Origin of the sequence: Streptomyces sp. NPDC100445 (genome assembly GCF_044759735.1) — a bacterium.
Taxonomy (GTDB): domain Bacteria; phylum Actinomycetota; class Actinomycetes; order Streptomycetales; family Streptomycetaceae; genus Streptomyces.
In genome coordinates this window covers 170,139-213,433 of the sequence record NZ_JBIVZV010000016.1, presented here as the reverse complement: position 1 = coordinate 213,433, position 43,295 = coordinate 170,139, and the positions used below count along the sequence as shown (strand labels likewise).

Genomic DNA, 43,295 nt, shown 5'->3' with positions numbered 1-43,295 from the left:
TTGGGGTGCGGGTGCGTCGTGGCCGGGCGCGCAGGTCCCCGCGCCCCTAGGGGGAGTTCCGTGGGCGGCCGTTCCAGCAGCACCGTCGGGCGGATCGCCCGGCGGTGCTGAGTCGTGTCAGGAGCGCGTGCGGGTGACCGGCTCCGGCAGGGAGCCAGGTTTGGGGTGCGGGTGCGTCGTGGCCGGGCGCGCAGTTCCCCGCGCCCCTAGGGGGAGTTCCGTGGGCGGCCGTTCCAGCAGCACCGTCGGGCGGATTGCCCGGCGGTGCTGAGTCGTGTCAGGAGCGCGTGCGGGTGACCGGCTCCGGCAGAGAGCCCGCCCATCGGTTTGGGGTGCGGGTGCGTCGTGGCCGGGCGCGCAGTTCCCCGCGCCCCTGAGGGGGTTCAGCACCGTCGGGAGATTTGGCCGGCGGTGCTGAGTCGTGTCAGGAGGAGGCTCGGGTGACCAGTTCCGTGGGCAGGACCGCGCGGCGGCGGTCCAGGCCGCGGGACGCGGCCGGGCGGCGGTCGGCGATGTCGGTGAGGAGCAGGTCGATCATGGCGCGGCCCATCTCCTCGATGGGCTGGCGGACGCTGGTCAGGGGCGGATCCATGTGCCGGGCGATGGCCGAGTCGTCGTAGCCGACCAGCGCGATGTCGTCCGGGACGCGGCGGCCCGACTCCCGCAGCACCTGGCGCGCGCCCGCCGCCATCACGTCCGAACCGGCGAAGACCGCGTCCAGGTCGGGGTGGCGTTCCAGCAGGACCGTCATCGCGCGGCGGCCGCCCTCCTCCGTGAAGTCACCGGTCTCGATGAGCCGTTCGTCCGCCGCGTGGCCCGCGTCGCGCAGGGCCGCGCGGTAGCCGTCGACGCGCCGCTGGGCGCCGTAGACGTCCAGCCGTCCGGTGATGTGGGCGATCCGGCGGCGGCCCCGGCTCACCAGGTGCGCCACCGCCGAGCGGGCCCCGCCGAAGTTGTCCGAGTCCACCGAGGTGAGCGTCTCGGCCGCCGAGCGCGGGCCGCTGATGACGGCCGGGATCTCCAGCTGGGTCAGCAGGTCCGGCAGCGGGTCGTCGGCGTGGACGGAGACCAGCAGCACGCCGTCGACGCGGTGGGCCGCCAGGTACTGGGCGAGGCGCCGGCGCTCCCGGTCGCTGCCGGCGAATATCAGCACCAGCTGCATCTCCGTGTCGGAGAGCTCGGCACCGACCCCGCGCAGCATGTCCGAGAAGTACGGCTCGGCGAAGAACCGAGTCTCCGGCTCGGGGACGACGAGCGCGATGGCGTCGGTGCGGTTGGCCGCCAGGGCACGGGCGGCGGTGTTGGGCACGTAGCCCAGCTCGGCGACGGCCGCCTGGACCGCGGCGCGGGTGGCGTCGCTGACCCGGGGCGAGCCGTTGATCACCCGGGAGACCGTGCCGCGCCCGACCCCGGCCCGGGCGGCGACCTCTTCGAGCGTGGGCCGTCCTCCGCCCCGGCCCCGCCCTCCGTGGCTTGCCATGGGCTCCGCCTCTCTCGACAGCAATTACGGCTGGCTGGAATCTAACAGTCCTGGCCAGAGTGGCGAGTGGTGGCGGGCGCCCGGTGCGGCCCAGTTAACACTCCGATAACTGAACGCATCCCTCCGCGTCCGGTCCCTTGACACCCCGCTCGGAAGCGACGACTCTTCAACTCATCACTGGTGGGAGCGCTCCCACAGTACCTGACACCTACATATCCCGCACGTTCCCCGCCCGAGCCGCAGCGAGTACGAACGGGCCCGATTCCATGCAGTTGGCCGGGGGGTCGGCACGTCAGGCAACAGGAGGACGCAATGCGCACGAGCATCCGCCGGTCACATCGGCTGATGGCCCTCGCGGCCGTGGCCGCACTGACCACGGGGCTGCTGGCCGGCTGCGCCAACGACTCGGACGACGGCTCGTCGGACAACTCGGGTGGCGACGGCAGTGGCAAGGGCAAGATCGAGCTGACCATCGGGACCTTCGGCGTCTTCGGCTACAAGCAGGCCGGCCTCTACGACGAGTACACGAAGCTGCATCCGGACATCAGCATCAAGGAAAACGTCACCACCCGTACCGACGTGTACTGGCCGAAGGTGCTCACCCGTCTCCAGGCGGGCTCCGGCACCGACGACATCCAGGCCATCGAGGTCGGCAACATCACGGAGGCCGTGCAGACGCAGGCCGACAAGTTCGTCGACCTGGGCAAGGAGGTCGACAAGTCCCAGTGGCTGGACTGGAAGCTCGCGCAGGCCACCACCAAGGACGGCAGGACCATCGGACTCGGCACCGACATCGGGCCGATGGCGATCTGCTACCGCAAGGACCTGTTCAAGAAGGCCGGGCTGGAGACGGACCGGGACAAGCTGGCCGCCCAGTGGAAGGGCGACTGGGCCAAGTACGTCGACGTGGGCAAGAAGTTCATGAAGAAGGCGCCCGGCGGCGCCAAGTTCGTCGACTCCGCCTCCTCCGTCTACAACGCGGCCCTCGGCGGCGGCACCACCCGGTACTACGACAAGGACGGCAACGTCGTCTGGGACAGGTCCGAGGGCGTGAAGAAGGCCTGGGACGCCGCGATGACGGTCGCCACCAGCGACATGTCGGCGAAGCTCAAGCAGTTCGACAAGCCGTGGGACCAGGGCTTCGCCAACGGCTCCTTCGCCAGCGTGGCCTGCCCGGCCTGGATGATCGGCTACATCGAGCAGAAGTCCGGTGACGCCGGCAAGGGCAACTGGGACGTGGCGGCGGCACCCACCGCGGCCAACTGGGGCGGCTCCTTCATCGGCGTGCCCAAGGCGGGCAAGCACCAGAAGGAGGCCATCGCCCTGGCGAAGTGGCTGACCGCGCCGGAGCAGCAGGCGAAGGTCTTCGCCAAGCAGGCCAGCTTCCCGTCCACCCCGTCGGCCTACGCGGGCCTGAAGCCGGCCGCGGACACGACGACGTACTTCTCCGACGCGCCGATCACGCAGATCTTCTCCGACTCGGCGAAGACGATCCCGACGCAGTACTTCGGCATCAAGGACCAGCCGATCAACACCGCGCTGACCGACGTGGGCATCCTCCAGGTCGAGCAGAAGGGCAAGTCGCCCGAGCAGGGCTGGGACGCCGCCCGGAACGAGATCAAGGACGTGCTCGGCCAGTGAGCAGCTCCGAGCAGGCTCTCGCGCATCCCGCGTCGAGTGCCGAGGCCGCGCCCGGCATCCCGCCGGGCGCGGCCCGGGGCGCTCGCGGTCGCGGTGCGCCGGAGGGCGCCGACTCCTGGCGCCGCCGGCTCTACCGCTGGGACATGAAGGCGGCGCCGTACGCCTTCGTCGCCCCCTTCTTCGTGCTCTTCGGGGCGTTCTCCCTGATACCCCTGCTCTACACGGCCTGGTACTCGCTGCACGACGTGCAGCTGTCCTCGCTGGACCACCAGACCTGGGCGGGCCTGGACAACTACCGGAACCTGTTGTCCTCGGACTTCTTCTGGAACGCCCTGAAGAACACGTTCAGCATCGGCCTGATCTCGACCGTGCCGCAGCTGCTGGCCGCGCTCGGGCTGGCGCACCTGCTGAACTACAAGCTGCGCGGCTCCACGATGTGGCGCGTGGTGATGCTGACCCCGTACGCCACCTCCGTGGCCGCGGCGACCCTGGTCTTCACGCTGCTGTACTCGTGGGACGGCGGCATGGTCAACTGGGTCCTGCACTTCTTCGGGGTGGACCCGGTCAACTGGCGTGAGTCGGACTGGGGTTCGCAGTTCGCGGTGTCCTCGATCGTGATCTGGCGGTGGACCGGCTACAACGCGCTGATCTACCTGGCGGCGATGCAAGCCATCCCGGCCGACCTGTACGAGTCGGCGGCGATCGACGGCGCGAGCCGCTGGCAGCAGTTCCGGCACGTGACGGTGCCGCAGCTGCGGCCGACGATCCTGTTCACCGTGGTCGTCTCCACCATCGGCGCGACCCAGCTCTTCGGTGAGCCGCTGCTGTTCGGCGGGGTCAGCGGCTCCAAGGGCGGCTCCGAGCACCAGTACCAGACGCTCGGCCTGTACATGTACGACCAGGGCTGGATCATCGGCAACCTCGGGAAGGCGTCCGCGATCGCCTGGTCGATGTTCCTGCTCCTGCTGATCATCGCCGCGGTCAACCTGCTGCTCACCCGACGGCTGAGGAAGTCCCAATGAGCCAACTGACCATCTCCCGGGCCGGGCGCCGGGACGCGAAGGCGCCCCGGCAGCGCGGCCGCATGGGCGCCGGCAAGCAGCTGCACGCGGGTCCGGTGACCTACCTCGTGCTGGCCGTGTTCGCACTGGTCTCGCTGGCCCCGCTGGTGTGGACGGCGGTCGCGGCCTCCCGCACCGACCGGCGGCTGGCCCAGACCCCGCCGCCCCTGTGGTTCGGCGGCAACCTGGCCCGCAACCTGGAGGCCGCCTGGGACCAGGCCGGGCTCGGCACGGCCATGCTCAACTCGGTGATCGTGGCGGGGACGATCACGGTGAGCACGGTGCTGTTCTCCACCCTGGCCGGGTTCGCCTTCGCCAAGCTGCGGTTCCGGTTCTCCGGCGTGCTGCTGCTGCTGACCATCGGCACGATGATGATCCCGCCGCAGCTCGCCGTCGTACCGCTGTACCTGTGGATGTCGGACCTGGGCTGGTCCAACCAGCTCCAGACGGTGATCCTGCCGAGCCTGGTGACCGCGTTCGGCACGTTCTTCATGCGGCAGTACCTGGTGCAGGCGCTGCCCTCCGAGCTGATCGAGGCGGCCCGGGTGGACGGGGCGAGCAGCCTGCGGATCGTCTGGCACGTCGTCTTCCCGGCCGCGCGGCCGGCGATGGCGGTGCTCGGCCTGCTGACGTTCGTGTTCGCCTGGAACGACTTCCTGTGGCCGATCATCGCCCTGACCCAGCAGAACCCGACGGTGCAGGTCGCCCTGAACTCGCTCGGCACCGGTTACGTCCCCGACCAGGCGGTGATCATGGCCGGCGCGCTGCTGGGCACGCTGCCGCTGCTGATCGCCTTCCTGCTGTTCGGCAAGCAGATCGTGGGCGGCATCATGCAGGGCGCGATCAAGGGCTGACCGCTCGCCCGTGCGGTGCCCGCACGACTTCCCGGGGGCCGGGCCACCGCCGTCCCGGCCCCCCTCCTTCCCCTCGTCCGTCGGCCCCTTCCGACTTAAATGGGAGCGCTTCCATGCCTGACTCCGTTCCGTCGTCCGTGACCTTCCCGCCCGCCTTCCTCTGGGGCGCGGCGACCTCGGCGTACCAGATCGAGGGGGCGGTGCGGGAGGACGGCCGCACCCCCTCGATCTGGGACACGTTCAGCCATACGCCGGGCAAGACGGCCGGCGGCGAGACGGGGGACGTCGCGGTCGACCACTACCACCGCTACCGCGACGACGTGGCGCTCATGGCGGACCTGGGCCTGAACGCCTACCGGTTCTCCGTCTCGTGGTCCCGGGTGCAGCCGACGGGCCGCGGGCCGGCCGTCCAGCGGGGCCTGGACTTCTACCGCCGGCTGGTCGACGAGCTGCTGGCCGCCGGCATCAAGCCCGCGGTCACCCTCTACCACTGGGACCTGCCGCAGGAGCTGGAGGACGCGGGCGGCTGGCCGGAGCGGGACACCGCGTTCCGGTTCGCCGAGTACGCGCAGCTCGTCGGCGAGGCGCTCGGCGACCGGGTCGAGCAGTGGATCACCCTCAACGAGCCCTGGTGCAGCGCCTTCCTGGGGTACGCCTCCGGGGTGCACGCCCCCGGCCGCACCGACCCGGCGGCCTCCCTGCGCGCGGCCCACCACCTCAACCTGGGGCACGGGCTCGCGGTGTCGGCCCTGCGCTCGGCCATGCCGGCCCGCAACCAGATCGCGGTCAGCCTGAACTCCTCGGTGGTGCGGCCGCTCACCCAGGACCCGGCCGACCTCGCGGCGGCCCGCCGGATCGACGACCTCGCCAACGGTGTCTTCCACGGCCCGATGCTGCACGGGGCGTACCCGGAGACGCTGCTCGCCGCGACCGCCTCGGTCACCGACTGGTCGTACGTCCTCGACGGCGACGTCCGCACCATCAACGCGCCGCTGGACGCCCTGGGCCTGAACTACTACACCCCGGCGCTGGTCTCGGCCGTGTCCGGGGACACCAAGGGCCCCCGGGCGGACGGCCACGGGGCGAGCGACCACTCCCCCTGGCCCGCCGCCGACGACGTCCTCTTCCACCAGACCCCCGGCGAGCGCACGGAGATGGGCTGGACCATCGACCCGACGGGCCTGTACGACCTGCTGATGCGCTACTCGCGCGAGGCCCCCGGACTGGCGCTGTACGTCACCGAGAACGGTGCGGCCTACGACGACAAGCCCGATCCCGAGGGCCGGGTCCACGACCCCGAGCGCATCGCCTACCTGAGCGGTCACCTCGCGGAGGTGCGGCATGCCATCGCCGACGGTGCCGACGTGCGCGGCTACTTCCTGTGGTCCCTGATGGACAACTTCGAGTGGGCGTACGGCTACGGCAAGCGGTTCGGCGCGGTGTACGTGGACTACGCGACGCTGGAGCGCACCCCGAAGTCCAGCGCCCTGTGGTACGGCGAGGCGGCGCGGACCGGGACGCTGCCGGCGGTGGAGTCCCTGGCCTGAGCATCCCGGGCGCGGCCCGTCGTGGGGGTGGGCCGCGCCCGGGATCAGGGGGTGCCGGCCGGGGGTGCCGGGGGCCGGCCGGGTGTCACTTGTAGGCGGCGAACGCCTTGGCGAACGCGTTCGTGTCCTGGCTGATGGAGCTGCACGTGGCGTCGGCGGTGGGCTTGGGGCCGCCGGCGCACTGCTTGTCGCGGGCCGCGGACCACATGGAGAGCCAGCCGATCCCCTTGGACTTGGCGAAGTCCACCAGCTGGGTGGCGTCCTCGACCTTGAAGACCTCGGAGGAGACGTCGTTGACGCCGATCATCGGGGTGACGGCGACGGCCTTCCAGGCGGCGGTGTCGGAAAGCCCGAGCACGCTCTTGACCTGGGCCTGGGTGGCGGTGGCGGCCTGCACGGCATAACCGCCCATGTCACCGCTGTACGCGGGCCCGTAGTCCATCGCCATGATGTTGACGGTGCCGATGCGCACGCCGTTGGACTTGGCGTCGGCGAGCAGGTTCACGCCGTCCTGGGTGAGGCCCTCGGGCATCACCGGGAGGGTGAAGGAGACGTCCAGGCCGGGGTGCTGGGCCTGGAGCTTGGCGATGGCCTGGGCGCGGCGGGTGTTGGCCGCGGTGTTGGGCAGCGCGCCGCCCTCGACGTCGAAGTCGACCTTGGTCAGTTTGAAGGCGTCGATCACCTTGCCGTAGGCCGTCGCCAGCGCGTCCGCCGAGGAGCAGGTGGTGGCCAGCTCGGAGCCGGAGGCGCCGCCGAAGGAGACGCGGACGTCACCGCCCTTGGCGCGCAGCGAGCCGATCTGCGCGGCCACGGCGTCGCCGGCCGGATCGGTGACGCCGCCCCACTTGGGGGTGCAGCCGCCGCCGTCGGTGACGAAGGCGAGGTTGTAGTTCTTCACGCCGGTCGCGTCGGCGGTGCCGAGGAGGTCGAAGGCCGGGTAGAGGGAGGTGTCGACGTAGGGGGCGAAGCCGGCGGCGGAGGTGGTGCCGGTCCCGGTGCCGCCGGTGGGGGTGGGCGTGGGCGCGGGGGTCGACCTGGTGGGGGTCGGGGTGGGGGCCGGGGTGGTCTGGGTGGGCCGGCCGCTCGGCTCGGGGGTGGCGCCGCCGTCGGCGGAACACTGGGCGCCGTCGATGCGGCAGCCGTTCGGGTCGCCGGCGCCGTCGACCACGAAGCCGACGGTGACCGACTTGCCGGGGGCCAGGCCGTCGGTGTCCCAGGCGGCCGGCTCCACGGTGACGTGCTGTCCGGTGACGCTGGACCGGCCGTTCCACAGGGAGCCGAGTTTCGCGCCCGCCGGGAGGTCGAACTCCAGCTTCCAGGTCTTCTCGGCCTGGCCGGAGTTGTTGGTGACGACGTACTGGGCGGAGTACCCGGTGGACCAGCCGCTGGTGCGGGTGTAGGCGGCGTTCACCCCGGCCGCGTTGGCGGTGCCGGTGAGCAGGAGCGCGCCGCCACCGATCACCGCGGCGGCCACCAGACCACCTATCGCCTTGTTCCTGCCGCTGATCCTGCGCCGGTGCGTGCTCATGGCGTGCCTGCCTCTACTGCTCACGGGGGGTGCACAGGGCGTTCCCGACCTGTGTGGTGCGGCAGCACGCTAGCCGCCCCGATTCGGACAATTGGCCTGTTCGGGACGGTGGTTGCCGGTCTTATGGCGCGCTTAAGGAAGTGATCGGGATCGGTTAATGGTGGGGCCCGGCCGGCCCGGCCGGCGCCGGCGCACCGCTCCCCGGTGGCCCCGGCCCACCGGTCCCCGCCCGTCGAGCTGGAACCAGATCCGCACCTCGGTGCCGCCCAGCACCGAACGGCCGATGCGGACGTCACCGCCGGTGGACTCGGCGAGCCGGCGCACGATGTCCAGGCCGAGGCCGGTCGATCCGGCGCTGCCGGAACCCCGGCCGCGGGCCATCGCCGCCTCCGGGTCGGATATGCCGGGGCCCGCGTCGGAGACCAGCACGATCACCGAGTCGTCCCCGTTGTGCACGTCCACCGCGAAGGCGGTGCCCTCGGGGGTGTGGCGGAAGACGTTGCCGAGCAGGGCGTCGAGGGCGGCGGCCAGGTCGGCGCGGGCCACGGGCACCCGGACCGGCCGGTCGGCGCCGGCCACCCGCCAGCCGCGGTCCTCGTCCTCGGCCAGCGCGGACCAGAACTCCATGCGCTCGCGCACCACCGCCGCCGCGTCGCACCCGGCGCCGGGTCCGGCGGCGGCCGTCCGCGGCTTGGCCTCCCGGGCCGTGCGGATGACGGTGTCGACCTCGCGCTCCAGCTGGGCGACGGCCGCCCGGGTCTGCTCGGCGGCCGGCCCGGCGCCGAGGGAGGCGGCGTTGAGCCGGAGGACGGTGAGCGGGGTGCGCAGCCGGTGCGAGAGGTCGGCCGCCAGCTCACGCTCGTTGTCCAGGAGCTGGACCACCTGGTCGGCCATGGCGTTGAACGCGACCGCGGCGAGGCGCAGTTCGGTCGGGCCGTCCTCGGGCACCCGGGCGCCGAGCTTGCCCTCGCCCAGCTCTTGCGCGCCCTCGACCAGGCGCCGCGCGGGCCGCACCATGCGCACCCCGAGCCGGTCGGCGACCGCGACGGAGCCGACGACCAGCGCGAGGCCGACGGCCGCGAGCACCGCCCATGCCGTGCCGACACCGCCTGTCATCTCGGCCTCGGGGACGTACACCTCGACCACGGCGATCCGGGCGGAGCCGAGCGCGACCGGCTGGAGCAGGACGGAACCGCCGGGCACGGAGCCGGTGGAGGCGCGGCCGAGTCCGCGCACGGCCTCGATGTCCCGGGCGGCGGCGCGGCGCCGGCCGAGGTCGAGGGCGGGCCGGCCGCCGTCGGCGGGCAGGTGCACGGCCATCCCGGAGTCGGCGCCGGCCGACGCCACCACCCGTTCCAGCTGGCCCCGGTCGGTGGTGATGGACAGGGCGGGCGCGACCGCCGCGGCCTCCCGTTCGGCGTTGGAGAAGGCGCGGTCGCGGGCCATCTCCTCGACGACCAGGCCGAGCGGCACGGCGAACGCGACCACGACCATCGTGGTGACCGCCAGGCAGACCTTGACCAGGGCCCATCTCATCGCGGGGCCTGCCCGTCCGCCGGGGGTTCGAGCTTCACGCCGACGCCGCGCAGGGTGTGCAGGTAGCGGGGCCGGGCCGCCGTCTCCCCCAGTTTCCGGCGCAGCCAGGACAGATGGACGTCGATGGTCTGGTCGTCGCCGTAGGACTGCTGCCAGACCTCGCAGAGCAGGTCCCGGCGGGAGACGACGACACCGGGCCGGCCGGCCAGGAAGGCGAGCAGGTCGAACTCGCGGCGGGTCAGGTCCAGCCGGACGCCGTCCAGTTCGGCCTGGCGGCGCAGCGGGTCGACGGTGAGTCCGCCGACGCGCAGCACCCGGGAGGGCTCGGGTCCGGGGCCGGCGGCACGGGCCCGGCGCAGCACGGCGGCCATGCGGGCGGACAGGTGCTCGACGGAGAACGGCTTGACGAGGTAGTCGTCCGCCCCGGCGTTGAGCAGCCGGACGATCTCCGCCTCGTCGTCCCGGGCGGTGGCGATGATCACCGGTACGTCGGTGATGCCGCGCAGCATCTTCAGGGCCTCGGAGCCGTCCAGGTCGGGCAGCCCGAGGTCCAGGACGACGACGTCGAAGGGGAACTGGGCCACCTCGCGCAGCGCCTCCAGCGCCGTCCCCACGCTGCGCACCGTGTGTGCGGCGTCGGTCAGCTGCCGGATGAGCGCCGAGCGTACGAACTGGTCGTCCTCGACCACGAGAACACGTGCCATGCGCCGCACCGTACGCCATGCGGGCGATGCCGGGCGGGCGCCTGTGGACAACCCGGGACAGGTGCGTACGGCCGTCCCCCTGAGGCAGGATGGCCCGCGATGCGCAACGGACTCGTACACGTACTGGCGTGGCTGCTCGCGACGGGAGCGGCGGCCACGCTGTCGTGGTGGGGCGTGCACACGGTGATGGCGGGGACCGCGTACCAGCCGCCGCGCGCCCTGACGGTCGCGGCGGCCGACGCGGCCACCCGGAGCCCGCGGCCGGCGGCCCCGGAGCCGCCCGCCCCGTCGGCCACCCGGCCGCCGACGTCCGCTACCGCGTCGTCCGGCTCCCCGTCGGCCACGGCGTCGGCCACGCCGCCGCGGACACCGGCCCCCGCCGCGAGCGCCTCCCCCACCGCCACCGCTTCCGGGCGGGTCAAGGCGTACGACACCGACGGCGGCCGGGCCGTCTTCGACCTGGGCGCCTCGGACGCGACCCTCGTCTCGGCCACTCCCGGGGCCGGCTGGTCGATGCAGGTGTGGAGGACGACGACGTGGATCCGGGTGGACTTCGCCCGGGGCGCGGACCGGGTGTCGGTGTTCTGCGCCTGGCACGACGGCCCGCCGCACGTCGACATCAACACCTTCTGACCGGCACGGCGGCTTCCCCCGGGCGGCCCGGGGCGCGGGGCGCTATCCGAAGACCGAGGGCGGCGGGGCCGGGGACGCCACCGCGGCCGCGTCCGTCACGGGTGCCGCGCCGCCGGTGAAGTCGGTGAGCGGGCGGCCGTGTTCGACCCGGGCGGTGTGCGGGTCGGAGGCGGCACGCCGGGTGAGTTCGGCGAGCGGCAGCGGCGCGTCGGAGGCGACCAGGACGGCGTTGCCGAAGCGCCGGCCGCGCAGGACGGCCGGGTCGGCGACGAGCGCGAGTTCGCCGAACCGGGCGGCCGCGGTGGCGATCTGGCCGCGCAGGTGGGCGAGCGGCGGGCCGTCGGCCAGGTTGGCCGCGTAGACGCCGGAGGGCTTCAGCGCGCGGCGGACCTCGTCCAGGAACTCGGTGGAGGTGAGGTGGGCCGGGGTGCGGGCGCCGCTGAAGACGTCGGCGACGATCAGGTCGGCCCAGCCGTCGGGCACCTTGGCGAGCCCCTCGCGGGCGTCGGTCGCCCGCACCCGGACGCGGGCCCGGGGGTCCAGCGGCAGTTCGCGCCGGACCAGCTCGATCAGGCGTGCGTCCCGTTCGACGACCTGCTGGGTGGAGCGGGGCCGGGTCGCGGCGACGTACCGGGCCAGGGTGAACGCGCCGCCGCCGAGGTGCACGGCGTGCACGGGGCCGCCGGGCGGGGCAGCGAGGTCGATGACGTGGCCGATGCGGCGCTGGTACTCGAAGGACAGGTGCGCGGGGTCGTCCAGGTCGACGTGCGACTGGGGCGCCCCGTCGATCAGCAGCGTCCAGGCGCGCGCCCGGTCCGGATCGGGTTCCAGGCGCGCGAGCCCGCCGTCGACCGGTTCCTCGACGGCCGCGGCGGGGGCCGATCCGCGCCGTGTCTTCCTCGCCCTGCCCATCGGGCCATTTTCGCAGCCGCCGCGGGCGAGCGCGTCACCGGCGGCTGTCGGCCGCCTCGATCAGCCGCGCCGCCTCCCCGAGGGCCCGGCGCAGCACCGCCGGGTCGGTGGCGAGGTCGGCCTCGCCGGGCGGCAGCAGCCAGTCGGAGCCCGCCACGGGCGGCTCGGGGGCGAGCCGCAGTCCGCGCCCGTCCGTCTCGGTACAGGTGCTGCCCGGCACGTCCCAGCCGGCCGCCGTGCCGGCCGGCACGACGAAGCCGAGGGTGCCGCAGCCGTCGTCGTGCAGGACGGGCCCGACCGCGTCGACGGCGCCGCGGCGCAGGATGTCGACCGCCTCCAGGCCCTGCCGGGCCGGCACCGTCACGAGGTCGCACCCCGTGCCGGACGGCGACGTCCGAGGATCGTTGCTCTGGCTGGTCTCCATGCCGGCCTCCACCACACAGCCCACCTACGGTCCATGGAGTCCAACGCCCGAGCGCGTCAACGGCTACGGCACAAGTGCGCCGCAAAGGATGGCACTTCATGGCAGATCACGCGTGAGATATCCGTTTTGTAGGCAAACGCCGTGTGGCGGGTCTCTCTCACCGGGTACGTTCAGGCCCGCCGGGACCGGGGCGTCGCACGGACACCACGTCCCCCTGACCGCCCCCGGGCCCGGCACGGTCCGACGGTTCCACGGTTCGCACGAGAGGACCCGGCCATGGCGTCGTCCACGGTGATCTCGTCACAGCCCGAACGGCCACCCCGGCCGAACCTCGCCTTCCGGCGGCTGCGCGGCCGGCGCTCACCGGCCGAGTTCGCGGCGGCGGTACGGCGGGCGGCACGTGAGATCGGGGAGCGGGTGAGCTGTGACGCGCGCTACGTCGGCCGCGTCGAGGCCGGTGAGATCCGCTGCCCCAACTACGCGTACGAGCGGGTGTTCCTGCACATGTTCCCCGGCCGCACCCTCACCGACCTCGGCTTCGCGCCGCGTTCGGCCGTCCGCGGGCGCGCGGCCCGCACGGCCGCGGGGACGCGCGCCACGGGTACGGCGCCGGACGCGACGCGCGTCGCCCCCGCTCCGTACGACACACGGAACCGGCACGACCCGGCCGGCCCGGAACCCTCCGACCCCCGGCACGAACCGTACGGGAACGACCCCTGGAACCACGAGGAGAGCGACGTGCTGCGTCGCGCGTTCATGACCGGCGGCGGCGTCACGATGGCCGTCGCCACGCTGGCCCCGCTGGGGCTCACCCACACCGCCGCGGCGGCGGTGCGGCCGCTCCGGCGGGCCGGCGGCAGCGAGGCGAGCGCACTGGAGAACGCCGTCCGCCGCATCCGGCTGCTCGACGACCGGCACGGCGCGGACGGCCTCTACCAGCGCGCTGCCGCACCGCTGCGCGCGGCGTACGCGCTGCTGGACGCCGGCGCGACCCGGCAGACCACCACCGACCGGCTGCACGCGGGCGCCGGTGAACTCGCCATCTCCGTGGGCTGGCTGGCCCACGACTCCGGCCGCTTCGAGGACGCGCGCTCGCACTACGCCGAGGCGCTGGCCACGGCCCGCATGACCGGCGACCCGGGGCTGGAGGCGCACGCCTTCTGCAACACCGCGTTCCTGGCGCGCGACGCCGGGCGCCCCCGGGAGGCCGTCCGCGCCGCGCAGGCCGCGCAGCGCGCCGGGCGGTCCCTGGGCTCCGACCGGCTGATGTCCCTCCTGGCGCTGCGCGAGGCGGGCGGCTGGGCGGGGCTCGCCGACCGCACCGGCTGCGAACAGGCGCTGGCGCGCGCCCAGGCCCTCTTCGCGCGGGGCCGCTCGGACGCCGACCCCGAGTGGATGAGCTTCTACGGCGAGGCGGAGCTGGAGGGGCTGGAGGCGCAGTGCTGGTCCACGCTGGGCGACTGGCGCCGCGCGTCCCGGCACGCGCGGCGCGCGGCGCGGCTCCAGGACCCGCACTTCACCCGCAACATCGCGCTGTACACGGCGGAACTCGCCGGCGACCTCGCCCACGAGGGCCGTCCCGACGAGGCCGCCGAGGCGGGACTGCGGGTGCTCGGGCTGTTGGAGCAGGTCCAGTCCTGCCGCATCCGGACCATACTGGCGGCCACCGCCAGGGCCCTGCTCCCGCACCGGCGGGCGCAGGGCGTCCCCGACTTCCTGGACCGCCACGCGTCGCTGCCCCGCACCGGCCGGGCCTAGGGCCTCTCGTTCGGATCGTGCCGGGCTCGCGGGGTCTGGCACCGCGCCTCGCCGCGTTGTCGTCGGTTGCCGTGGCTCCGCCATGACGCCCTCCTCCGCCTTGCGATCCACGGCACCGGACCCCGCTCCCTGATCCGGCCCGATCCGAACGAAGGACCTTAGGGTCTCCACGGCGGCAGGCGGGGGGGGCGCGCGTTCCGGGGGGGCGGGCGTCAGGCCGTCAGGTGGCCGACGTCGTTCCAGGTCTCGATCGCCGGTTCGCCGTAGGCCCAGCCCAGCACGGACAGTGACGTCGGGTTCAGCCGTATCCGGGCGGCGAAGTCCAGGGGCAGGCCCAGCCACCGCGCCCCGATCGACCGCAGGACGTGGCCGTGGGCGAAGACCAGCACGTCCCGGTCGGCCGAGCGCGCCCAGGACACCACCTCGTCCGCGCGGGCGGTCACCTCGTCCAGGGACTCGCCGTCCGGGACGCCGTCCCGCCAGATCAGCCAGCCGGGCCGGACCGCCTGGATCTCGGCGGGCGTCATGCCCTCGTACGCGCCGTAGTCCCATTCCACCAGCGTGTCCCACACCGTGGCACGGTCGCCGAAACCGGCCAGCTCGCACGTCTCGCGCGCGCGGGAGAGCGGGCTGGTGCGCACCTCCGCATCCGCCAGCCCGTCCAGCGGGGGGTGGTGCAGCCGTTCGCCGAGCAGCTTGGCCCCGCGCCGGCCCTCCTCCAGCAACGGCACGTCGGTCCTGCCGGTGTGCTTTCCGGACAGCGACCAGGCCGTCTGTCCGTGCCGGGCCAGCAGGATGCGCGGTGCCATGGGAGACCTTCCGGGAGGGTGACGCCGACACGGACGCCACGGGGGAACGTGTGCATGCGGTCCCTCCATCATCGCGCACCGCGCTCCGGCGCAACCCGGCGGGCGATCTCGGCGTCTTCGAGGGCTGGACGGCCACCCCGCGGGGGCGGGAGCGCCCGCATGGGCGGCGTCCGGACACCGTAAAGTGGCACGGCCGCCCGCCGGGGCGGGCCGTGCAGCAGGAGGAGAAGGGCGATCGGATGCCGCAGACCGAGACACCGGGCACCGAGGCGGCCCCGCGATCCCGGTTGCGCTGGTGGACCGAGCTGCCGCTGATCCTGCTGGTGTACAGCTGCTACTCGGCCGGCCGGCTCCTCGCGCGCGGTGACGTCGCCGGCGCCGTCGGCCACGGCCTGACGATCCTGCGCGTCGAGAAGGTCCTGCACCTGAACGCGGAGCACCCGCTGAATCGGCTGTTCACCCGCGAACCGTGGCTCGGGGTGCCGGCCGACTTCTGGTACGCGTCGCTGCACTACCTGGTGACGCCCGCCGTCCTGGTGTGGATGTTCCGCGCGCACGCCCGGCACTACCGGGCGGCCCGCACCTGGCTGATGACCTCCACGTTCATGGGCCTGATCGGCTTCACCCTGCTGCCGACCTGCCCGCCGCGGCTGCTCTCCGCCGGCCACGGCTTCGTGGACACGATGGCGCAGTACAGCACGTACGGCTGGTGGGGCGACCAGGCCAGCGCCCCGCGCGGCATGGGCGGCATGACCAACCAGTACGCGGCGATGCCGAGCCTGCACGTGGGCTGGGCGCTGTGGTGCGGGGTGATGCTGTGGCGGTTCGGCGGCTCCCGCCCGACGAAGGTCCTGGGCGTCGCCTACCCGGTGCTGACCGCGCTCGTGGTCATGGGCACCGCCAACCACTACCTGCTGGACGCGGTCGCGGGCGTCGCCGTGATGGGCGCCGGCCTCCTGCTGGCACCGTGGGTGGCGCGGGTCGCGGACCTGGTCCGGTCCCGCCCGTCCCGGTCCGTCCCGGCCGTCCCGGCCGTCCCGGACGCCACCGGTTCCCCGATTGTCAGTGCCGGGTGCCAGACTTCCGCGGGTGAGCGAATTCCACGGCAGCGCGCGTCCTCGCCCGACTTCGCGGCCGGACCGGACGCCTCCCCCACCGACGCGGGAGAAGGGGCTCCGGCACCGGCTCGCTGAGCTGCGCGGTCCCGACGTACCGGCCAAGGCACTGGACGCGCGCGCCCTCGCCGCGCTCGCCGCGAACCCCGGCTGCTCCCGGCGGGCGATCCTGGACGGCGCCGGGGTGGACAAGGCCCGGCTGGCGGCCGCGCTGGGTGCCCCCTCCGGCTTCGGGCAGTCGCAGTTCGCGCTGACCCGGGGCAACGCCTTCGAGGCGCGGGTGAAGGCGGACGGCGGCGCGGAGCTGCTGCGCCTGGCGCACGCCCACCTCGACCCGGGCGCCGAACCGCCCGCGCAGGCCGCCCTGCCCGACCTGACCGCGCACGGCCCGCAGGGGCGTACGGCGCGTACGGCGCTGGCGCTGCGTGAGGCCACCCGGGCCGGCGGCTGGACGCTCCTGGACCACCCGATGCTGGCCCTGGACGTGGCGGGTTCGCTCGCCTTCGTGGAGCCGGACGCGGTGGTGGTGCACCCCGACGGCAGCTGGTCGGTGGTGGAGATCAAGTCCTTCCCGATGGTGGACGGCTCCGCGGACCCGTCGAAGGTCGGCGCGGCGGCCCGGCAGGCGGCGGTGTACGTGCTCGCCCTGGAGGACGTCGCCGCCCGGCTCGAACCCGCCCCGCGCGTGCGCCACCGGGTGCTGCTGGTGTGCCCGAAGGATTTCTCCAACCTGCCCGCGGGCTGCGCCGTGGACGTCCGCAAGCAGCGCGCGGTCACCGCCCGCCAGCTCTCCCGGCTGACCCGGGTCGAGGAGATCGCCGGCACGCTGCCCGAGGGCACGTGCTTCGCGCCCGACCGGCCCGCCGGGGAACTGACGGCGGCCGTGGAGGCGGTGCCGGCGACGTACGCGCCCGAGTGCCTGTCCGCCTGCGAACTCGCCTTCCACTGCCGGGAAAGCGCCCGCGCGTCCGGCGCCGTCACCCGCCTCGGCCGGCCCCTGCGGGCGGAGCTGGGCGGCCTGGCCACGGTCGAGGAGGTCCTCGCGGCGGCCCGCGGCGAGAGCGGCGACCCCGACGACCCGGCGGTGGCGGCCCTGCGCCGGGCGGCCCGGCTGCGCGCGGAGGCCCTCGCCACCGCCCGGGAGGTGGCCCCGTGTCCCTGATCGACACCCTCGCCCGGCTGGAAGCCGTCGGCAGCGGCCGGGCGCAGCCCGCCGCGACCGTCCGGCACCGCCACCTGTCCGACCGCCCGCTGGTGTTCGTGCCGCTCACCACGGCCGGTGAGACCGGCGCCCCGCTCGGCGCGCTGGTCGGCACCGACCGGGACGCGCCCCGGCTGCTGGCCGTCCCGCAGCCGCGCGACCGGGACCTGCGCTTCACGTTCCTCGCCGACCTGGCCGACGCCGTCCTGCCGTACCTGGACTCCTACGCGCAGTCGGTGGAGGCGGCCGAGCGCACCGAGACCGACCCGGAGACCGGCAAGCGGGTCAAGGTGGAGGCCGAGCTGTGCGCGGACGCGCCCCAGCTGATCGTGCCCAGCCGCGCCGGCCTGGACCTCGTACGGCTCCTCGGCCGTTCGACACGGTTCCGCCGCACCGCCGAGCAGGACCCGGACGCGCCCTACCCGGCGCCGCCCCGGGTGCCGCTGCTCGGCCGCTGGCTGACCCACTACGGCGAGCGGTCCCGGGTGCCCGGCTCCTCCCTGCTGCTGGCCCTGACCGATCTGCTGGCCCGGCACTGGGCGACCGGCCAGTCCGGGCTGGAGGACCAGCACCTGGGCGCCCTGCTCGCCTGGATCGACCCGCCCGGGGGCGAGAGCGGCGCCACGGCCGCGCGCCGGGCCGAGCTGGAGCGGGACGCCGCCGGACAGCTGCTGTGCCCGCCGGCCGGCCCCGCGACCGACCCGGCGTTCGACAACAGGCTGCTGGCCCCGGCGATCGAGCGGTACGACCGCGCGCGTACCGCCCTGGCCGCCGCCGAGGACCCTTTGGAGGCCGACGACCGGCTGGCCGCGCTGACCGCGGCCGAACGCGACGTCCGCGCCCTCGTCGAGAGCCGCACGCGGCCCACCTGGGACGCGGTGTGGCGGGGCCTGGACCTGCTGCGGGCGTTGCCGGAGGGCGCCCATGTCGAGGAGCGGTGGACACGGGACCGCTGGTCGTTCACCGGGCACCGGGACCGGGTGCTGGCCGGGGAGCCCCCGCAGCCGCGCCGGGACGACGCGGTGACGGCGGCGAACAAGCTGGCCACGCGGGAGCGCGAGCAGGCCCGCCTGGAGGCGCAGGAGGCGCTGGACGATCCGCTGGTGATGGCGGGACGGCGGCTGGCCGGGGAGGCCTTCGCGGGTGAGGTCACCGAGGTGGTGATGGCCTACAGCGAGAGCAGACGGCCCGCTCCGCGCCCGCTGGTGACCGTCCGCACGGAGGACCGGCCGCACCTCGGGGAGCGGGCCCGGGTCTACCGCTCGGTGGGCGGCAGACCGCAGTCGGCCGAGTTCGCCGGCGCCGCCGGCGAGGGCCTGCTGGTGCTGCGCGTCCTGGACCGGATGGGCCGCGGCAAGGAACCCGAGCCCGGTTCGGTGCCCGAGAAGGGCGACCGGGTGTGCTTCACCCTGTTCGAGCACGAGCAGCGCGGCGGGGCGAAGCTGCCCGGCCCGGAGGAGACCCCGTGGACGCACGGCGGGCCGCCGGGCGAGCCCGTGGCGGAGACGCCCGACACCGTGACCGAGGAGGACGTGCTGTGACGACCGTCGGCTTCGACCCCGCGGCCGCGGCCGCCCGCGCCACCGACGCGATCCTGCACGACACGCTGCACGCCACCGAGCGGGGTGTGGTGGTCGACTCCCCGCCCGGCGCCGGCAAGTCCACGCTGGTGGTCCGCGCGGCCTTGGAGCTGGCCGCCGCCGGCCGCCCGCTGATGGTGGTCGCGCAGACCAACGCCCAGGTGGACGACCTCGTGCTGCGTCTCGCCGCGAAGAGTCCCGAGCTGCCGGTCGGTCGCCTGCACAGCAGCGACAGCGAGGCGTACGACAAGGCGCTGGACGCTTTGGCGAACGTCCGCACGTCCGCGAAGGCCGCCGACCTGACCGGGCTGCCGGTGGTGCTCTCCACCGCCGCGAAGTGGGCGCACGTGACGGTGGACGAGCCGTGGCGGCACGCCATCGTCGACGAGGCGTACCAGATGCGCTCCGACTCCCTGCTCGCCGTGGCCGGCCTGTTCGAGCGGGCGCTGTTCGTGGGCGACCCGGGCCAGCTGGACCCGTTCGCGACCGTCGGCAGCGACCAGTGGGCGGGGCTGTCGTACGACCCGTCGGCGTCCGCGGTCACCACCCTGCTGGCGCACAACCCGGGCCTGCCGCAGCACCGCCTGCCCGTGTCCTGGCGCCTGCCGGCCTCGGCGGCGCCCCTCGTCTCGCGCGCCTTCTACCCGTACACCCCGTTCCGCAGCGGCACCGGCCACGGCGACCGCCGGCTCACCTTCGCGGTGCCCTCCGACGGCTCCGGGCCCGACCGGGTGATCGACGAGGCGGCGGAGACCGGCTGGGGCCTGCTGGAGCTGCCCGCCCGGCACACGCCGCGCACGGACCCGGAGGCGGTGCGGGCGGTGGCCGCGGTGGTGCGGCGCCTGCTGGACCGCGGCGGCGCGGCGGTCTCGGAATCGCCCCCCTCCCCGCGTCCCGCCGGGGCCGACGCCACGCCGCTGACCGCGGACCGGGTGGCCGTGGGCACGGCCCACCGCGACCAGGCGGCGGCGGTCCGCGCGGCCCTGGCCGACCTCGGCGTCACCGACGTGACCGTGGACACCGCGAACCGTCTCCAGGGGCGCGAGTACGACGTCACGGTGGTCCTGCACCCGCTGTCCGGGCGCCCCGACGCCACCGCGTTCCACCTGGAGACCGGCCGGCTGTGCGTCCTGGCCTCCCGGCACCGGCACGCGTGCGTCGTGGTCTGCCGGGCCGGCGTGAGCGACCTCCTGGACGACTACCCGTCCACGGAACCGGTCCAGCTGGGCACCCTGGTGAAATTTCCTGACGGCTGGGAGGCCAATCACGCGGTACTCGCCCACCTCGCCGAACACCGCGTGTCCTGGCAGCCGTGACCGGCCCCCGGCTCCTCCCCGACCGGGGCCCGCCCCGACGCCCCGAACCGCCGGACGGAGTCCGGCACGCCGCCGGAGGCGGCCGATCGACACAGCCCTGACGGCTGGGAGGCCGATCACGCGGTACTCGCCCACCTCGCCGAACACCGCGTGTCCTGGCAGCCGTGAGGCGGGGGGCGTCTTCGCGGCCGGTGGGCCCCTTGCGGGGGCGCGGGACAATGGACGGTGGCCCACCTGATGGTGGTGGCCGGTGAACCGTACGAGGAGGAGACACAACATGGCGGAGCCCACGCCGCGTCGTAACGAACCGCGGCTACGCCCCGCGCCCCTGCTCTTCGAGCCCGCGGCGGCGGCCGCCGACCCGGAGCACTTCTTCGACCTGGAGTCGATGGACGATCCCCGGGCGCTGCTGGCCCGGGCGACCGAGCTGGCCCAGGCGTTCCGCGCCGCGGCCGACCGGGCCGTGGAGTTCCAGGCCCTCGCGGCGGCCCAGCTCGCCGACCCGCGCCGGTTCGACCGGCTGACCACGGCGGACATCGCCGAGCGGGCGGAGTGGACCGAGGACTACGCGAAGAAGATGGTCGAGTTCGGGCGGGACCTGCTGCGGGGGAACGTCGAGGGACGGACGCCCGTCGACCCCGGGTGACCCCGTGCGGGCCCGCGGGTACCTCGCGGGCATATGCCAGGCGGGCAAGATACTCCTCCCCTCCGGTCCCTGTCCCGGTTTTCGGCAACCGTGGAGAGTCGTGCGCTCACGGGCTGTACACCTGGGTGCCATGAGCAGCGCACCGAACGTCACCCGTGTCGGTTCCGAGGGCGTCGCCTGGCTCGCCTCGGCCGGACCCTTTCCGCGCAGCACCCTGGCGCTGTGGGAGGAGCATCCGGACGCCCTGGTCGTGCTGCCCTGCGGCACCGCCTTCGACGTGGTCGGCGCCCCCGCGGCCTTCGGGCGCCGCATGCTGGAGCGGCTGCGGGCCGAGGGGCCGGGCTCGGGGCCCGTGGCGGTCTTCCGGGGCCGGACCCTGCTGTTCACCGCCCCGGGCACCGCCCAGCGCCTGCCCTCGCTGCTGGCCTGGGAGGAGTGGGGTTCCCGGCGCACCCGGGCCGTGCCGCCGCTGCTGTGCCACGGCACCGGGGACGCGGTGACCGTGCCCGCCCCGGCGGGGGGCGACGCCCCCGGCGCCTGCCGCTGGCTCGTCGCCCCCGACAGCCGGCACCCCTGGCTGCCCGGCCCGGAGATCGTGCTCTGGGCGGCCGTGCGGGCGGCCCGGGCGGCCGTACGCATATCGATTTTTCCTCCCGCCGACCAGGGTGCTAAGGTCTAGGATGTCAGCAGGCGCCGCTAGCTCAGTTGGTTAGAGCAGCTGACTCTTAATCAGCGGGTCCGGGGTTCGAGTCCCTGGCGGCGCACATGACGAGGGCGGGTCACGGCCGGAGGAATCCGGATGTGGCCCGCCTTTCATCGTTGCCGTGCCGGGCTCAGCCGCTCAGCGCCGGGGTGATCCGTACGGTCCACGCCCCCGAGGCCGTCCGGTCCTCGACCTCCACCTTCACGCCCTCCCCGGGCACGGTGAAGCTCTCCCCGAGGGAGACCGGCGCGTCGGCCAGCGGCGGGTAGACCGAGTCCTCCCAGCAGGCCTCGGTGTGCGGGTGGGCGTCCACCACCTGCACCGGGCCGCCACCGGACTCGGCGCCGCCGTGGACCCGGTACACCAGGACGCCCTGCCGGCAGGAGGCGCGGTCGTTGCCGGCCGCCCCGCGCACCTCGAAGGCGAGGACGCTGTCCGGCCCGGTGCGCACCACCGCCAGTTTGGTGCCGTGCCCGAGACCGAAGGCGGGGGCGCCGGACGTGCCCGGTACCGCGACGCCCGGCCCGGCCGCGAGGGGTTCCAGGGTGAGGCGGGTCGGGGCGGTGCCCTGCACGCAGGTCACCTGGCGCGGATCCAGCCAGCCGAGTTTCCACTTGTGCCAGGCGAACAGGTCGGGGGAGCGTCCGAACTGGCTGCCCATCAGGTCCCAGTCGCCGACGTAGGTGTCCCAGTCGCCCTTGCCGTCGACGGGACGGTGGTAGAGGTCGGGCAGGTCGAAGACGTGGCCGGTCTCGTGGGCGAGGACCAGCCGGTCGGGAGGGTGTTTCTCGAACACGGTGACGACCCGGTGGATGTCGGTGCCGTCCACGCGCAGGGGCGTGTCGAGGTTCACGACCTTCGTGGCGTCGGAATCGACGCCGGGGGCGTCCGGGTCGGCGACGAAGTACACCACCGGGTAGCGCGAGAAGTCGACCTGCCGGTCGGCCACGGCGAACGCGTCCCGCAGGTAGGCGGCCCGGTCCTCGGTGCTCCAGTCCCGCCGCATGGCGTACGCCGTCGACGGGCGCGGCATGCGCAGCCAGTGCGGCAGCGGATGCGGGCGCAGGGCGAAGCGGCCGTAGGAGGCCCGGGCGAAGAAGCTGCTGGTGGCCGGGAAGTGGTCGGCGGTCAGCTCGGCGGGGCTGGTGCGCGGGGTGGCGTCCGGGAAGGAGAGGAAGACCAGGACGGCGTCGACGGTGCCGGTGGGGCGGGCGTAGGCGGAGTTCCAGGTGTCCAGGCCCTCCGAGTGGTGGACCTCGGTACGGCGCAGGGCGCAGGGAGTCGTCGAGAAGGGTTCGGCCACCGACGGGCCGGTGAGGATCGAGGTCGCGGCGAGCGCCGACATCGTGGTGAACACGGCGGCGGTGCTGCGCAGCTTGGGCACGGACATGACCTCCGGACGCGGTTCGGGGACCCGCACCCAGATTGCTGGCATCTGTCATGTTTTGCCGCGTTTGCCTGCACCAGAAGGGTGAGCGTGCCGCCCTCGGGTGCCGGCGCGCTCCGGCGCCCGACACCCCGAAACATTCACGGAACGTCACAATCGGTCGTGGGCCCGAAGAACCCGTCCAGGTGCGGGCAGAAACGATCTGTCAGAACCTGTGTCCCGTCCGGGACACTGGACAGTGGCTGGAAGGGCGGGGGGCCAGCCTCTATGATCGGCACACTTTCCGGCACGGACAGAGATCGAGTGCACTGCGGGAGCCAGCGGTGAGCGGAACGTCCGAAGGGCCGACGCCCGCGGCAGACCTCGACCGGTCAGCCGTCACAGTCAGTGACCATACCTCCTACCACCGTGTCTTCGCGGCCGCCCCGCTCGCCATGGCCGTCGTGGACCCCGAGGGACTCGTCGTCAGCGCCAACGCGGCCTTCGGCGCGCTGATCGGCGCGGATCCGGCGACGCTCACCGGTCGGCCCGCCGCCGACCTGGTCGGTCTGGGCTCGGACGCCCGCAGTCGGCACGCCTACCGGGAGGTGCTGCGCGGCGGGCAGGGCCGCCTGCGCTGCACCCGCCGACTCAAGCACCCCGAGGGGCACTCGGTGTGGGCGCAGGTCACCGTCGCCCCGCTGACCGGTGGCGGGCAGGGCGTGCTGCTGTCGGCCACCGACATCAGCGCCCGCCGCGAACTCCAGGCGAGACTCAGGCACTTGGAGATGCACGATCCGGTGACCCGGCTGCCCAACCGGGCGCTGTTCTTCGAGCGGCTGACGGCCGCGCTGGAGGCGGAGTCGTACGAGCGCGGCGGCTCCGGCCGGATCGGTCTGTGCTACCTGGACCTCGACGGATTCAAGGCCGTCAACGACACTCTCGGCCATCGTTTCGGCGACCGGCTGCTCGCCGCCGTCGCCGAGCGCCTGACCCGGGTCGCCGACGAGGCCGGGCGCGCACGGGCCGCCGTCCCCCTGGTGGCCCGGCTCGGCGGCGACGAGTTCGCCCTGCTGGTGGAGGACTCCACCGGCACCGAACAGCTCGCCGACCTCGCGGAGTCGGTGCTGCGGGCGCTGGAGGAGCCGTTCGACCTGGGCGGGCAGCGGCTGTCGTCGAGCGCGTCCATCGGCGTCGTCGAACGACACGCGGCGGGCACCTCCGCGACCGGGCTGATGCAGGCGGCGGACACGACCCTGTACTGGGCCAAGGCGGACGGCAAGGGCCGCTGGACGCTGTTCGACCCCGAGCGCAACGCCCACCGCATGACCCGTCAGGCCCTGTCGTCGACGCTCCGCCCCGCCGTCGAACGCGGCGAATTCACCCTGGAGTACCAGCCGTTGGTGGGCATGGAGGACGGGCGGCTCAGCGGGGTGGAGGCGCTGGTGCGGTGGAACCACCCGCAGTTCGGCACGCTGACGCCGAACCGGTTCATCGGCCTGGCCGAGGAGGACGGTTCGATCGTGCAGCTCGGCCGCTGGGCGCTGGCCACCGCCTGCCGGCAGGCCCGTCGTTGGCAGACGGACCACCCCGGCGAACCGCCCATCTTCGTCAGCGTCAACGTGGCCGTCCGCCAGGTGTGGGACTCCGACCTGGTGGCCGACGTGGCACGCACCCTCGCCGAGACCGGGCTCGCCCCGCACCTGCTCCAGCTGGAGCTGACCGAGTCGGCGGTGATGGGGTCGGCGGGCCGCCCGCTCCAGGCGCTCCAGGCCCTCAGCGACATGGGGGTGCGCATCGCCATCGACGACTTCGGCACCGGCTACTCCAACCTCGCCTACCTCAGCCGCCTGCCGGTGTCGGTCCTGAAGCTGGACGGCTCCTTCGTGCGCGGCTTCCAGTACGAGGGCGACCAGAAGACGCTGGCCCCCAACCCGGCCGACGAGGTCATCGTGGAGGCGATGATCCAGCTGGCCCACCGCCTCGGCCTGACGGTGACCGCCGAATGCGTGGAGACCTCCGCCCAGGCAACCCGGTTGCGCCGTATCGGCTGCGACACCGGACAGGGTTGGCTGTACTCCCGCCCGGTGCCGCCGGACCGCATCTCCGAGCTGCTCCAGGCGCAGACCTACGCGGTCGGCAACCCGTAGGCGTCCGCGATCAGTTCGTAGGAGCGCAGGCGCAGTTCGCCGCGGTGGGCGTGCGAGGTGATCATCAGCTCGTCCGCGCCGGTGCGCTTGCGCAGGTCGTCCAGGCCGGAGCGGACCTCGTCGGCCGTGCCGTGCACGACGTTGGTCGTCCAGGAGGCGGCGAACTCCTCCTCCATCGGGCTGAAGACGTGGCGTTCGGCCTCCTCCGGGTCGGGGAAGAGCCCGGGGCGGCCGGTGCGCAGCCGGATCATGTTCAGCGCCATCGCCCGGGTCTGCCGGCGGGCCTCCCGCTCGTCGTCCGTGGCGAGCGCGGAGACGCCGATCAGGGCGTACGGCTCGTCGAGGACGGCGGAGGGACGGAAGGTCTGCCGGTACAGGTCCAGGGCGGGGAGGGTGTTCTGCGCGGAGAAGTGGTGCGCGAAGGCGAACGGCAGGCCCAGCATCCCGGCCAGGCGGGCGCTGAAGCCGGAGGAGCCGAGCAGCCAGACCGGCGGCCGGTGCGAGGACTGCACACCGGTGGGGGTGGTGCCCTGCACCGGGCCGGGGATCGCGTGGATGCGGTGGAAGGGGTGGCCGTCGGGGAAGTCGTCGTCCAGGAAGCGGATCAGCTCGGCGAGCTGCTGGGGGAAGTCGTCGGCGCCCTGGTCGAGGGTGTCGGTGCGGCGCAGGGCCGCGGCCGTGGCGCCGTCCGTGCCCGGCGCCCGGCCGAGACCGAGGTCGACGCGGCCCGGCGCCATCGCCTCCAGCGTGCCGAACTGCTCGGCGATCACCAGCGGGGCGTGGTTGGGCAGCATGACGCCGCCGGAGCCGAGCCGGATGCGGTCGGTGTGGGCGGCGAGGTGGGCGAGGATCACGGCGGGCGAGGAGGAGGCCACGCCGGGCATCGAATGGTGCTCGGCGACCCAGTACCGGTGGAAGCCGCGGGACTCCGTGAACCGGGCGAGGGCGACGCTGGTGCGCAGCGCGTCGGTGGCGGTGCTGCCCGCGCCGACGGTCACCAGATCCAGTACGGAGAGGGGGACGGGGGCGGTTCCGTGCGTCGTGCCCCGGATCTCCTCTGCCTCGGCTGCGGACACGGTGCTGCCTCCTGTGATCGGGCGTGCTCTCGGGCGCGGGACGTCGAGCGTCGTCCCTCGGCGCACAACAGGAGGCGGTCTCCGTTTATTCCGCGGCGGTCCCGCGGCCGGGGCCCGGCGGCTACGCCTGGACCCTGGGTTCCCGGGTGAAGAGGGTCCCGAGCGACGGCGCGTTCACCCGCCGGTCCACCAGCCTGAGCCCCTCCCACACCGTGACCTGGTTCGCGGTGAGCACCGGCTTGGACAGCGCCTTCTCCAGCAGCGGGAGGTGGGCGGCCGTGTGCAGGGCGGTGTCCGGCAGCACCACCGCCTCCGCGTCCGCGGTGTCCGCCGCGCGGGCCAGCGTCAGCAGGTCCTCCTCGTCCCAGGTGGCGGCCCGGCCGGCGGTGACGGCCGCCGAGGACCGCACTCCCGTGACCTCCAGGCCGCCGTCCCCCAGGAACGCGGCGAACCGTGCGGCCACCTCCTCCGGGTAGGTCGCGCCGACCGCCACCCGCCGGACGCCGATCTCCCGGGCCGCGTGCACGAAGGCGAACGACGTCGAGGACGCCGGCATCCCGGCCAGCCGGGCCAGAGTCCGCACCTGGGCCTGAGCGCCGTCCCAGCCTTGCCCGAAGCTGCCGCTGGTGGACGCCCACACCACCGCCTCCGCCCCGGCCAGCCGCAGCGCCGCCATGCCGTCGGTGAGCCGCTCGGCCGCGTCCGGCGCGTCCAGCGGCAGCGCGTCCCCGCCGGTGCCGGTGTGCGCCAGGTCCAGCCGGACGTCGCTGCCCAGGAGCTGCTCGATGCGCGGATAGTCGTCCTCGGCCGAGTGGCCCGGGGTGAGGAGTCCGAGTGCGGTCATGTCCAGCCTTCCTGCTGTGCGTCGGGCGGTACGGGCCGTGGGCGGTACGCCGCGTGCGGCGGCGCCCGGCACGGCCTCATGGTGCGGATACCCCCTCGGCGCCGCGCTGCCCACATCGCGGCACCCCACGCGCCGGCCGGGGCGGGCGGCGAATGGCCGCGACGGCGTTGTTGACGGCGGTGGGCCCGGGTGCGAGCGTGGGCCGTCCGCGCAGGCCAGACGCCGGGAGCCGCCCCGCATGACGCCGACCGTCCTCGTCCTCGACGCCGATCCGCCGCCCCGGCTCGGCCGCCTCACCGGCCGTGCCCGCATCGTGCACACGGACGCCGCGCACCTGGCCGAACGGCTGCCGGCGGCGGACGTCCTGCTGGTCTGGGACTTCACCTCGCACGCGGTGCGCGCCGCCTGGCCCGGCGAGGGGCCCCGGCCGGCTTGGGTGCACACCGCCAGCGCGGGGGTCGACCATCTGATGTGCCCGGAACTGGCCGCGTCGGACACGGTGGTCACCAACGCGCGCGGCGTCTTCGACCAGCCGGTCGCCGAGTACGTGGCGGCCCTCGTCCTGGCGGTCGCCAAGGACCTGCCGCGCACCCTGGAGCTCCAGCGGGAGCGGACCTGGCGGCACCGGGAGGGCCGTCGGGTGGCGGGCACGCGCGCGTGCGTGGTCGGCTCCGGCCCGATCGGCCGGGCGACCGCCCGCACGCTGAAGGCCCTGGGCGTGACGACGGCGCTGGTCGGGCGGGAGCCGCGGACCGGCGTGCACGGCCCGGCCGACCTCGACCGGCTGATCGCCCGCGCGGACTGGGTGATCGCGGCGGCTCCGCTGACCGGGCAGACGTACCGCATGTTCGACGAGCACCGGTTCGGCGTGATGCAGCCCTCGGCTTTCTTCGTGAACGTCGGCCGGGGCGGGCTGGTCGACGAGGAGGCCCTCACCCGGGCGCTGGCCCGGCGCTGGATCGCGGGCGCGGCCCTGGACGTGTTCGCCGCCGAACCGCTGCCGCCGGACAGCCCGTTGTGGGAGCTGCCGGGGCTGATCGTGTCACCGCACATGAGCGGCGACACGGCCGGCTGGCGGGACGAGCTGGGCGCGCAGTTCGTCGCGTCGTACGAGCGCTGGGCGGCGGGCCGCCCACTGCCGAACGTGGTCGACAAGACCCGCGGCTACGTACCCGGCCCCTGATCCCCGAAAGCCACGACCCCACCGCCTGGGGTAGCACCCGGCAACCACTCCCCCACGCCCGCCTGCCGCCCCCGTGGCCCACCAGCCCCGCGCGTACGCAGCCGGCCCCTGACCGACGGAAGCCACAGCCCCACCCACCGGGTGCCTGCACTCGGGACAGCACCTGGCAACCCAACCCCCACGCCACCGAACCCCGCGCCCCGCGGGGTGCAGCGCACTCCCACCTCCCCCGCCACACGGGCCGAGGGCTCCCCGACGCGGTCCGTCGAACGCGGGGCGCGGCACAGGCCGCCCCCGGGGACACTGACCTACGGAAGGCACGCACCCGCCCCCGGCCCCGCTGCGCAGGGCGGCGCCCACGCCCACCGGACCCCGTGCCGCGCCGGGGCAGCGCCCGGCAGCCCGCTCCCTCGCCCATGGCGAAACGGATCGGCATCTCCCCGGCGCAGCCCGCCGAACGCCGGACGGGGGACAGGCCGCCCCGTGGCCCACCGGACCTGCGGATCCGCGCCCGGACACTGACCGATGCGAGGCACGAACCCGCCACCGGGCCCCACCACCCGGGACAGCACCGGCAACCCGCTCCCCCATACCCACCGGGCCCCGGGGGCAGCCCACTACCCCGCCGCCACGCCACACCGTTCGGCGGCTCCGGGCGCGTGTTCCCCCTTGTGGGTTCCGGTGGTCGAACGGGCGGGCGTGATCTCACCAAGGCCCTCTGCCCGGAGGGTGCCCGGCGGCTATCGTGGTGAGGATCCGGCGAACCGGATCGCGGCCGAGGGGGAGCGAGCGCCATGAGGATCGAGCCGACCACCCCGTACCACTCCGTCCAGGACGCGCTGCGGGTGCTGGATACCGTGGCCCGGCACCCCGCCGGCGTCACCGACACCGTGCTGGCACGCCGTACCGCCCTCGGTCCGGCGCGGCTCACCGCGCTGCTGCGCATGCTGCGCCGCGAGGGCTACGTCACGCAGGTCACCGGCGGGGCGTACGTCACCGGTGACGCCCTGCGCCGGCTCACCTCGGCGCACGGCCGGGAGCGCGCGCTGCGCGACCGGCTCCAGCACACCCTGGACCGGCTGCGGGACGCGGTCGGCGCGGCCGTCTACCTCAGCCGCTACGTCGACGGCGAGGTCAGCGTCACCCAGTACGCGGCCGGCCCCGCCACCCCGGCGGTCAACGAGTGGGTGGACTTCCGCTCCTCGGCGCACGCCACCGCCGTCGGCAAGAGCCTGCTGACCCAGCTGGACCACAACGGCCGCCGCGACCACCTCTCCCGGCACCGGATGGCCCGTCTCACCTCGCACACCATCACCAGTGACAAGCTGCTGCTGTCACGGCTGGAGTCCCAGCCGCCCACGGTGCCGGTGCTCGACCTCCAGGAGTACGCGGTCGGTACGGTCTGCGCGGCCGTCCCGGTCACGGCGGGTTCCTCGGTGGGGTGTCTGGCGCTGTCGCTGCCGGTGCGGGAGGCGCACCGGCTGAGGCAGGCGGTGCGGACCCTTAACCGCGGCGCGGCGCCGGTCCTGCTCTCGATGGCGCTGTGAGGGCGTCGCCGCACGGCTCGGGGTGGTCAGCGGCACCCCGACGGACCAGGTATTATTTTCTTCGTCGCCGGCCGCGTACAGCGGACGGCGGGAGTCATGCGCCGCTAGCTCAGTTGGTTAGAGCAGCTGACTCTTAATCAGCGGGTCCGGGGTTCGAGTCCCTGGCGGCGCACACGGAAGAAGGGCCCCTCGCTCGCGCGAGGGGCCCTTCGCCGTTCCCGGCGCCGGGCGGGTCACGGCATCAGGCCCTCCGACTCGGCGAAGATCGTGTGGGCGAGGACCATGAAGCCGACGCAGAAAGCGGCGGCCACGCCGAGGAACGCGAGCAGGCAGCCGGTGCCGGCGGCGAGCTTGCCGGGCGCCGGCGGCAGGGCGGTGGCCCGCTCGGGGGCCTCCGGCAGGTACCGGACGGTCGTGAAGTCGCCCTCCAGGACGGTGGCGGGGCCGTTCTCCTCCGCGAAGCGGACCGTGCGTCCCTCGCGGGTGGTGAACTCGTAGACGTGGTGCAGCGTGGTGTGTACCGACGTGTCGCCGCCGCCCCCGCTGGTCGTCGTGTACATGCGCAGGCAGCGCGCCTCGGCCGTCAGGCCGTCCGCCCACGTCCGGCTGATCCGCCGGGCGCGCCGCACCAGGCGTTGGGCGGCGAACGCGAAGGCGACGAGCATGACGCCGGGCACGGCGTAGAAGAACAGTTCCATGAGGCTCCCCCGAGGTCGGTCCGCCGTTCCGGTCGGTCGGCGTGGCCGGAACCTATCCGACCGGGCGGGCCGCCGACCTCAGGGGAAGCTCAGTTGCTGGATCGTTCCCGGACGCGGGTCAGAAGGTGACGTCCGAGCAGGCGTAGAAGGCGTTGCCGGTGTCGGCGACCGTCCACACCGCGAGGATGACGTGGTGACCGCTCAGCCCGCTCGGCAGGGTGCCGCTGTGGCTGAGGGTGGACGGCGGGCGCTGGCCGTTGTAGGGGACGGTCAGGAACGGGGTGAGGTTGAGGTCCGAACGGCTCAGGGCGTGGTTCTGGTTCCAGCCCGGCTTGGTGACGTAGTACTTGAAGTCCGTCGTGGCGTGCATGGCGGTGAACTGCCAGCGGAACGTGTAGGACTGACCGCCGGTCACGCGCGTGGTGGGCCAGGCCGCGCCGGACGGCGTGGTGGGCGAGCTGAGCTGCGAGAACTGGCCCTGCCCCGCGTTGCAGAGCTGGCCGTCGGCGGGACCGGCGGCCGGGAAGCCCTTGGGGCCCTCGGCGCTCTGCGGCTCCCACTGGATCTGGCCGCAGTTCGCCACGGTGCCGTTCTGACAGAGCTTCTGCCTGCTGATGGGCAGGTCGGTGTAGCCGTGCCCGCTGGCGCCGCCGGTGGAGAGCGCGAAGGCTCCGGCGGTCACCGCGCCCAGCACGACTGCGGACAACTTGGTCTTGGTGCGCATGCTGCCGCTCCTGGAGAACGTGGGGAGTTCGATGAGCTGGTGCAGGGAAGGTCTAGACCAAGTCTCAGGTTATTACCGGAAGTTGAACATGTCCATACCAATCGGCGATCCCCCTAGACGGGCTCCGTCCGGCCCGAGCAGAACGCCACCGTGAGATCACGGACCAGCACCTTGCGCTCGTAGTCGTCGAGTTCGACCAGTCCGCGCACGGTCAGCCGGGTCACCGTGTCCTCCACCGAGTCCACCACCGAGTTGAGCAGGGTGGCCCGCTGCCGGGCGTCCAGCGCGGCCAGCCGGCGCCGGTGGATCGCGGGGGCCACCTCGGGGGCGTACTCCACCGCGACCGGCCGTACCGAGAACACTTCCAGCCCCACCGGCGCCGTCTCCGAGGCCACCAGCCGGGTCAGCGCGTCCCCGGCCGCCGTCACCCCGCCCCGCGTCCCGCCCGCCGGCTCCACCGGCACCCGGGCCAGCGCCGCCGCCACGCACTCGCGCAAGTAGTCCTCGTGGTCCTCGACGCCGAGCAGGGCCCGCGCGGTGTCCCGCACCCGCCACACCACCAGCACGACCACCCGCAGCGCCATCCCGTCGGGGTCCGCCGCCGCCATCGCCCCGCTGCGCCAGTGCCGCAGCCGCACGTCCGCCCGTCGGCGCCGCACCAGCGGGTTCACCCAGAGCAACCCGGTGCGCCGAACCGTCCCCCGGTAGCGGCCGAACAGGCCGAGCACCCAGGCCCGCCCGGTCCGGCACCGGGTCAGCCCGCCGAAGCCGAACGCGCCGAGCGCCCCCGCCCCGGCGTACGCCGCCCACTGCGCCGGACCGAGACCCACGCCCGCGTACGCCGGCAGCCGCAGCGCCTCCGACACGTACGGCGGCAGGCTCCCCGCCCACCAGGCGGCGGCCAGGCACCCGGTGAACCCGCACGCCCCGGCCAGCACCCCGGCCGCCCCGGGCAGCACCCGCGCCGGACGTTCCACCAGCTCCGGGTCGACCTCCGGCAGCGGCGGCCGGCGCACCGGGGCCGGGCGGCGCTGGCGGGGCTGCTCGCCGGTGCCCTGCCGGCGGGCCACCACGGCCGGCCTCAGCGGCACCCGCACCGGGTCGGGGTCGTCCCGGAAGAGCAGGTGGACGGGGATCTCGGTGGTCACCTCGTTCTGGATGAGGCGGGCCGACCGGGTGGCGGGACCCCCGGCGCCGCCCTCCGGATGCCCCTCGGACTCGGGTGGTGTGTGCGATGTGGTGGTACTCATGCGAGCCTCCAGCCTCCGCGCCAGATGCGTCATGGACAGGGTGACGTGGTCGTACGGGCCCCACGGGGTCCCGCGCTTGTCGTACGGGGGGGTCGCGGACGTCAGGCGAACAGGCGGCGCCAGGTGTCCGGGCCCGGGTAGCCGTCCGCCGCGCGGCCCCGCAGACCCTGGGCGCGCTGGAACGCCGCCACCGCCCGGCGGTCGGCCTCGCCCCAGTGCGGGCCCGGACCGAGCGGGTAGAACCGGCCGAATCCGCGCCGCACCAGCTGCGCGCCCAGCCGGGTGACGTGGTCGCCGGTCGCGCCCGGCCGGAAGGAGCCCCGGCCGGGGTAGCCGGGCGCCCGCCGGTCCGGTCCGGCCGCCCCGGCCCCGGCGTTCTCGCCCGCGCCGGTGACGAGCAGCTCCCAGGTGCCCGGCCCGGGCAGCCCGTCGGCGTCGGCGCCCGTCCAGCCCTGGGCCTCCTGGAACGCCTGGGTGGCCTGCCGGTCCGCCTCGCCCCAGACCGGCCCCGGCCCGTCGGGGTAGGAGGCGCCGGCGCCCCGGGCTGCCAGCATCCGGCCGAGCAGGGTGACGTACGCGTTGTCGGCGCCCGGCCCGAAGGAGTCCGCGCCCGGATAGGCCACCGGTGTCGCCGATGCCGCCGCGCCGGCGGTGACCGCCGTCACGCCCTTGTAGCGGTAGGGGACGTACTTGTCGGTGTCGCTCCAGTAGGGGTAGGGCGTGGCCTGGCGGCGGGCCTCCGGGGGCGTCTGCTCGTACACCGTGTAGTACGTGCGCGTGTGGTCCGTCCAGCCGCCGAAGATCACCACGTGGGAGCCGCGCTCGGGGTCGTCCGGGTTGTGGTACAGCAGGATGTCACCGGGCTGGAGCTCCTCCCTGGTGATCCGCACGCCGTACTGGTCGAGGCTGCCCGTCCACTCGTTGCCCGGCAGGCCCCACGCCATGGAGACGAAGCCCGAGCAGTCCTGCCGGTACCCGTCGGACCAGTAGTCGTCCATGCTGTACGGCACCTGCGCGGCCACCCAGGTCCTGGCCCGGTTGACGATCTCGGTCCGGGTGGCGGGAGGGACCGGCCCGGCGGCGGTCCCCGGCGAGGGCGTCGCCGCCCCGTACAGCGGGCCCTTCTTGCCCTGCGGGGTGCTGGGCTCGCCGTCGCCGGGCAGGGCCTGCCGGTGCGGGAAGTGGGCGGGGGTGAGGGCGGCGGCCGGGGGGACCGCGCCGAGGACGGCGGAGGCGGTGGCCACCACCACGACCCCGCGGGCCGCCGGATGACCGCCGAGGCGGGCGGACGCCGGGAGGGGGGCCGCCCGCCGCCGCGGGCCGCAGCCGGGACAGTCGCAGTCGCTCGCCGGTTCCACGTCCTCGAACACCGGAGCGGTCATGCGATCCGCCTCACATTCAGGGGTGATATGTCCGCGGGTGTGCACGTCGGCCAGTTTTCCAACTGTCGCGGGCACGCGCATGTTGACGGTCCGAATGATGTACGCCCGCCCCCCGGCCGGCAGCCACGCCCGTCCGGGGTGGTCGGAGCACGCCGACGGGTCGGGTAGAGTTCTCTTCGTCAGCAGGCGCCGCTAGCTCAGTTGGTTAGAGCAGCTGACTCTTAATCAGCGGGTCCGGGGTTCGAGTCCCTGGCGGCGCACCGACCGGAAGGCCCCTCGCGCGAGCGGGGGGCCTTCCGCATGCCCCACAATGGCCGGATACCCTCTCGCCATGGCAGCCCGGGACCTTCAGGAACAGATCAAGAAACTGATCGTGGACCAGCGGTTGCCCTCGGGTGCCCCGCTGCCCACCGAGCCCGAGCTGATGCGGCTCCTCGGGGTGAGCCGGAACTCGGTCCGCGAGGCCCTGAAGGCGCTCCAGGCCGTCGGCATCGTGGAGATCCGGCACGGATTCGGGACGTACGTCGGCGCCATGTCGTTCGCGCCGATGATCGAGGGGCTCGCCTTCCGGACCGTCGCCGGCCACCGCCGCGGCGAGGACTCCCTGCTCCAGCTCCTGGAACTGCGCGAGGCCGTCGAGACCGGGCTCGTGTCCCGGCTGGCCGGGCGGCTGCCGGAGACGGACCTCGCCGCGCTGGAGGCGCTCGTGGACCGTATGGAACGGGAGGCCGCCGAGGGGACGGGCCTCGCCGGCACCGACCGCGCCTTCCACGCCACCCTCTACCGGGGACTGGACAACGTGCTGCTCGGCGAGGTGCTGGAGGCGTTCTGGGACGCCTTCCACCTGGTGCGGCGGGACCTCGTGGACCTGCCGCAGGACCCTCGGGTCACCTGCCGCCAGCACCGGGAGATCCTCGACGCGGTCCGCTCCGGCGACTCCCTGCGGGCCGAGCGGGCGATACGGGACCACTTCGGCAACATCCGCGCCCGCCTCTCCCCCGCCGCCGCGGCCAACCGGTAGGGGCGTCCCTCAGCGGCCGGTGCCGGTCAGGTACGCGGAGACCACCACATTGGCCGTGTAGCTGCCGCCGGCCCGGTCGAAGGTGCCGCCGCAGGTGATCAGCCGCAGCTCGGCCCGGCCGGGCTCGCGGGGACCGTAGGCCTGCCGGGCGTCGAAGCCCTCGCGGGGCAGCACGCGCACGTCGTCGACGGTGAACTCGGCGACCCTGCCGTCCGCCCGGACCACCCGGACCCTCGCGCCCGCCTTCAGCGTGCTGAGCCGGTAGAAGACGGCGGGACGGGTCCGGGTGTCGACGTGCCCGACCAGCAGGGCCACGCCCCGGGCGCCGGGCGCGGCACCGGCGCCGTACCAGCCGACCACGCCCGGCTGGGTGTAGGGCGGCGGGTCCACGGCTCCCTGGGCGTCCAGACCGCGGACCACCACCGGTGCCTGCACGCCGATCCCGGGGACGTCGAGACGCTGCGGTGTCGCGGGGCGCAGGGGAGCCGCCGCGGAGGGCAGCCGGACCTGACCGGCGGGGAGGCCGAGGACGTCACCCGTGGCCGGACTGCCCGCGCCGTGCGGCACGCCCGTCACCCCGCGCCCCCACAGCCACAGGCCGAAGAGCAGCACCGCCCAGGCCAGGCAGGTGACGAGCCGTCCGGTGCCGGTGGCGCTCCCGTGGTCGTCGCCCACGGCGGGTCTCAGCGGCCACCGCGGCTCCGGCGGGCCCGGAGCCCGACGGCGACCGCGGCGATGCCGGCGAGCGCCAGACCGGTGGCCGCCTGGGCGGTGTCCGGCCCGGAGCCGCTGGTGGCCACCGTGGCGAAGTGCGCGGTGCCGCCGCCGCCCGCCGGGACCGGGGCGACGGGGGACGCGGGCGCGTCGGGCAGCCGGACCGGTTCCTCGCGCCCGGTCGCCGCCGCCCGGGTCACCGTGATCCTGCCGGTGATGGCGTAGTCGGCGCAGGTGATGCGCACGTCGTAGGCGCCGGGCTCGATGGAGGTGCGGACCCGGGTCTCGCCGGACAGACTTCCCCGGCCGCCGGCCAGCCGGGCGTCGGCGACGAAGGCCGCCGAGGCGGCGGTGGCCTGCCGGCCCGTGCAGCCACTGACCCGCAGCGCGACGTCGGCGCCCGGCGTGGGGGAGGCGGGCGTCACGGCGACCGAGCCGCCGTCCGCCGCGACGGCGTGGGCCGCCGGGGCGAGCGCGGCCACGGCCAGCGATCCGGTGCAGAGAGTGAGGCGTAGTGAGCCCATCGTGAACCTCCAGTCACCAAGGAGGCTCCCCCGGGCGGCCCGCCCACGCATCCCAGGGACACGCCCCGCTGCTCCGAACGGGTGAGGCCGGGTTTCGGCCGGGCGGAGCGGCGGGCGGACGGGCGGTAACGACCGGTACGGACCGGCCGGGGCCGCCGGTCGTGTCCGGTCGTGTCTCAGACCAGGTCGACCAGGTCCGCGATGGAGTCCACGACCTGGGAGGGGCGGAAGGGGTAGCGGTCCACGTCGTCCGGCCGGGTCACGCCGCTCAGCACCAGGAACGTCCGCATCCCGGCCTCCAGGCCGGCGAGCACGTCGGTGTCCATGCGGTCCCCGATCATCGCGGACGTCTCCGAGTGCGCGCCGATCGCGTTCAGACCGGCCCGCATCATCAGCGGGTTCGGCTTGCCCACGAAGTACGGCTTCTTGCCGGTCGCGGCGGTGATCAGCGCGGCGACCGAGCCGGTGGCGGGCAGGTCGCCCTCGACCGAGGGGCCGACGTTGTCGGGGTTGGTCGCGATGAACCGGGCGCCGTTGTTGATGAGACGGACCGCCTTCGTCAGCGCCTCGAACGAGTAGGTCCGGGTCTCACCGAGGATCACGAAGTCCGGATCGTGGTCGGTGAGGATGTAGCCGATGTCGTGCAGGGCGGTGGTCAGACCGGCCTCGCCGATGACGTAGGCGCTGCCGCCGGGCCGCTGGTCGTTCAGGAACTGGGCGGTCGCCAGCGCCGAGGTCCAGATGTTCTCCACCGGCACGTCCAAGCCCATGCGGCGCAGCCGGGCGTGCAGGTCACGGGCCGTGTAGATGGAGTTGTTGGTGAGCACCAGAAAGGGCCGGCCGGACTCGCGGAGCCGCTTCAGGAAGGCGTCGGCACCGGGGATCGGCACCCCCTCGTGGATCAGGACGCCGTCCATGTCGGTGAGCCATGACTCGATGGGCTTGCGGTCTGCCATGTTGAGCGTCTCCAGGCGTACGTACGGGCGAGAAGCGGGGGCGCCGGAACCACGGCGTACCGACGCCCACAGCCTAGCCAGCCCGGCTTGATCCGTACCCTGCCGATCACCGGGCAGTGCTCCCGGTGCCGGGTGGCGGGGTGCGCGCCGCTCAGCGACGGCGGCGCCGGACCAGCAGGAACGTGGCCGCGCCAACACCGAGCAGCGCCGCCACGGCCACCAACAGCGCCCGGGCCCGCTCCGGCCCGGTACGCGCCAGCTCGCGCGCCCGCTCCCCGGCCGCCTGCGCCTCCCCGGCCGCCTGGGCCACCTGGGCCGGCTGGTCCTCACCGGCCTCCTCCTCTTCCGCCGGCGTCTCCCCGGGGGAGGGCGGGGAGACGGCCTGGGTGGCGGTGGGGGCGGCGGTGATGGCGGGGCCGGCAGACGCGCCGCCGGACGGGGTGGGCGACACCTTCCCGGTGTCCTGGGTTCCCTGGGTCTCCCGGGCCTCTTGGGTGTCCTCGGTGGCCTGCGTGTCCTGGGTGTCCTGGGTGTCCTGGGTGTCCTGGGTGTCCTGGGTGTCCTGGGTGTCCTGGGTGTCTTCGGTGTCCTTGTCGGCGCCGTCGATCGAGAAGCGGTAGACGTTGGACTCCCCGACCCAGTCCCCGTCGTCGCCCCGGCGCTGCACGGCGGCGGCGTTGGCCGTCACCCGCACCGCCGGTGCCTCGGAGGTGAGCGCGAGGCGGACCCGGACGCTGACCGTGCCTCCCGGCGGCACGGTGAACCCGTCGAACCCGGCGCCGTCGAGCACGCCGACCAGTTCGTGCGCGTCGGTGCTTTCGAACGTGACCGGCCGGACCCGGGGACCCTCGTAGAAGTCCAGCTGGGGCTGGTCCGGCCGCAGGGCCTTCCGGTCGTCGGCCAGGACGACGACCGGGTGGATACGGGCACACGCGCGGCGGGTCGTGTTGGTCAGGTCGATGTACCAGGTGCCGTAGCCACCGCCCGCCTCGTAGGAGCCGGGGCCACCGCGGATCCGGGTGGCCAGCGGGAAGGCCCGCGCGTCCGTGCCGGCGCAGGTGGGGGTGGAGGTGGAGGTCGAGTCCGCGAAGGCGGCGGCGTCCGACGGCACGGGCACGATGACCGTGGCGGTGGCGGCGCCGGTGGCCAGGGAGAGGGTCAGGGACGTGCGCAGTCGCATGAACACATGACCCTGCCGGGTGGGGTGGGGGGTTCGGTGCCGCCACTCCGGGGCGGGGTGGAAGTCCGCTCGATCAGCGGGGGGCGGCTGCGCGGGCGAGCGGGCGGGCGGGGCGTTCTCGGGTGCGGGTGCGTCGTGGCCGGTCGCGCAGTTCCCCGCGCCCCTGGCGGGGTGGGGGTGGCCTGGGCTGGGGGGTACCGGAAGCGATGCGGGGCCCTGGCCGGGGCGGGGGGTGCCGCGCGTTGCCGGGTGCCGGTGCGGTCGCGGCCGGTCGCGCAGTTCCCCGCGCCCCTGGCGGGGTGGGGGTGGCCTGGGCTGGGGGTGCCGGAAGCGCTGCGGGGCCCTGGCCGGGGCGGGGGGTGCCGCGCGTTGCCGGCTGCCGGTGCGGTCGCGGCCGGTCGCGCAGTTCCCCGCGCCCCTGGCGGGGTGGGGGTGGCCTGGGCTGGGGGGTGCCGGAAGCGCTGCGGGGCCCTGGCCGGGGCGGGGGTGGCCTGGACCGGAGAGGTGCCGGGGGCGGTCGGGGCCTCGAAGGTGGGGGCGCCGGGGGCTGTCGAGGTGCTGGAGTTGGTGTGGCCCCAGGGGTCAGGTGACGGCGTGGCCGAAGAGGGGGGCCAGGAGGAGTTGGGCCGCGCCCTCGGCCACCGCCCGCTCCCCCCGCGGAGCGACCCGTACCGGTACGCCCCCGGCGGGCGCCCCTTCCCGGCGGGCCCGCGCCGCCAGCACCTCGCCCACTCCACGCACGTACGCCTCGGGCGCGCCCGCGATCGTCCGGCCGCCGAGGAGGACCACGTCGATGTCCAGCAGTCCCACCAGGTTGCCGGCCGCCACCCCCAGCACCCGGGCCGCCTCGGCCACCTCCCCCCGGGCGACGGCGCGCAGGCACAGCGCCTCGACGCACCCCCGGTCGCCGCACTCGCACGGCGGTCCGTCGAGCTGGATCACCTGGTGGCCGAACTCGCCGGCCCCGGTCCGCGTCCCCCGGTGCACGGTCCCGCCGATCACCAGGCCGGCGCCGAGCCCCGTCCCGAGGTGCAGATAGGCGAAGGAGTCACCGGCGGTCCCCTCCGCATCGCCGACGGCCAGTCCGAGCGCGGCGGCGTTGGTGTCCTTGTCGACCGCCACCGGCACCCCGAGCCGCTCCGTGAGCGCGTCCCGCAGCGGGAAGCCGTCCCACTCGGGGAACCCGGTCACCCGGTGCAGGATCCCGTGGGCGTGGTCCAGCGGTCCGGGGAGCGCGACCCCCACGCCCAGCAGTGAGGTGACCCCGGCGAGGCCCCCGGCGCCGGGGCCCGGCCCGCCCAGCCTGTCCGCCACGAGCGCCTCGACCGTGCCGCACAGCGCGTCCAGCACGGCGCGCGCGCCCGCGCCCAGGTCCAGCGCGGCGCGGTGTTCCCCCACCACCGCCCCGTCCAGGTCGGCCAGTACCACCCGCAGCTCGTCGCGGTCGAGGTGGACGCCCGCCGCGTGCCCCGCGTCCGGCACCAGCCGCAGTACGGTCCGCGGCTTGCCGCCGGTCGACGCGCGCCGGCCGGCCTCTGCGGCCAGGCCCTCGTCCCGCAGCCGCGCGGTGATCTTGCTGACGGCCTGCGGGGTGAGGCCGGTGCGCTCGGCGATCTCCAGCCGGCTGATGCCCTCCGCCCCGGCGTCCCGCAGCAGCCCCAGCACCAGCGCGGTGTTGTGGCTGCGCACCGCGCCCAGATTGGCTCCCGCCGGTCCGCCGCTCCTCGTCCTGTTCACGCGACCCATTGTCCCCGCCGCTTGCACTTTGGCAACAGCGTTGCCAAAGTAGGTGGCATGACTTCTGCCTCCCTCCGCGTCGGCCTGATCGGCTACGGCCTCGCCGGCTCCGTCTTCCACGCCCCGCTGATCTCCGCCACCGAGGGCCTCGCCCTGGACACGGTGGTCACCTCCCAGCCGGAGCGGCAGCGGCAGGCCCGCGCCGAGTTCCCGGACGTCCGGTTCGCCGCCGGCGCCAACGAGCTGTTCGCCCGCGCCGACGAACTGGACCTGGTCGTCGTCGCCTCCCCGAACAAGACGCACGTACCGCTGGCCACCGCCGCGCTCGAAGCGGGGCTGCCGGTGGTCGTGGACAAGCCGGTCGCGGGCACGGCTGCGGAGGCGCGCGGTCTCGCCGCGCTCGCCGAGGAGCGCGGCCTGCTGCTGTCGGTGTTCCAGAACCGCCGCTGGGACAACGACTTCCTCACCCTGCGCGGGCTCCTGGCCGACGGTGAACTCGGCGACGCCTGGCGCTTCGAGTCCCGTTTCGAGCGCTGGCGCCCGAAGCCCAAGGGCGGCTGGCGCGAATCCGGTGACCCGGCGGAGATCGGCGGCCTGCTCTACGACCTCGGCAGCCACGTCGTCGACCAGGCCCTCGTCCTGTTCGGCCCGGTCACCGAGGTCTACGCCGAGACGGACGTCCGCCGTCCCGGCGCCGAGGCCGACGACGACACCTTCCTCGCCCTCACCCACGCGAGCGGCGTCCGCTCCCACCTCTACGTCTCCGCGACGACCGCCCAGCTCGGCCCCCGTTTCCGGGTGCTCGGCTCCCGCGCGGGGTACGTCAAGTACGGCCTGGACCCGCAGGAGGCGGCCCTGCGCGAGGGCAGCCGCCCCGGCACCACGCCCGACTGGGGCGCGGAGGACGAGGCGCTGTGGGGCCGGATCGGTTCCGGGGAGTCCCCGCTGACCGGTGGCGGCACCCCCGTGCCGACCCTCCCCGGTGACTACCCCGCCTACTACGCGGCCGTCGCCGCCGCCCTGACCGGCGCCGGCCCCAACCCGGTGACGGCCCTGGAGGCCGCCGCCACGCTCGACGTACTGGAAGCGGCCCGCAGGTCCGCCCGCGACAAGGCGACGGTGGCCCTCTGATGACCTCGTCCACGACCGCCCCCGGCACCACCCCGAGCGCGGAGGAACTGGAGGCGCAGGAACGCCGCCTGGTCTTCCGCCGGTTCACCAACGACGACGCCTGGGCCCTCGGTTCGCTCCTGGTGGAGCTGGCCCGGGAGCGCCGGGCACCGGTCGCCGTCGACATCCACCGCGCCGGGCAGCAGCTCTTCCACGCGGCGTTGCCGGGCTCCACACCCGACAACGACGCCTGGATCACCCGCAAGCGCCGGGTCGTGGAGCGTTACGGCGCCTCCTCCTACCTGGTCGGGACCCGGTTCCGCGCCAAGGGGACGACGTTCGAGGACTCCTCCCGCCTGGACCCGGACGCCTACGCGGCGCACGGCGGCTCCTTCCCGATCCGCGTCGAGGACGTGGGCGTCATCGGCGCGGTGACGGTGTCGGGCCTGCCCCAACTCAAGGATCACGAGCTGGTGGTGGCGGCGCTGGAGAGGTTCCTCGGCGTCTGACCGGGGGGCTCAGGCGTCCTTGAGCTCCTGGCGCTGGCGTCCGAGCCCCTCGATCTCCAGCTCGACCACGTCACCGGCCCGCAGGTACGGCTTGGGCTCGGGCCGGCCCATGGCCACCCCCGCCGGCGTCCCCGTGCTGACGACGTCTCCGGGGTACAGCGTCATGAACCGGCTGAGGTAACGCACGACCTCACCCACGGGGAAGATCTGGTCGGCGGTCGTGCCGTCCTGCTGGAGCTCCCCGTTCACCCACAGCCTGAGGGGGAGCCGCTGCGGGTCCGGCACCTCGTCGGCCGTCACCAGCCACGGGCCCAGGGGGTTGAACGTCTCGCAATTCTTGCCCTTGTCCCAGGTCCCGCCCCGCTCGATCTGGTACTCCCGCTCGGACACGTCGTGCGCCAGCACGTACCCGGCGACGTGCGCGAGGCCCTCCTCCGCCGACTCCAGATAACGGGCCGTACGGCCGATGACGACCGCGAGTTCGACCTCCCAGTCCGTCTTGACCGAGCCGCGCGGCACCAGCACGGTGTCGTACGGCCCGACGACCGTGTCCGGCGCCTTGAGGAACACGACCGGCTCGGGCGGCGGTTCGGCGCCGATCTCGCGGGCGTGGTCGTGGTAATTGAGGCCGATGCAGACGACCTTGCCGATCCGGCCGACCGGGGGTCCGGTCCGCAGTCCGGCCGCGTCCAGCTCCGGCAGCTCGCCGCTCTCCGCCGCCGCCCGCACCCGGCCGAGCGCGGCCTCGTCGGCGAGGAACGCGCCGTCGATGTCGTCCACGAGGCCCGACAGGTCCCTGAGGGTTCCCCGGGCGTCGAGCAGCGCGGGGCGTTCGGCGCCCGCCGTACCGACTCGCAGCAGCTTCATGGTCACAATCTCCCTCGATCGCGGGCGCCCGGCCGGCGGGTGCGGTCGCCGGAAGGGCTGGACGATCCTCCGATTCCGCCGTCCAGTCCGCAAGACCCTGTTCACGGACTGGACCGGGCCCGGCCCGGGCGGGGCCGTGGCCATGACCTGCCCGGCGACGCGGCGAACCCCGTTCAGCGGGACAGCAGGGCCTGTTCCGCGGCGCTCCAGGCCGTACTGGTGACGACGTACAGGGCGGCGGCGAGCGGGACGACGGCCACGGTGACGAGCGTGAAGAAGGACAGGAACGGCGCCACCCGGGTGACGGCGCCGAGCCCCGGCACCGCGTCCCCCGTGCCCGCGGGTATCGGCTGCTCGGCCATCGTCCGCCGGGCGCGCCGGTAGTTGACGGCGGCGACGGCCGCGACGAGGACGAAGAGGCCGGCGTAGACCAGCCCGGCCGGGCCGAACACCCCGCCGTCGGCGAGCGCGTCGGACCAGCGCCCGCCGAGCGGTGCCGCGAGGAGCCGGTGGCTCAGCAGGCCGTTGCTCTCACCGCCGATCGTGGAGCTGGAGAACAGGTGGTAGAGGACGAAGAAGGCGGGGAGCTGGAGCAGACCGGGCAGCAGACCGGAGAGCGGCGAGACCTTCTCCTCGGCGTGCAGGTCCAGCACCGCCCGCTGGAGGCGCCGCGGGTCGCCGGCGTGCTTCGCGCGCAGCGCGGCGAGTCTCGGCTGGAGCGCGGCCCGGGCGCGCCGGCCGCGGGCGGCGGCCCGGGACAGCGGGTGGAGCAGGAGCCGTACCAGCGCGGTGGACAGGACGACCGCGGCGGCCGCCGCGGAGGCGTGGAAGAGCGGGGTCAGCAGGTGGGCGAGGTGTTCGACCAGGTGACTGACGACGGACATGGCTGAGCCCTCCGGGGGTCTCGTCGTGCCGGGAAGGAAGGAGAGATCGGCAGGACGACCCGCGCGGGGTCACGCGCTGGCGTGCGGAAGTACGTGCCCTACGCGGCGGTCGCCGGGACGGCGGT

40 protein-coding genes and 3 tRNA genes (1 of these 43 only partly in view) are annotated in these 43,295 nt (G+C 74.5%); 21 read left to right on the top strand and 22 right to left on the bottom strand.

Annotated features, from left to right (window positions below; all coding sequences use genetic code 11):
* Nucleotides 1-424 precede the first annotated feature (424 nt).
* On the bottom strand, nt 425-1,480 hold the full coding sequence (locus ACIQVT_RS32040; protein ID WP_403762196.1) for a LacI family DNA-binding transcriptional regulator: 1,056 nt from the start codon (nt 1,478-1,480) through the stop codon (nt 425-427).
* A 312-nt stretch (nt 1,481-1,792) separates the two neighbouring features.
* Here ACIQVT_RS32040 and ACIQVT_RS32035 point away from each other — a divergent pair, with 312 nt between their 5' ends.
* From ACIQVT_RS32035 to ACIQVT_RS32020, 4 genes are all read left to right on the top strand, one after another.
* On the top strand, nt 1,793-3,121 hold the full coding sequence (locus ACIQVT_RS32035; protein ID WP_403762193.1) for an ABC transporter substrate-binding protein: 1,329 nt from the start codon (nt 1,793-1,795) through the stop codon (nt 3,119-3,121).
* Nucleotides 3,118-4,143: a carbohydrate ABC transporter permease gene (locus tag ACIQVT_RS32030; RefSeq protein WP_403762190.1), complete on the top strand. Its 1,026-nt coding sequence runs from the start codon at nt 3,118-3,120 to the stop codon at nt 4,141-4,143. Before ACIQVT_RS32035 ends, ACIQVT_RS32030 begins: the two co-directional genes overlap by 4 nt.
* Nucleotides 4,140-5,036 carry a carbohydrate ABC transporter permease gene (locus ACIQVT_RS32025; protein WP_403762187.1) on the top strand — a complete coding sequence of 299 codons (897 nt, stop codon included), beginning with the start codon at nt 4,140-4,142 and terminating at the stop codon, nt 5,034-5,036. The genes ACIQVT_RS32030 and ACIQVT_RS32025 overlap by 4 nt, the downstream gene beginning before the upstream one ends.
* 113 nt (nt 5,037-5,149) lie before the next feature.
* The gene (locus ACIQVT_RS32020) at nt 5,150-6,583 is read left to right on the top strand and encodes a GH1 family beta-glucosidase (RefSeq protein WP_403762184.1); all 1,434 of its coding nucleotides are present in this window, start codon (nt 5,150-5,152) and stop codon (nt 6,581-6,583) included.
* An 85-nt stretch (nt 6,584-6,668) separates the two neighbouring features.
* Here the strand turns inward: ACIQVT_RS32020 and ACIQVT_RS32015 are convergent, their stop codons facing one another.
* The 3 genes from ACIQVT_RS32015 to ACIQVT_RS32005 all read right to left on the bottom strand — a co-directional run bounded on the left by ACIQVT_RS32015 (nt 6,669) and on the right by ACIQVT_RS32005 (nt 10,351).
* On the bottom strand, nt 6,669-8,111 hold the full coding sequence (locus ACIQVT_RS32015; RefSeq protein ID WP_403762181.1) for a cellulose binding domain-containing protein: 1,443 nt from the start codon (nt 8,109-8,111) through the stop codon (nt 6,669-6,671).
* 132 nt (nt 8,112-8,243) lie between these two features.
* A complete protein-coding gene (locus ACIQVT_RS32010; RefSeq protein ID WP_403762178.1) occupies nt 8,244-9,647 on the bottom strand; it encodes a sensor histidine kinase in 1,404 nt (467 codons plus the stop codon).
* On the bottom strand, nt 9,644-10,351 hold the full coding sequence (locus ACIQVT_RS32005) for a response regulator transcription factor (RefSeq protein WP_403762175.1): 708 nt from the start codon (nt 10,349-10,351) through the stop codon (nt 9,644-9,646). Before ACIQVT_RS32005 ends, ACIQVT_RS32010 begins: the two co-directional genes overlap by 4 nt.
* Nucleotides 10,352-10,450: 99 nt before the next feature.
* Here ACIQVT_RS32005 and ACIQVT_RS32000 point away from each other — a divergent pair, with 99 nt between their 5' ends.
* Nucleotides 10,451-10,984 (top strand): hypothetical protein, encoded by a 534-nt coding sequence (locus tag ACIQVT_RS32000; protein WP_403762172.1) that lies wholly within the window; start codon nt 10,451-10,453, stop codon nt 10,982-10,984.
* 42 nt (nt 10,985-11,026) lie between these two features.
* Here the strand turns inward: ACIQVT_RS32000 and ACIQVT_RS31995 are convergent, their stop codons facing one another.
* Together ACIQVT_RS31995 and ACIQVT_RS31990 are read right to left on the bottom strand one after the other, a co-directional pair.
* Nucleotides 11,027-11,896, bottom strand: coding sequence for a spermidine synthase (locus ACIQVT_RS31995; RefSeq protein WP_403762169.1), 870 nt, complete (start codon nt 11,894-11,896; stop codon nt 11,027-11,029).
* Between the two features lie 34 nt (nt 11,897-11,930).
* Nucleotides 11,931-12,320: a hypothetical protein gene (locus ACIQVT_RS31990; protein WP_403762166.1), complete on the bottom strand. Its 390-nt coding sequence runs from the start codon at nt 12,318-12,320 to the stop codon at nt 11,931-11,933.
* 276 nt (nt 12,321-12,596) lie between these two features.
* Here ACIQVT_RS31990 and ACIQVT_RS31985 point away from each other — a divergent pair, with 276 nt between their 5' ends.
* Nucleotides 12,597-14,078: a hypothetical protein gene (locus ACIQVT_RS31985; RefSeq protein ID WP_403762163.1), complete on the top strand. Its 1,482-nt coding sequence runs from the start codon at nt 12,597-12,599 to the stop codon at nt 14,076-14,078.
* Between the two features lie 212 nt (nt 14,079-14,290).
* On the opposite strand, the gene ACIQVT_RS31980 is transcribed toward ACIQVT_RS31985, so the two are convergent.
* Nucleotides 14,291-14,887 (bottom strand): histidine phosphatase family protein, encoded by a 597-nt coding sequence (locus tag ACIQVT_RS31980; protein WP_403762160.1) that lies wholly within the window; start codon nt 14,885-14,887, stop codon nt 14,291-14,293.
* A 239-nt stretch (nt 14,888-15,126) separates the two neighbouring features.
* Here ACIQVT_RS31980 and ACIQVT_RS31975 point away from each other — a divergent pair, with 239 nt between their 5' ends.
* The 7 genes from ACIQVT_RS31975 to ACIQVT_RS31945 all read left to right on the top strand — a co-directional run bounded on the left by ACIQVT_RS31975 (nt 15,127) and on the right by ACIQVT_RS31945 (nt 21,509).
* Nucleotides 15,127-16,080 (top strand): phosphatase PAP2 family protein, encoded by a 954-nt coding sequence (locus ACIQVT_RS31975; protein ID WP_403762157.1) that lies wholly within the window; start codon nt 15,127-15,129, stop codon nt 16,078-16,080.
* Nucleotides 15,977-17,164, top strand: a complete 1,188-nt coding sequence (locus ACIQVT_RS31970) for a hypothetical protein (RefSeq protein ID WP_403762154.1) — start codon at nt 15,977-15,979, stop codon at nt 17,162-17,164. The genes ACIQVT_RS31975 and ACIQVT_RS31970 overlap by 104 nt, the downstream gene beginning before the upstream one ends.
* Complete coding sequence (locus tag ACIQVT_RS31965; protein WP_403762151.1) at nt 17,155-18,744, top strand: hypothetical protein; 1,590 nt, start codon at nt 17,155-17,157, stop codon at nt 18,742-18,744. Before ACIQVT_RS31970 ends, ACIQVT_RS31965 begins: the two co-directional genes overlap by 10 nt.
* Complete coding sequence (locus ACIQVT_RS31960; RefSeq protein ID WP_403762148.1) at nt 18,741-20,099, top strand: AAA domain-containing protein; 1,359 nt, start codon at nt 18,741-18,743, stop codon at nt 20,097-20,099. Before ACIQVT_RS31965 ends, ACIQVT_RS31960 begins: the two co-directional genes overlap by 4 nt.
* Before the next feature lie 277 nt (nt 20,100-20,376).
* Entirely contained in the window at nt 20,377-20,745 is a 369-nt protein-coding gene (locus ACIQVT_RS31955; RefSeq protein WP_403762145.1) for a hypothetical protein, read from the top strand.
* A gap of 130 nt (nt 20,746-20,875) precedes the next feature.
* Nucleotides 20,876-21,424 (top strand): bifunctional DNA primase/polymerase, encoded by a 549-nt coding sequence (locus tag ACIQVT_RS31950; RefSeq protein WP_403762142.1) that lies wholly within the window; start codon nt 20,876-20,878, stop codon nt 21,422-21,424.
* Between the two features lie 11 nt (nt 21,425-21,435).
* Nucleotides 21,436-21,509 (top strand) — tRNA-Lys (locus ACIQVT_RS31945).
* Nucleotides 21,510-21,578: 69 nt separating this feature from the next.
* Here ACIQVT_RS31945 and ACIQVT_RS31940 read toward each other — a convergent pair.
* Nucleotides 21,579-22,883, bottom strand: a complete 1,305-nt coding sequence (locus ACIQVT_RS31940) for a M6 family metalloprotease domain-containing protein (protein ID WP_403762139.1) — start codon at nt 22,881-22,883, stop codon at nt 21,579-21,581.
* 275 nt (nt 22,884-23,158) lie between these two features.
* Here ACIQVT_RS31940 and ACIQVT_RS31935 point away from each other — a divergent pair, with 275 nt between their 5' ends.
* Nucleotides 23,159-24,964, top strand: a complete 1,806-nt coding sequence (locus ACIQVT_RS31935; protein ID WP_403762136.1) for a putative bifunctional diguanylate cyclase/phosphodiesterase — start codon at nt 23,159-23,161, stop codon at nt 24,962-24,964.
* Here ACIQVT_RS31935 and ACIQVT_RS31930 read toward each other — a convergent pair.
* Together ACIQVT_RS31930 and ACIQVT_RS31925 are read right to left on the bottom strand one after the other, a co-directional pair.
* Nucleotides 24,943-26,040: an LLM class flavin-dependent oxidoreductase gene (locus ACIQVT_RS31930; protein WP_403762133.1), complete on the bottom strand. Its 1,098-nt coding sequence runs from the start codon at nt 26,038-26,040 to the stop codon at nt 24,943-24,945. The two genes, ACIQVT_RS31935 and ACIQVT_RS31930, sit on opposite strands and share 22 nt — an antisense overlap.
* 121 nt (nt 26,041-26,161) lie before the next feature.
* Nucleotides 26,162-26,884: a decarboxylase gene (locus tag ACIQVT_RS31925; protein ID WP_403762130.1), complete on the bottom strand. Its 723-nt coding sequence runs from the start codon at nt 26,882-26,884 to the stop codon at nt 26,162-26,164.
* Nucleotides 26,885-27,122: 238 nt separating this feature from the next.
* On the opposite strand from ACIQVT_RS31925, the gene ACIQVT_RS31920 reads away from it, so the two are divergent.
* The 3 genes from ACIQVT_RS31920 (at nt 27,123) to ACIQVT_RS31910 (ending at nt 29,786) form a co-directional block, all read left to right on the top strand.
* Nucleotides 27,123-28,067 carry a D-2-hydroxyacid dehydrogenase gene (locus ACIQVT_RS31920; RefSeq protein ID WP_403762127.1) on the top strand — a complete coding sequence of 315 codons (945 nt, stop codon included), beginning with the start codon at nt 27,123-27,125 and terminating at the stop codon, nt 28,065-28,067.
* A gap of 794 nt (nt 28,068-28,861) precedes the next feature.
* Entirely contained in the window at nt 28,862-29,614 is a 753-nt protein-coding gene (locus ACIQVT_RS31915; protein WP_403762124.1) for an IclR family transcriptional regulator, read from the top strand.
* Nucleotides 29,615-29,712: 98 nt separating this feature from the next.
* Nucleotides 29,713-29,786, top strand: a tRNA-Lys gene (locus ACIQVT_RS31910).
* A gap of 61 nt (nt 29,787-29,847) precedes the next feature.
* On the opposite strand, the gene ACIQVT_RS31905 is transcribed toward ACIQVT_RS31910, so the two are convergent.
* The 4 genes from ACIQVT_RS31905 to ACIQVT_RS31890 all read right to left on the bottom strand — a co-directional run bounded on the left by ACIQVT_RS31905 (nt 29,848) and on the right by ACIQVT_RS31890 (nt 33,668).
* On the bottom strand, nt 29,848-30,312 hold the full coding sequence (locus tag ACIQVT_RS31905; protein ID WP_403762121.1) for a DUF3592 domain-containing protein: 465 nt from the start codon (nt 30,310-30,312) through the stop codon (nt 29,848-29,850).
* A gap of 118 nt (nt 30,313-30,430) precedes the next feature.
* Entirely contained in the window at nt 30,431-31,036 is a 606-nt protein-coding gene (locus ACIQVT_RS31900) for a lytic polysaccharide monooxygenase (protein ID WP_403762118.1), read from the bottom strand.
* A 113-nt stretch (nt 31,037-31,149) separates the two neighbouring features.
* Complete coding sequence (locus ACIQVT_RS31895; RefSeq protein ID WP_403762115.1) at nt 31,150-32,286, bottom strand: SPFH domain-containing protein; 1,137 nt, start codon at nt 32,284-32,286, stop codon at nt 31,150-31,152.
* Nucleotides 32,287-32,387: 101 nt separating this feature from the next.
* Nucleotides 32,388-33,668, bottom strand: a complete 1,281-nt coding sequence (locus tag ACIQVT_RS31890; protein ID WP_403762112.1) for a peptidoglycan-binding protein — start codon at nt 33,666-33,668, stop codon at nt 32,388-32,390.
* A 186-nt stretch (nt 33,669-33,854) separates the two neighbouring features.
* Between ACIQVT_RS31890 and ACIQVT_RS31885 the strand changes: the two genes are divergently transcribed.
* Nucleotides 33,855-33,928 (top strand) — tRNA-Lys (locus ACIQVT_RS31885).
* Nucleotides 33,929-33,999: 71 nt separating this feature from the next.
* Nucleotides 34,000-34,689, top strand: coding sequence for a FadR/GntR family transcriptional regulator (locus tag ACIQVT_RS31880; RefSeq protein WP_403762109.1), 690 nt, complete (start codon nt 34,000-34,002; stop codon nt 34,687-34,689).
* A 9-nt stretch (nt 34,690-34,698) separates the two neighbouring features.
* Here ACIQVT_RS31880 and ACIQVT_RS31875 read toward each other — a convergent pair whose 3' ends face one another.
* The 5 genes from ACIQVT_RS31875 to ACIQVT_RS31855 all read right to left on the bottom strand — a co-directional run bounded on the left by ACIQVT_RS31875 (nt 34,699) and on the right by ACIQVT_RS31855 (nt 39,809).
* Entirely contained in the window at nt 34,699-35,364 is a 666-nt protein-coding gene (locus ACIQVT_RS31875) for a class F sortase (RefSeq protein ID WP_403762106.1), read from the bottom strand.
* Nucleotides 35,365-35,372: 8 nt separating this feature from the next.
* Nucleotides 35,373-35,927 (bottom strand): hypothetical protein, encoded by a 555-nt coding sequence (locus ACIQVT_RS31870; RefSeq protein ID WP_403762103.1) that lies wholly within the window; start codon nt 35,925-35,927, stop codon nt 35,373-35,375.
* A gap of 176 nt (nt 35,928-36,103) precedes the next feature.
* Nucleotides 36,104-36,883 (bottom strand): HAD-IIA family hydrolase, encoded by a 780-nt coding sequence (locus ACIQVT_RS31865; protein ID WP_403762100.1) that lies wholly within the window; start codon nt 36,881-36,883, stop codon nt 36,104-36,106.
* Nucleotides 36,884-37,034: 151 nt separating this feature from the next.
* Entirely contained in the window at nt 37,035-38,063 is a 1,029-nt protein-coding gene (locus ACIQVT_RS31860; protein WP_403762097.1) for a hypothetical protein, read from the bottom strand.
* Nucleotides 38,064-38,645: 582 nt separating this feature from the next.
* The gene (locus tag ACIQVT_RS31855; protein WP_403762094.1) at nt 38,646-39,809 is read right to left on the bottom strand and encodes an ROK family protein; all 1,164 of its coding nucleotides are present in this window, start codon (nt 39,807-39,809) and stop codon (nt 38,646-38,648) included.
* A 48-nt stretch (nt 39,810-39,857) separates the two neighbouring features.
* Here ACIQVT_RS31855 and ACIQVT_RS31850 point away from each other — a divergent pair, with 48 nt between their 5' ends.
* Complete coding sequence (locus ACIQVT_RS31850) at nt 39,858-40,931, top strand: Gfo/Idh/MocA family oxidoreductase (RefSeq protein ID WP_403762089.1); 1,074 nt, start codon at nt 39,858-39,860, stop codon at nt 40,929-40,931.
* Complete coding sequence (locus tag ACIQVT_RS31845) at nt 40,931-41,419, top strand: heme-degrading domain-containing protein (protein ID WP_403762086.1); 489 nt, start codon at nt 40,931-40,933, stop codon at nt 41,417-41,419. Before ACIQVT_RS31850 ends, ACIQVT_RS31845 begins: the two co-directional genes overlap by 1 nt.
* 9 nt (nt 41,420-41,428) lie before the next feature.
* Here ACIQVT_RS31845 and ACIQVT_RS31840 read toward each other — a convergent pair whose 3' ends face one another.
* The 3 genes from ACIQVT_RS31840 to ACIQVT_RS31830 all read right to left on the bottom strand — a co-directional run.
* A complete protein-coding gene (locus ACIQVT_RS31840) occupies nt 41,429-42,286 on the bottom strand; it encodes a fumarylacetoacetate hydrolase family protein (RefSeq protein WP_403762084.1) in 858 nt (285 codons plus the stop codon).
* Nucleotides 42,287-42,459: 173 nt separating this feature from the next.
* Complete coding sequence (yidC, locus tag ACIQVT_RS31835) at nt 42,460-43,170, bottom strand: membrane protein insertase YidC (protein WP_403762081.1); 711 nt, start codon at nt 43,168-43,170, stop codon at nt 42,460-42,462.
* Between the two features lie 98 nt (nt 43,171-43,268).
* Nucleotides 43,269-43,295, bottom strand: partial view of a DUF6412 domain-containing protein gene (locus ACIQVT_RS31830; RefSeq protein ID WP_403762078.1) — the end only. The gene runs 297 nt beyond the window's last position; only the last 27 of its 324 coding nucleotides appear in the window; its start codon lies off the right edge, out of view; its stop codon occupies nt 43,269-43,271.

Bases quoted from the DNA above. Each gene is read 5' to 3' on its own strand.
- ACIQVT_RS32040 (WP_403762196.1), bottom strand. From the start codon at position 1,480: ATGGCAAGCCACGGAGGGCGGGGCCGGGGCGGAGGACGGCCCACGCTC.
- ACIQVT_RS32035 (WP_403762193.1), top strand. From the start codon at position 1,793: ATGCGCACGAGCATCCGCCGGTCACATCGGCTGATGGCCCTCGCGGCC.
- ACIQVT_RS32025 (WP_403762187.1), top strand. From the start codon at position 4,140: ATGAGCCAACTGACCATCTCCCGGGCCGGGCGCCGGGACGCGAAGGCG.
- ACIQVT_RS32020 (WP_403762184.1), top strand. From the start codon at position 5,150: ATGCCTGACTCCGTTCCGTCGTCCGTGACCTTCCCGCCCGCCTTCCTC.
- ACIQVT_RS32015 (WP_403762181.1), bottom strand. From the start codon at position 8,111: ATGAGCACGCACCGGCGCAGGATCAGCGGCAGGAACAAGGCGATAGGT.
- ACIQVT_RS32010 (WP_403762178.1), bottom strand. From the start codon at position 9,647: ATGAGATGGGCCCTGGTCAAGGTCTGCCTGGCGGTCACCACGATGGTC.
- ACIQVT_RS32005 (WP_403762175.1), bottom strand. From the start codon at position 10,351: ATGGCACGTGTTCTCGTGGTCGAGGACGACCAGTTCGTACGCTCGGCG.
- ACIQVT_RS32000 (WP_403762172.1), top strand. From the start codon at position 10,451: ATGCGCAACGGACTCGTACACGTACTGGCGTGGCTGCTCGCGACGGGA.
- ACIQVT_RS31995 (WP_403762169.1), bottom strand. From the start codon at position 11,896: ATGGGCAGGGCGAGGAAGACACGGCGCGGATCGGCCCCCGCCGCGGCC.
- ACIQVT_RS31990 (WP_403762166.1), bottom strand. From the start codon at position 12,320: ATGGAGACCAGCCAGAGCAACGATCCTCGGACGTCGCCGTCCGGCACG.
- ACIQVT_RS31985 (WP_403762163.1), top strand. From the start codon at position 12,597: ATGGCGTCGTCCACGGTGATCTCGTCACAGCCCGAACGGCCACCCCGG.
- ACIQVT_RS31980 (WP_403762160.1), bottom strand. From the start codon at position 14,887: ATGGCACCGCGCATCCTGCTGGCCCGGCACGGACAGACGGCCTGGTCG.
- ACIQVT_RS31975 (WP_403762157.1), top strand. From the start codon at position 15,127: ATGCCGCAGACCGAGACACCGGGCACCGAGGCGGCCCCGCGATCCCGG.
- ACIQVT_RS31955 (WP_403762145.1), top strand. From the start codon at position 20,377: ATGGCGGAGCCCACGCCGCGTCGTAACGAACCGCGGCTACGCCCCGCG.
- ACIQVT_RS31950 (WP_403762142.1), top strand. From the start codon at position 20,876: ATGAGCAGCGCACCGAACGTCACCCGTGTCGGTTCCGAGGGCGTCGCC.
- ACIQVT_RS31940 (WP_403762139.1), bottom strand. From the start codon at position 22,883: ATGCCAGCAATCTGGGTGCGGGTCCCCGAACCGCGTCCGGAGGTCATG.
- ACIQVT_RS31925 (WP_403762130.1), bottom strand. From the start codon at position 26,884: ATGACCGCACTCGGACTCCTCACCCCGGGCCACTCGGCCGAGGACGAC.
- ACIQVT_RS31920 (WP_403762127.1), top strand. From the start codon at position 27,123: ATGACGCCGACCGTCCTCGTCCTCGACGCCGATCCGCCGCCCCGGCTC.
- ACIQVT_RS31915 (WP_403762124.1), top strand. From the start codon at position 28,862: ATGAGGATCGAGCCGACCACCCCGTACCACTCCGTCCAGGACGCGCTG.
- ACIQVT_RS31905 (WP_403762121.1), bottom strand. From the start codon at position 30,312: ATGGAACTGTTCTTCTACGCCGTGCCCGGCGTCATGCTCGTCGCCTTC.
- ACIQVT_RS31900 (WP_403762118.1), bottom strand. From the start codon at position 31,036: ATGCGCACCAAGACCAAGTTGTCCGCAGTCGTGCTGGGCGCGGTGACC.
- ACIQVT_RS31895 (WP_403762115.1), bottom strand. From the start codon at position 32,286: ATGAGTACCACCACATCGCACACACCACCCGAGTCCGAGGGGCATCCG.
- ACIQVT_RS31890 (WP_403762112.1), bottom strand. From the start codon at position 33,668: ATGACCGCTCCGGTGTTCGAGGACGTGGAACCGGCGAGCGACTGCGAC.
- ACIQVT_RS31880 (WP_403762109.1), top strand. From the start codon at position 34,000: ATGGCAGCCCGGGACCTTCAGGAACAGATCAAGAAACTGATCGTGGAC.
- ACIQVT_RS31870 (WP_403762103.1), bottom strand. From the start codon at position 35,927: ATGGGCTCACTACGCCTCACTCTCTGCACCGGATCGCTGGCCGTGGCC.
- ACIQVT_RS31865 (WP_403762100.1), bottom strand. From the start codon at position 36,883: ATGGCAGACCGCAAGCCCATCGAGTCATGGCTCACCGACATGGACGGC.
- ACIQVT_RS31860 (WP_403762097.1), bottom strand. From the start codon at position 38,063: ATGCGACTGCGCACGTCCCTGACCCTCTCCCTGGCCACCGGCGCCGCC.
- ACIQVT_RS31855 (WP_403762094.1), bottom strand. From the start codon at position 39,809: ATGGGTCGCGTGAACAGGACGAGGAGCGGCGGACCGGCGGGAGCCAAT.
- ACIQVT_RS31850 (WP_403762089.1), top strand. From the start codon at position 39,858: ATGACTTCTGCCTCCCTCCGCGTCGGCCTGATCGGCTACGGCCTCGCC.
- ACIQVT_RS31845 (WP_403762086.1), top strand. From the start codon at position 40,931: ATGACCTCGTCCACGACCGCCCCCGGCACCACCCCGAGCGCGGAGGAA.
- ACIQVT_RS31840 (WP_403762084.1), bottom strand. From the start codon at position 42,286: ATGAAGCTGCTGCGAGTCGGTACGGCGGGCGCCGAACGCCCCGCGCTG.
- yidC (WP_403762081.1), bottom strand. From the start codon at position 43,170: ATGTCCGTCGTCAGTCACCTGGTCGAACACCTCGCCCACCTGCTGACC.